This is a genomic window from Levilactobacillus zymae DSM 19395, from assembly GCF_001434115.1.
GTDB lineage: Bacteria > Bacillota > Bacilli > Lactobacillales > Lactobacillaceae > Levilactobacillus > Levilactobacillus zymae.
In genome coordinates, this window is the sequence record NZ_AZDW01000013.1 from 230,171 (window position 1) to 285,777 (window position 55,607).

Annotated in this window: 62 protein-coding genes and 3 pseudogenes (2 of these 65 running past the window's edge); 27 read left to right on the forward strand and 38 right to left on the reverse strand. The window is 52.2% G+C overall.

What is annotated here, in order from left to right; all coding sequences use genetic code 11:
- From parC to FD38_RS02695, 4 genes are all read left to right on the forward strand, one after another.
- Positions 1–429 carry the end of a DNA topoisomerase IV subunit A gene (parC, locus tag FD38_RS02680; protein WP_083485247.1) on the forward strand. The gene continues 2,022 nt to the left of window position 1, outside the view, so only the last 429 of its 2,451 coding nucleotides appear in the window; its start codon lies beyond the left edge, outside the window; the stop codon is at positions 427–429.
- Positions 430–565: 136 nt separating this feature from the next.
- Positions 566–1,525, forward strand: a complete 960-nt coding sequence (locus FD38_RS02685) for a LysR family transcriptional regulator (RefSeq protein WP_057730889.1) — start codon at positions 566–568, stop codon at positions 1,523–1,525.
- A gap of 38 nt (positions 1,526–1,563) precedes the next feature.
- Positions 1,564–2,499 (forward strand): manganese-dependent inorganic pyrophosphatase, encoded by a 936-nt coding sequence (locus FD38_RS02690; protein ID WP_057730891.1) that lies wholly within the window; start codon positions 1,564–1,566, stop codon positions 2,497–2,499.
- 169 nt (positions 2,500–2,668) lie between these two features.
- Complete coding sequence (locus tag FD38_RS02695) at positions 2,669–2,926, forward strand: hypothetical protein (protein WP_057730893.1); 258 nt, start codon at positions 2,669–2,671, stop codon at positions 2,924–2,926.
- 90 nt (positions 2,927–3,016) lie between these two features.
- Here FD38_RS02695 and FD38_RS02700 read toward each other — a convergent pair whose 3' ends face one another.
- Positions 3,017–3,865, reverse strand: a complete 849-nt coding sequence (locus FD38_RS02700) for an alpha/beta fold hydrolase (protein WP_057730895.1) — start codon at positions 3,863–3,865, stop codon at positions 3,017–3,019.
- A gap of 125 nt (positions 3,866–3,990) precedes the next feature.
- Positions 3,991–4,365, reverse strand: a complete 375-nt coding sequence (locus tag FD38_RS02705; RefSeq protein WP_057730897.1) for a hypothetical protein — start codon at positions 4,363–4,365, stop codon at positions 3,991–3,993.
- A 166-nt stretch (positions 4,366–4,531) separates the two neighbouring features.
- Between FD38_RS02705 and FD38_RS02710 the strand changes: the two genes are divergently transcribed.
- The 6 genes from FD38_RS02710 (at position 4,532) to FD38_RS02735 (ending at position 10,559) form a co-directional block, all read left to right on the forward strand.
- On the forward strand, positions 4,532–5,236 hold the full coding sequence (locus FD38_RS02710) for a GntR family transcriptional regulator (protein WP_057730898.1): 705 nt from the start codon (positions 4,532–4,534) through the stop codon (positions 5,234–5,236).
- A gap of 223 nt (positions 5,237–5,459) precedes the next feature.
- The gene (locus FD38_RS02715; RefSeq protein WP_272953056.1) at positions 5,460–6,548 is read left to right on the forward strand and encodes a mandelate racemase/muconate lactonizing enzyme family protein; all 1,089 of its coding nucleotides are present in this window, start codon (positions 5,460–5,462) and stop codon (positions 6,546–6,548) included.
- Positions 6,549–6,705: 157 nt separating this feature from the next.
- The gene (locus FD38_RS02720; RefSeq protein WP_057730901.1) at positions 6,706–7,749 is read left to right on the forward strand and encodes a zinc-binding dehydrogenase; all 1,044 of its coding nucleotides are present in this window, start codon (positions 6,706–6,708) and stop codon (positions 7,747–7,749) included.
- 302 nt (positions 7,750–8,051) lie between these two features.
- Entirely contained in the window at positions 8,052–8,714 is a 663-nt protein-coding gene (locus FD38_RS02725; protein ID WP_057730903.1) for a WxL domain-containing protein, read from the forward strand.
- 53 nt (positions 8,715–8,767) lie between these two features.
- Positions 8,768–9,874, forward strand: a complete 1,107-nt coding sequence (locus FD38_RS02730; protein WP_083485248.1) for a DUF916 domain-containing protein — start codon at positions 8,768–8,770, stop codon at positions 9,872–9,874.
- Positions 9,867–10,559 carry a hypothetical protein gene (locus FD38_RS02735; protein WP_057730906.1) on the forward strand — a complete coding sequence of 231 codons (693 nt, stop codon included), beginning with the start codon at positions 9,867–9,869 and terminating at the stop codon, positions 10,557–10,559. Before FD38_RS02730 ends, FD38_RS02735 begins: the two co-directional genes overlap by 8 nt.
- A 73-nt stretch (positions 10,560–10,632) precedes the next feature.
- Here FD38_RS02735 and FD38_RS02740 read toward each other — a convergent pair whose 3' ends face one another.
- Positions 10,633–11,418: an alpha/beta hydrolase family protein gene (locus FD38_RS02740; RefSeq protein ID WP_057730908.1), complete on the reverse strand. Its 786-nt coding sequence runs from the start codon at positions 11,416–11,418 to the stop codon at positions 10,633–10,635.
- Between the two features lie 119 nt (positions 11,419–11,537).
- Positions 11,538–12,410 carry an AraC family transcriptional regulator gene (locus tag FD38_RS02745; RefSeq protein WP_057730910.1) on the reverse strand — a complete coding sequence of 291 codons (873 nt, stop codon included), beginning with the start codon at positions 12,408–12,410 and terminating at the stop codon, positions 11,538–11,540.
- Positions 12,411–12,751: 341 nt separating this feature from the next.
- Between FD38_RS02745 and FD38_RS02750 the strand changes: the two genes are divergently transcribed.
- Positions 12,752–13,987 carry an MFS transporter gene (locus FD38_RS02750; protein ID WP_057730911.1) on the forward strand — a complete coding sequence of 412 codons (1,236 nt, stop codon included), beginning with the start codon at positions 12,752–12,754 and terminating at the stop codon, positions 13,985–13,987.
- 30 nt (positions 13,988–14,017) lie between these two features.
- On the forward strand, positions 14,018–15,235 hold the full coding sequence (locus FD38_RS02755) for an MFS transporter (protein WP_057730913.1): 1,218 nt from the start codon (positions 14,018–14,020) through the stop codon (positions 15,233–15,235).
- A 50-nt stretch (positions 15,236–15,285) separates the two neighbouring features.
- Here the strand turns inward: FD38_RS02755 and FD38_RS02760 are convergent, their stop codons facing one another.
- Genes FD38_RS02760 through FD38_RS02775 form a run of 4 tightly spaced genes read right to left on the reverse strand, consistent with a single transcriptional unit; the run spans position 15,286 to position 17,321 of the window.
- Positions 15,286–15,954, reverse strand: coding sequence for a chloramphenicol acetyltransferase (locus tag FD38_RS02760; RefSeq protein WP_057730914.1), 669 nt, complete (start codon positions 15,952–15,954; stop codon positions 15,286–15,288).
- A 9-nt stretch (positions 15,955–15,963) separates the two neighbouring features.
- Entirely contained in the window at positions 15,964–16,344 is a 381-nt protein-coding gene (locus FD38_RS02765; protein WP_057730916.1) for a GIY-YIG nuclease family protein, read from the reverse strand.
- A gap of 1 nt (position 16,345) precedes the next feature.
- The gene (locus FD38_RS02770) at positions 16,346–16,588 is read right to left on the reverse strand and encodes a DUF2087 domain-containing protein (protein ID WP_057730918.1); all 243 of its coding nucleotides are present in this window, start codon (positions 16,586–16,588) and stop codon (positions 16,346–16,348) included.
- Positions 16,589–16,592: 4 nt separating this feature from the next.
- Positions 16,593–17,321, reverse strand: coding sequence for a DUF2087 domain-containing protein (locus FD38_RS02775; protein ID WP_057730920.1), 729 nt, complete (start codon positions 17,319–17,321; stop codon positions 16,593–16,595).
- 220 nt (positions 17,322–17,541) lie between these two features.
- Here FD38_RS02775 and FD38_RS02780 point away from each other — a divergent pair, with 220 nt between their 5' ends.
- From FD38_RS02780 to FD38_RS02795, 4 genes are all read left to right on the forward strand, one after another.
- Positions 17,542–18,120, forward strand: a complete 579-nt coding sequence (locus FD38_RS02780; RefSeq protein ID WP_057730922.1) for a matrixin family metalloprotease — start codon at positions 17,542–17,544, stop codon at positions 18,118–18,120.
- A gap of 127 nt (positions 18,121–18,247) precedes the next feature.
- Positions 18,248–18,721, forward strand: coding sequence for a peptide-methionine (R)-S-oxide reductase MsrB (msrB, locus tag FD38_RS02785; protein ID WP_057730924.1), 474 nt, complete (start codon positions 18,248–18,250; stop codon positions 18,719–18,721).
- Entirely contained in the window at positions 18,714–19,241 is a 528-nt protein-coding gene (msrA, locus tag FD38_RS02790; protein WP_057730925.1) for a peptide-methionine (S)-S-oxide reductase MsrA, read from the forward strand. The genes msrB and msrA overlap by 8 nt, the downstream gene beginning before the upstream one ends.
- A 36-nt stretch (positions 19,242–19,277) precedes the next feature.
- The gene (locus FD38_RS02795; protein ID WP_057730927.1) at positions 19,278–19,727 is read left to right on the forward strand and encodes an NUDIX domain-containing protein; all 450 of its coding nucleotides are present in this window, start codon (positions 19,278–19,280) and stop codon (positions 19,725–19,727) included.
- Between the two features lie 1,421 nt (positions 19,728–21,148).
- On the opposite strand, the gene FD38_RS12990 is transcribed toward FD38_RS02795, so the two are convergent.
- The 12 genes from FD38_RS12990 to FD38_RS02855 form a co-directional block, all read right to left on the reverse strand.
- Positions 21,149–22,444 carry a hypothetical protein gene (locus tag FD38_RS12990; protein WP_235806467.1) on the reverse strand — a complete coding sequence of 432 codons (1,296 nt, stop codon included), beginning with the start codon at positions 22,442–22,444 and terminating at the stop codon, positions 21,149–21,151.
- A gap of 307 nt (positions 22,445–22,751) precedes the next feature.
- On the reverse strand, positions 22,752–23,564 hold the full coding sequence (locus FD38_RS02805; RefSeq protein ID WP_057730930.1) for a DUF2399 domain-containing protein: 813 nt from the start codon (positions 23,562–23,564) through the stop codon (positions 22,752–22,754).
- Positions 23,557–26,697, reverse strand: coding sequence for an SbcC/MukB-like Walker B domain-containing protein (locus FD38_RS12995; protein ID WP_057730931.1), 3,141 nt, complete (start codon positions 26,695–26,697; stop codon positions 23,557–23,559). The genes FD38_RS02805 and FD38_RS12995 overlap by 8 nt, the downstream gene beginning before the upstream one ends.
- Positions 26,690–27,715: a metal-sensitive transcriptional regulator gene (locus FD38_RS02815; protein WP_057730933.1), complete on the reverse strand. Its 1,026-nt coding sequence runs from the start codon at positions 27,713–27,715 to the stop codon at positions 26,690–26,692. The genes FD38_RS12995 and FD38_RS02815 overlap by 8 nt, the downstream gene beginning before the upstream one ends.
- Positions 27,715–29,217, reverse strand: coding sequence for a hypothetical protein (locus FD38_RS02820; RefSeq protein ID WP_057731052.1), 1,503 nt, complete (start codon positions 29,215–29,217; stop codon positions 27,715–27,717). The genes FD38_RS02815 and FD38_RS02820 overlap by 1 nt, the downstream gene beginning before the upstream one ends.
- A gap of 283 nt (positions 29,218–29,500) precedes the next feature.
- The gene (locus FD38_RS02825) at positions 29,501–30,196 is read right to left on the reverse strand and encodes a DUF3658 domain-containing protein (protein ID WP_057730934.1); all 696 of its coding nucleotides are present in this window, start codon (positions 30,194–30,196) and stop codon (positions 29,501–29,503) included.
- 297 nt (positions 30,197–30,493) lie between these two features.
- Positions 30,494–30,961, reverse strand: coding sequence for a flavodoxin family protein (locus FD38_RS02830; protein ID WP_057730935.1), 468 nt, complete (start codon positions 30,959–30,961; stop codon positions 30,494–30,496).
- Positions 30,962–30,999: 38 nt separating this feature from the next.
- Entirely contained in the window at positions 31,000–31,839 is an 840-nt protein-coding gene (locus FD38_RS02835; RefSeq protein WP_057730937.1) for an SDR family oxidoreductase, read from the reverse strand.
- Between the two features lie 113 nt (positions 31,840–31,952).
- A complete protein-coding gene (locus FD38_RS02840; protein WP_057730939.1) occupies positions 31,953–32,324 on the reverse strand; it encodes a nuclear transport factor 2 family protein in 372 nt (123 codons plus the stop codon).
- Positions 32,325–32,419: 95 nt separating this feature from the next.
- On the reverse strand, positions 32,420–33,301 hold the full coding sequence (locus FD38_RS02845; protein ID WP_057730941.1) for a LysR family transcriptional regulator: 882 nt from the start codon (positions 33,299–33,301) through the stop codon (positions 32,420–32,422).
- Between the two features lie 262 nt (positions 33,302–33,563).
- Entirely contained in the window at positions 33,564–34,160 is a 597-nt protein-coding gene (locus FD38_RS02850; protein WP_057730942.1) for an NAD(P)H-binding protein, read from the reverse strand.
- Between the two features lie 15 nt (positions 34,161–34,175).
- Positions 34,176–35,213, reverse strand: a complete 1,038-nt coding sequence (locus FD38_RS02855) for a zinc-dependent alcohol dehydrogenase family protein (protein ID WP_057730944.1) — start codon at positions 35,211–35,213, stop codon at positions 34,176–34,178.
- A 204-nt stretch (positions 35,214–35,417) separates the two neighbouring features.
- Between FD38_RS02855 and xerS the strand changes: the two genes are divergently transcribed.
- From xerS to FD38_RS02870, 4 genes are all read left to right on the forward strand, one after another.
- Positions 35,418–36,482 (forward strand): tyrosine recombinase XerS, encoded by a 1,065-nt coding sequence (gene xerS, locus FD38_RS02860; protein ID WP_057730946.1) that lies wholly within the window; start codon positions 35,418–35,420, stop codon positions 36,480–36,482.
- 30 nt (positions 36,483–36,512) lie between these two features.
- Positions 36,513–36,677, forward strand: coding sequence for a hypothetical protein (locus FD38_RS12920; protein ID WP_170218384.1), 165 nt, complete (start codon positions 36,513–36,515; stop codon positions 36,675–36,677).
- A 64-nt stretch (positions 36,678–36,741) separates the two neighbouring features.
- The gene (locus tag FD38_RS02865; protein WP_057730948.1) at positions 36,742–37,233 is read left to right on the forward strand and encodes a GNAT family N-acetyltransferase; all 492 of its coding nucleotides are present in this window, start codon (positions 36,742–36,744) and stop codon (positions 37,231–37,233) included.
- A 12-nt stretch (positions 37,234–37,245) separates the two neighbouring features.
- Positions 37,246–37,479 (forward strand): plasmid mobilization protein, encoded by a 234-nt coding sequence (locus FD38_RS02870; protein ID WP_057730950.1) that lies wholly within the window; start codon positions 37,246–37,248, stop codon positions 37,477–37,479.
- A 73-nt stretch (positions 37,480–37,552) separates the two neighbouring features.
- Here the strand turns inward: FD38_RS02870 and FD38_RS12740 are convergent, their stop codons facing one another.
- On the reverse strand, positions 37,553–37,729 hold the full coding sequence (locus FD38_RS12740) for a hypothetical protein (protein WP_157058825.1): 177 nt from the start codon (positions 37,727–37,729) through the stop codon (positions 37,553–37,555).
- Between the two features lie 153 nt (positions 37,730–37,882).
- Here FD38_RS12740 and FD38_RS02875 point away from each other — a divergent pair, with 153 nt between their 5' ends.
- Positions 37,883–39,172 carry a replication-associated recombination protein A gene (locus tag FD38_RS02875; protein WP_057730952.1) on the forward strand — a complete coding sequence of 430 codons (1,290 nt, stop codon included), beginning with the start codon at positions 37,883–37,885 and terminating at the stop codon, positions 39,170–39,172.
- Positions 39,173–39,364: 192 nt separating this feature from the next.
- Here FD38_RS02875 and FD38_RS02880 read toward each other — a convergent pair whose 3' ends face one another.
- The 6 genes from FD38_RS02880 to FD38_RS02905 form a co-directional block, all read right to left on the reverse strand.
- Entirely contained in the window at positions 39,365–40,219 is an 855-nt protein-coding gene (locus tag FD38_RS02880) for an aldo/keto reductase (protein ID WP_057730953.1), read from the reverse strand.
- A gap of 17 nt (positions 40,220–40,236) precedes the next feature.
- Positions 40,237–40,839: an NAD(P)H-binding protein gene (locus FD38_RS02885; protein ID WP_057730955.1), complete on the reverse strand. Its 603-nt coding sequence runs from the start codon at positions 40,837–40,839 to the stop codon at positions 40,237–40,239.
- Between the two features lies 1 nt (position 40,840).
- A complete protein-coding gene (locus FD38_RS02890; protein WP_225430751.1) occupies positions 40,841–41,281 on the reverse strand; it encodes a nuclear transport factor 2 family protein in 441 nt (146 codons plus the stop codon).
- A 123-nt stretch (positions 41,282–41,404) separates the two neighbouring features.
- Positions 41,405–42,859, reverse strand: coding sequence for an MFS transporter (locus tag FD38_RS02895; RefSeq protein ID WP_057730958.1), 1,455 nt, complete (start codon positions 42,857–42,859; stop codon positions 41,405–41,407).
- 13 nt (positions 42,860–42,872) lie between these two features.
- A complete protein-coding gene (locus tag FD38_RS02900; protein WP_057730960.1) occupies positions 42,873–43,250 on the reverse strand; it encodes a nuclear transport factor 2 family protein in 378 nt (125 codons plus the stop codon).
- Positions 43,251–43,430: 180 nt separating this feature from the next.
- On the reverse strand, positions 43,431–44,015 hold the full coding sequence (locus FD38_RS02905) for a TetR/AcrR family transcriptional regulator (RefSeq protein ID WP_045806506.1): 585 nt from the start codon (positions 44,013–44,015) through the stop codon (positions 43,431–43,433).
- Between the two features lie 225 nt (positions 44,016–44,240).
- Between FD38_RS02905 and FD38_RS02910 the strand changes: the two are divergent.
- Together FD38_RS02910 and FD38_RS12520 are read left to right on the forward strand one after the other, a co-directional pair.
- Positions 44,241–44,494, forward strand: a pseudogene (locus tag FD38_RS02910) (type II toxin-antitoxin system Phd/YefM family antitoxin).
- A 1-nt stretch (position 44,495) separates the two neighbouring features.
- Positions 44,496–44,753, forward strand: a pseudogene (locus tag FD38_RS12520) (Txe/YoeB family addiction module toxin).
- Between the two features lie 112 nt (positions 44,754–44,865).
- On the opposite strand, the gene FD38_RS02915 reads toward FD38_RS12520, so the two are convergent.
- Positions 44,866–45,648, reverse strand: coding sequence for an NmrA family NAD(P)-binding protein (locus tag FD38_RS02915; RefSeq protein WP_057730962.1), 783 nt, complete (start codon positions 45,646–45,648; stop codon positions 44,866–44,868).
- A 176-nt stretch (positions 45,649–45,824) separates the two neighbouring features.
- Here FD38_RS02915 and FD38_RS02920 point away from each other — a divergent pair, with 176 nt between their 5' ends.
- Complete coding sequence (locus FD38_RS02920) at positions 45,825–46,379, forward strand: TetR/AcrR family transcriptional regulator C-terminal domain-containing protein (RefSeq protein WP_057730963.1); 555 nt, start codon at positions 45,825–45,827, stop codon at positions 46,377–46,379.
- A 121-nt stretch (positions 46,380–46,500) separates the two neighbouring features.
- Here the strand turns inward: FD38_RS02920 and FD38_RS12525 are convergent, their stop codons facing one another.
- The 4 genes from FD38_RS12525 to FD38_RS02940 all read right to left on the reverse strand — a co-directional run bounded on the left by FD38_RS12525 (position 46,501) and on the right by FD38_RS02940 (position 50,869).
- Positions 46,501–47,913, reverse strand: coding sequence for a serine hydrolase (locus FD38_RS12525; RefSeq protein ID WP_083485250.1), 1,413 nt, complete (start codon positions 47,911–47,913; stop codon positions 46,501–46,503).
- 154 nt (positions 47,914–48,067) lie between these two features.
- The gene (locus tag FD38_RS13070; protein WP_057730965.1) at positions 48,068–48,196 is read right to left on the reverse strand and encodes a hypothetical protein; all 129 of its coding nucleotides are present in this window, start codon (positions 48,194–48,196) and stop codon (positions 48,068–48,070) included.
- 122 nt (positions 48,197–48,318) lie between these two features.
- Positions 48,319–50,505 carry a Tex family protein gene (locus FD38_RS02935; protein WP_057730966.1) on the reverse strand — a complete coding sequence of 729 codons (2,187 nt, stop codon included), beginning with the start codon at positions 50,503–50,505 and terminating at the stop codon, positions 48,319–48,321.
- 115 nt (positions 50,506–50,620) lie between these two features.
- Positions 50,621–50,869, reverse strand: coding sequence for a type II toxin-antitoxin system Phd/YefM family antitoxin (locus FD38_RS02940; protein WP_057730968.1), 249 nt, complete (start codon positions 50,867–50,869; stop codon positions 50,621–50,623).
- A 170-nt stretch (positions 50,870–51,039) separates the two neighbouring features.
- Between FD38_RS02940 and FD38_RS02945 the strand changes: the two genes are divergently transcribed.
- Positions 51,040–51,543 carry a prolyl-tRNA synthetase associated domain-containing protein gene (locus FD38_RS02945; protein WP_057730969.1) on the forward strand — a complete coding sequence of 168 codons (504 nt, stop codon included), beginning with the start codon at positions 51,040–51,042 and terminating at the stop codon, positions 51,541–51,543.
- A gap of 40 nt (positions 51,544–51,583) precedes the next feature.
- Here FD38_RS02945 and FD38_RS02950 read toward each other — a convergent pair whose 3' ends face one another.
- Entirely contained in the window at positions 51,584–52,177 is a 594-nt protein-coding gene (locus tag FD38_RS02950) for an NAD(P)H-dependent oxidoreductase (protein WP_057730971.1), read from the reverse strand.
- Positions 52,178–52,271: 94 nt separating this feature from the next.
- On the opposite strand from FD38_RS02950, the pseudogene FD38_RS13140 reads away from it, so the two are divergent.
- Positions 52,272–52,499 (forward strand): annotated as a pseudogene (locus tag FD38_RS13140) (cyclic nucleotide-binding domain-containing protein); the annotation flags it as partial.
- Positions 52,500–52,597: 98 nt separating this feature from the next.
- Entirely contained in the window at positions 52,598–52,789 is a 192-nt protein-coding gene (locus FD38_RS13000) for a cyclic nucleotide-binding domain-containing protein (RefSeq protein ID WP_057730972.1), read from the forward strand.
- A gap of 60 nt (positions 52,790–52,849) precedes the next feature.
- Here the strand turns inward: FD38_RS13000 and FD38_RS02960 are convergent, their stop codons facing one another.
- From FD38_RS02960 to FD38_RS02975, 5 genes are all read right to left on the reverse strand, one after another.
- Positions 52,850–53,251, reverse strand: coding sequence for a type II toxin-antitoxin system death-on-curing family toxin (locus FD38_RS02960; RefSeq protein ID WP_057730974.1), 402 nt, complete (start codon positions 53,249–53,251; stop codon positions 52,850–52,852).
- Positions 53,248–53,502: a hypothetical protein gene (locus FD38_RS02965; protein ID WP_057730975.1), complete on the reverse strand. Its 255-nt coding sequence runs from the start codon at positions 53,500–53,502 to the stop codon at positions 53,248–53,250. The genes FD38_RS02960 and FD38_RS02965 overlap by 4 nt, the downstream gene beginning before the upstream one ends.
- A 379-nt stretch (positions 53,503–53,881) precedes the next feature.
- The gene (locus tag FD38_RS02970) at positions 53,882–54,355 is read right to left on the reverse strand and encodes a hypothetical protein (protein ID WP_057730978.1); all 474 of its coding nucleotides are present in this window, start codon (positions 54,353–54,355) and stop codon (positions 53,882–53,884) included.
- A complete protein-coding gene (locus tag FD38_RS12530; protein ID WP_083485251.1) occupies positions 54,352–54,981 on the reverse strand; it encodes a matrixin family metalloprotease in 630 nt (209 codons plus the stop codon). Before FD38_RS12530 ends, FD38_RS02970 begins: the two co-directional genes overlap by 4 nt.
- A gap of 392 nt (positions 54,982–55,373) precedes the next feature.
- Positions 55,374–55,607, reverse strand: partial view of a D-2-hydroxyacid dehydrogenase gene (locus FD38_RS02975; RefSeq protein WP_057730979.1) — the end only. 759 nt of this gene lie beyond the right edge of the window; the window shows 234 of its 993 coding nt (coding positions 760–993); the start codon falls outside the window, past its right edge — the gene reads right to left on this strand; the stop codon is at positions 55,374–55,376.

Consider the following 55,607-nt stretch of genomic DNA (forward strand, 5'->3'; position numbering starts at 1 on the left):
GCCATCGACGAAGTCTCCGTCAACGGAGCGCGGACGACCGGCGTGCGGGCCATGGACTTGCGCGACGATGATGAGGTGGTCAACTTAGCGCTGGTCACCGATAGCGACACCATCGCGTTGATCACCCAACGGGGGGCCTTCAAGCGTTTGGCGATGAAGGAACTGTCCGTCACCAGTCGGGCCCGGCGCGGGGTCTTGATCCTCCACGAGTTGAAACGTGAACCGCACCGGGTCGTGGACTTCTTGGCGATTCCGAGTGGCAATCCCGCCCTGGAAATCATCACCAGTCGCGAGCGGACCCACGACGTCATCCCGACGGAACATCCCCTCAGCGGGCGTTACTCCAACGGGTCGTTCGTGGTCGACACGGACGTCGAAGGTACGCCGGTTCAGTTGCGGCTCAAGCCCACGGAATTGGTCCTAAATTAAGCCATAATAAATGGATTTATAAGCAGAATTATTTGCGCTTTCACGGGAACCAGGCTATCATTAAGATTAATGGTTACCATTAGACTGACAAGTGCTCCGAGGTTGCTCGCCACCCCAGTCGTAAGGAGTAAACGCGATGAAGACGAAACAGGAAAGTATTTTTTCTTCCAAAACCTTAACGTATTTTTTACAGTTAGCTGAGACCATGAATTATACGCAGGCGGCGCAGATTTTGGGGATTACCCAACCCGCCTTGACCCAGCAGATTAAGAAGTTGGAGCGCACGGTGGGTGCCCCCCTCTTCTATTCGGTCGGGAAGAAACTGCGGTTGTCCGATGCCGGCTACACCATGTTGGCGGCGACCCACAAGATCTACGGAATCTTGAACCAAGCCACCGACGAGATCCAACAAGCCACCAGCGCGACCCAGGGGGAAATCAACATCGGCCTACTGGCGTCGATCGAAGACGCGGTGTTCGAAGACTTTGCGATTCTGTCCTATCAGAACAACCCGGACATCCGGATCTCCTTTCACATGTTGACGCGTAAGGAAATCTGGGAGCAGTTGGAAAACAACCGCATCGATCTGGCCATCATGTACTTACCCGATGACTCGATCAAGAACTGGAAGCCTTACGAGTCCAAGAAGATCATCTCCGACGACCTGTTGTTCATCCACCACGACGAACAACTGGCTAAGAAACGGCGGGTGAAGTTCAAGGACACCACCACCGGGGCGTGGGTGATGTATCCGGAAGGGTATTACCTGAACCAGACGCTGCACGAAGCCTACAAGAACCAACTCGCCGATTTCCCCAAGAGCGTGGCGAACTTTACCACGCCGACGCAGCTTTTGCATTTTTCGATGCAAACGCAGGCGTCGACGGCGTTACCAAATTCTTTCATGATCGGTCAAGATGAATTGCCGACGACCTGGACGGCTCATTTTGATCCCAATATCCGCTTTGATTTAGCCTTTGTCTTCCGCAAGGGTAAGGCGGAGATCCCGCGAATCAGCCACTTTTTGGCGCAGTTCGACCGGTATCTACACACCGACGACTACATCTCGCGGCTTAAACAATTGCGTAACAACTAAGCATCACTCAAACTATCTCTTTAAAGGAGTTTTTATCCATGAGTAAAGTATTGATTTTTGGTCACCAGAATCCGGATACGGATGCCATCGTTGCCGCTAAGGCCTACGCCTACTACCAAACCCAAAAGGGGATTGACGCGGAAGCCGTCGCTTTAGGCGATCCCAACATGGAAACCAACTACGTGTTGAACCACTTTGACGAACCGGCACCCCGGGTCGTCAAGACGGTGGCCAACGAAACCGACCACGTGATGTTGGTGGACCACAACGAAGCCCAACAAAGTGTCGCCGACCGCGATCAAGTGACTGTCGACGCCGTGGTTGACCACCACAAGATCGGCAACTTCGAAACGGCCGCGCCGTTATACTACCGGGCCGAACCCGTGGGCTGCTGCAGCACGATCTTAGTGGAAATGTTCAACGAAGCTAAAATCGAAATCCCAGCGAAGTTAGCGGGCTTGATGTTATCCGCCATCATCTCGGATACGTTACTCTTGAAGTCGCCAACCACGACCGACGTCGACCGCGAAGCCGTACGGGAATTGGCCGAAATCGCCGACATCGACGTGCAAAGCTACGGCATTGCCATGTTGAAGGCCGGCACCAACCTGGCCGCTAAGAGTGACCAAGAATTGATCGACGCCGACGCCAAGTCCTTCGACATGGCTGGCAAGAGCGTCCGGATCGACCAAATCAACACGGTCGACTTACAGGACGTCTTGGACCGTCAAGCCGGCTTAGAAAAGGCCATGGCCGCCGAAAACGCCGACAAGGGCTACGACCTGTTCATCGCCTTAGCCACCAACGTTTTGACCAGTGACTCCGAACTCATCGTGGTGGGTGACGACGCGACTCGGGCCGCCGTGGAAAAGGCCTTTAACGTGAAGTTAGCGCAAAACCGGGCTAGCTTACCAGGTGTCGTTTCCCGGAAGAAGCAAGTGGTGCCACCATTGACCGCCGCTTTTGAAGGCTAAAAATTAATCATTAACGCTTAATCCGGCGCCTATCAGACCATCGTGTCTGGTAGGCGTTTTGCGTTGGTTATGAAAGTCACCAATCTGGCGGTCGCGTCATGGTCGCCTAGTGTCGCGAGATGTGGTCTACTAGAGACCCAGCCAGAAGAACCAGGGAGGAGCTGGGGCCATGCCCACAATGATCTATCTGGTGGCCAACCATGCCGGCGCCGACTACTTCGTGCCCGTCGATCGCCGGGATGGCCGGCAGGTGGCGCGCATCGAACGGCCCCGTAACGCACGGGGCGACGCCGATTTTGTGTACGGGGAGGTCGCGACCAACGCCGCTGCCCGCCAAATCGTGCGCGAGCAGCACTACGCGGCGCCGTTTGAGCGACAGTTCTTGGCGCAGATCCAAGACTTCTTTCGCCACCAAGCCACCAATTAACGAGTTGATTGTCCCTTGCGACGGCTGATTAACTCAAAAGAGTCTTCTCGACGACTAGTGCTTAGCCGTTAGGGGGAACTCTTTTTGACTCTAGACTTGTTGCAGGCATTGTAAAATGGCCGCGCTAATCGCCACCGGGCGTTCCTCCGGTAACCAGTGGGCGCTGTTCAGGACCACGAACCGGTAGTCGGCCGTCACGAAAGCGGCGGTTTTCCGGGCCGCCGCCGCGCCTAAGAACGGATCGTGCCGGCCCCAAACGTAGGTGGTCGGCACGTGGATCAACGGGTCGGGCACCGCCGGTTGATGGGGTACCAGCATCCCGCGGTACCAATTGACGGGACCGCGCAGACTGGCGGTGCTAGGAAAGGCGGCCAGTAACGCGGCGGTCGCGGGTGCACTTAATCCCGACGACCGGAGCTGGTGCGGCAATAACCGGTAGGCCAACCAATCGCCCACCCGGGGTACCTGAAAGGCGCCGATGTAGGCGCTGTTCAGGAGTTGCGTCGAATGCCGGTACGCCCACACTAACGCTAACGGGTGGGGCGTGGCGAGAACGGTCAGGGACCGGAGCTTAGCGGGGAACAATTGGGCGAGTTTCCACGCTAAAAAGCCGCCCCAGTCGTGACCCACCACGTGGACGCGGGTGAGGTGAAAGTAAGCAATCAGCGCGGTCAGGTCGCCCACCAAATGAGCCGTGGTGTAGGCTTGCCGCCCCGCCGGTGTCGCGGTGGCCGCATACCCGCGCATGACGGGGACCCAGGTCTGATACCCGGCCGCGGTGAGCCGCCTGACCACGGCGTTCCAGCTGGCCGCGGTTTCGGGGAAACCGTGGAGGAGTAAGACCGCTTCACCCGTGGCCGGTCCGTGCCGGTAGACGGGCAGTGTCAGGCCGTCGTGAGTGTAGATCAGGCGTTGCCCCAGGGGGGTTACCAATGACATGTGAACAGGACTTCTTTCTATCGGAGATCTGCAATTACTGTAGCACGTTTGACCGGAAGCGCAAAGCGGGTAACCCAAAAAGCGGCACTCCGATGAGTGTCGCTAAAGCCGTGCCAATTAGGGCGTTAGTGCGCGATTGGTCGGTATTTTCGGCCCAGGACGTAGAGCGCGCCGCCCTTGAGCTTAAAGGTCGTCTGGCGGAATTGTTTGGTGTGCGCGGTGCGTTCCTTGACCAGGTAGGTGTGGTCGCCCAGATAGCGGTAACGAGCACCGCGCCCCTGGGTTCCCGTGTGGCCGTTGTTCACGAAGCGTAAGCCGGTCTTTTTGATGCGAACGGTGTAGTGTTTTTTCCCCTGCCGGTAGCGCCACGTGCCCCGAGCTCGCGTGGGCGTGCCGGTGTGCCAGGTCGCCGCTTGAACAGTCGTGGGTGCTGACCAACCGTAACCCAGGCCGACCCCCACGCAGGTCAACAGGCCGACTAGCCCTAATTTTAGATTCATGTGATCTCCCCCTCAGTTTAGGTTTAGTATACCGTTTATGGCGCCTAAGTCACGAGATAAGCAGGGATTGTTAGCTCCGCGGCGCCAGGGTGAGCCAACCGGACTGGTGTCGCGGAATAAGAGGCGGTATACTAAAAGATATTGAGCAGTGAAAGGGGGCATTGACATGCCAACAACACCGGATTTAACCAGCATTTTCCATCATTACCAGGCTACGATTCAGCCGGGCCCGCTGACCCAGCAGGCCTATTCGATCATCTTGGCAGCGATTCGGGAGCTTTACCTGCAACCGGGGCAATCCTTTTTGGAACGGGAAGTCTCCGAACCGTTGGGGATGAGCCGCACCCCGGTACATGAGGCGTTGATTCGCCTGGAAGCCGCCGGGTGGCTGGCCATCATTCCGCGGCGGGGATTTAAGGTCGCGCCCATTCTCGCCACGACCATTACCGAGATCGCCCAGATCAGTGAAAATTTAGACGGGTTGGCCGTGGCGTTGGCCACCCCCCGGATCACGGCGGCGGAACTAACGCCGCTAAACGACTTAGTGGCCCAGCAGGTGACGGCCATGCGGCATCAGGACTTACGAGCCTACGTGCAGATCGATCAACGCTTTCACGAGCAACTCGTGGCGTTAGCGCCGAATCAGCGCCTCGTACAGTTGATTGCCAGTTATTCGGATCAACTTTACCGGGCCCGGCTCTACGCGATCGATGAGCGGGCCTTGCCGGAACAGTCGGTGCAGGAACACCGGGCCATCTTAGCGGCCATGCAGTCGCGTAATGCTCGCGCCGCACAGGAACTCATGATCGGTCACCGGCAGCGGGGCAGTCGAGAAATCATTAAGATCATTATTCAGAAGCAAGCCGAGTAACCACGCTCCCGGATTCGGGCGGCGTGGTTTTTTTGAATTTGACATTAATGTATACATTAATTATAATGACTTTAGATTAAGCGCTTAATCCGAAATAAACTTGCATCGTCATTTAGACTTTGATAAAGACTGGATAGTGACAAAGATGAAAATTGTTTCGATTAAAGAAAAACCCGTTAAAATTAGTTCTAGCATTCGTAATGCATACATTGATTTCTCGAAAATGGACGTTTCGGTCGTCGCCATCGAGACCGACGTGCAACGTGACGGGCAGCCCGTCATTGGGTATGGCTTTAATTCCAACGGTCGTTATGCGCAGAGTGGCATCATCCATAAGCGTATGATTCCGCGGATCATGCAGGCGCAACCGGCGGATTATTTAACGGCGGACGGCACGAACCTCGACCCGTTTAAACTCTGGAAGATCATGATGACCAACGAAAAGCCCGGCGGTCACGGGGAACGGTCCGTGGCCGTGGGGACGATCGACATGGCCATCTGGGACGCCGTGGCAAAAATCGAAGAAAAGCCACTTTACCGTTTGCTGTCCGAACGTTACGGGGACGGGCATCCGGACGACCGGGTCTTTGTCTACGCGGCGGGGGGCTACTATCAACCCGGTAAGGACGACACCCTATTGCAACAAGAACTCAAGGGGTATTTAGACCAAGGTTACTCCGTGGTCAAGATGAAGATCGGTAACGGCCTAGACGAAGACCGGCGTCGAATCGAAGCGGCCTTAAAGGTCGTGCCGTCCGGGAAGCATTTAGCCGTGGACGCCAACGGTCGTTTAGATCTCAAAACGGCGCTCGAATATGCCAAGATGCTGGCTCCGTACGACCTGTTCTGGTTTGAAGAAGCGGGCGATCCCCTGGACTTTAAGCTACAACACGAACTCAGTCAACATTACGCGGGCACCATGGCGACCGGGGAAAACCTCTTCTCCATGCAGGATGCGCGCAACCTGATTCGTTACGGGGGGATGCGGCCGCAAACGGACTACTTACAATTCGATTGTGCGTTAAGCTATGGGCTCGTGGAATACATGAAGACGTTGAAAATGTTACGGGAAAACGGCTGGTCGTCCCGCCGGTGCATTCCGCACGGGGGCCATCAAATGTCCCTGAACATTGCGGCCGGGTTGAAGCTCGGGGGTAACGAATCGTACCCCGGGATTTTCGAACCCTTCGGTGGGTTTGCGGATAATCTGCCGATCGAAGACGGTTACGTCCGCTTGCCGCAGGTTCCCGGCATCGGGTTTGAAACCAAAGCGGCGCTGATGAAGGTGTTACGTGAGGTGGCCCAAAGCTAATTGGAAGCTCTTTCACGGACTTTTAGGCCGGAATTAACTATAATAAACGGTGTCTGGTATGTTCATTTAGCATACCAACATGCTTAATGGGCATTTACCGGTGAGGACCCCGAGTCCTTATAATTGAGTTAATCAACCTAAAGGGAGGATTTTTTCTATGAAAGCAGCTGTTTTTGCCAAAGCCGGTCAAATGGTGGTCAACGAGATCGAGAAACCCACGATTCAACAACCCGACGACGTGATTATTCGCGTGGTGCGGGCCTGTGTCTGTGGGTCCGACCTCTGGGCCTACCGAGGATTAGACGACAAGGCCGCCGATTCCGAAAATTCCGGTCACGAATCAATCGGGATCGTGGATGCGGTCGGTGACGCCATCACCACGGTCAAACCCGGCGACTTCGTCATCGCGCCGTTCACCCACGGCTGTGGCCACTGTCCGGCCTGTCTCGCGGGCTTCGATGGGGTGTGCCAGTCCCACACGGATAACTTCAGTAACGGGAACCAAGCCGAATACGTCCGATTCCAACACGGGCAATGGGCCTTAGTCAAGGTGCCGGGGCAGCCTAGTGACTACAGCGAGGGCATGTTAAAGTCCCTGTTGACCTTAGCCGACGTCATGGCGACCGGTTACCACGCCGCTCGGGTCGCCCACGTCAAGGCCGGGGACACGGTCGTCGTCTTGGGTGACGGTGCCGTGGGCCAATGTGCTATCATTGCCGCCAAGATGATGGGCGCCAAGCAGATCATCTCGACCAGTCGGCACGCCGACCGGCAAGCGCTGGCCAAGGAATTTGGCGCGACGGCTAACGTGGCCGACCGAGGCGACGACGCCGTTAAGCAAATTATGGCGTTGACCAACGGGGCCGGCGCCGATGCCGTGCTCGAATGTGTCGGCACGGAACTTTCGACCGAAACGGCGATGCAGGTCGGCCGTCCGGGGGCCGTGATTGGCCGGGTCGGCTTACCACACACCACCAAGATGGACGTGACCGCCCCCTTCTACAATAACTTTAGCTTAGCCGGTGGGCCCGCTTCCGTGACGACCTACGACAAGCAACGGTTACTCAAGGCCGTCTTGGATGGGCAGATCAATCCCGGGAAGGTCTTCACTAAGAGCTTCACGTTGGACCAGATCGACGACGCCTATCAAGCCATGGCCAAGCGTGAGGCCATTAAGTCGTTCGTCGTGGTCAGTGATTAAAAATAAGCGTTATTAAAGTCGAAAAGTCGTTTCCCATTTGCTGGGGGACGACTTTTTTATTAGGAAATAAATAATGGTGTAAAGGTTTGATGACCACTCTGTATAAAATTGGTAAAGGCGCCCAAATCGGCGGTGATATCTCGTAAACTGAGATTAGGGAGTGCTAACTGACGGGACTTCCGAATGAGTCGGAGGAGGACTGCGGTGACAAGTCGCCCGGGTCAGCATATCTAAAACTGAGGAAAGTGGGGTGAAGCGTCCCCGGTGCCCCGGACGCCGCCAGGAGCGTTTCTGATGAAATCATGACTTTAAAAGCAACTTTAGCGTTAGCCACGTTGGCTCTCGGGTTATTGCCAACGACGGGGATGGTCGCCCATGCGGCTGCTGGTGCGGCGGATACGACGCAGGATACGGCTAGTCAAACAGCTGAACGTCAGGCCACTGTGGACGTTCAACCCGGAGACTTGAAGTTTCAGACTAAGGATGGGTTAGCAGTAACGCCCTCGTTTAACTTTGAGTCAGCTAAGGTCACTGACCAGGCTCAACCTGAGTTAAAACCGACTGGATCAACTATCGATACTAGTTATACGTTAGGTGTTTCTAACTTCTTAGGTGGTGCGGCCTGGCAAGTAAGTGCTCAACTCGGTGCTTTTGACGATAAACACGGCCATAATTTAAAAGGGGCTTTCCTTCATTTAAAGGGTGAAGAGGTTAATAGTAAGGGCAAACCACTATCGGCCGCACCTTCCGCTAACTTGACAGCAGGCGGTCCTTCTGCTGTTTTTCTAGATGCGAGAACGGATGAGGCCATGGGGAAAGTTACGGATTCATTAGCGAACACAACGCTGGAATTACCTAATGTTGACTACGCAGGAACCTATACCGCGAAGCTTACTTATACGTTAACGACCGGACCACAAGAGGCACAAACTACACCAACGTCACAACCTAGCACACAACACTAAAAGCACCGTTTGAACACCAGGTCTCCTTCAATTTTCTCGTGAAGGGGGCCTTCATGATGAAGAAAGGACTGATGAGATTGACGTTCAGGCAACATTTAATTCGCTGGGGGCTGGTGGGAAGCCTACTCATCCTGGGATTATTCGGGGGGACGTGCGCCCATGCAGCCACTCCCGCTAACGGGGCCTTTAGCGTGGCGCCAATCTTGCCACGGGATAATCAGTCGGGAGTCGCCTATTTTAAATTCGCCACTAAGCCGGGACAGACCCGCGACTTACGGCTGAGGGTGACCAATCAAACGCACGCGCCGGCGGCCTATGACGTGACACCCCGGCTAGCTTCGACTAACACCAACGGCTATTTGGACTACGGGCACAATAATACCAATGCGGCATTACCGGCGCAGGCCCGTGACCTGTTCCAGCCTAGTCACCGGCAGGTCGTTCAAATTCCGGCGCAGACGTCCCGGGTCGTCCACGTTAAGTTTACGGGGCCCAAGAAGTCGTTTGCGGGCATCATGCTGGGCGGGATTACCGTCGCCCACCATGCCGATCACCAACCAGCGGCAACGAAAGGCACGGGCATCGTAGCGACTACCGAGTACGTGGTGGCGGCGGAGTTCTACCAACACCGAGCCGCAACACCGTTAACGCCGGCAGTCACGTTTAAGTCGGCGCAATACCGCCTAGCTCAGGCGCATCCCCAGCTGACCTTACAGGTCGTTAACCACACCGCCGATTTGGTGGCGCAGGGGCACCTAAAGGCCAAACTGACGAACCTGGCCGGCAAGACCGTCGCCAAGTTTGACCAGGCCCAGCTCATGTTTGCGCCGCAAGATGCCTTTAGTTTGAACCTTCCCGTAACGGCTCAGCATTTAACCGCTGGTAAGTATACGCTAACGGGGATGCTAACGACGCCGGGCGACTTTAATTTTCCCATTAATTTACCCTTAACGGTCAGTCCACAACGGGCCCGCGCCGTGGACCAGCACGCCGCCAATTTTAAAAAACGGGCGCCCGTGAACTGGGGATTAGTGGCGATACTGGGGTTACTCGGGATGATTTTAGTCAGTCTGCTCGGCGTCATGACGCTCTTATTGCGGGGGCATCGTTTATCGCGGGTAGTGACTAAACCGATTGAGAGGCGCAATCTACATGACTAGGCGATATCGACGCGGACTGATCTATGTCGGATTAGTTATTGGATTGCTTGGTGGCTTGGGTCATTCGGAACCTGTTCATGCGACTGCGAGATGGCAGGCTTTGGGATTAATAACTGATATTGAAAAAATTATGGCTATGATTTCACAGCTAACACACCTTTCCCCAAGTAAGCAGGATAAGATAAGAACTAAAGTTAAGGACGCTAAAACTGTGGCCGAAAAAGAATCTATCATAAATGAAGCCAAGGACGAAGACCAGATAGCCGCGCAACAAGAAAAACAAGTTCCTTCAATTGTCCAAGCCCCTAGTTTTACTTTTGCTGATTGTCCCGTCTCGGAAAATGCAGTCACGACTCCCTTACAATCAAATCCTGCAACCCCTAGCACACTTGAGGTGCAGGCATCGCAAAGCCAAAAATGGCGGGTAGAAGTGAGCCTATCTGCTTTCCAGTTGCAGGAGACATCACAACGACCAGTACCTACATTGTCCGGAGCAGCGATACAATTAGGGTCTAAGGACCAGGCCGCTGGTGGGGCCCGTACGCTCTTAACGGCCAACTCCGTTTCTGGATTGGGGAACCAATCCATCGACTTAAGTTCGACAACCTTATCTTTACCCCCAGTGGCCTACGCCGGTCGGTATCAAGCTCGTTTGACCTATACTTTAATTGTTGACGGTTCATAAAACCATTAACCCCCCTGACCGTCCCAAGCTAGCAATTGTCAGCTCGAAACGTCCAGGGGGTGAGTGTCTTGTTTTATTTAGTTTGCGTTGAGACCGGACTCGTGACCGCTTGAACGGCTAAGTCGGTCACCGCCTCGCGGGAGGCACCGTGAAAACCGTGGTCCGCATCCTTCAGAATGTGCAGCTCGGCCTGAGCGTAGACGGCTTGGTACCGTTTCGAGGCCTGCAAGTCGACTACGTGGTCCTGATCACCGTGAATAATGCAGACGGGGCCGGTATAGCGTTGCGCCACCTCGTAGATGGGCAGCACCTGGGCCGAACGAATATAGGCACCGCCGACTTGTAAATGGTCGCCCAAAGAAATCGGCACGGCGTCGGGAACGTGGTGTGGATCGTAGCGGGTGCCTTGCAAGACACCTTTTAAGGCGTCCGTTTTCAGGGTTGCCGCCGGAGCCATTAAGACCAGGTGATTGATAAATTCTGGGTAGAGACCAGCCAACATACTGGCAACGACCCCACCTTGGGAGTGGCCCATCAAATAGATGTGTTGCACGTTAGGGAGCTGCCGGGCATAGGCTAAGATAGCTTCCGCGTCAGCAATCTCATTAACGACGGTCATGTGTTGAAAGTCGCCATCGCTTTTACCCAGTCCGTTAAAGTCGAACCGTAACGTCGCCACGTTGTGGGCTACCAGCTTTTCACTGAGACGGTATAAAATGTGTTCCGGGTTCAACCCCCGGTCAGACGTAAACCCGTGCATGAGAATTGCCAAGTCATAGGTTGTCACATCATCGGGGATGGTTAACGTTCCCCGGATGGTTAGGTTGTCTCGTTGAACTTCAATGTCTTTTTCTGTCATATTTTCGTCCTCTTTTATGGTCAACATAATCGAATTAGAAAACAATTATTACATCCCATAACCGAGTTTAGCACCGGCGACGATTATTTTCGGGCTAATAATTGACAACTATTAGGCGATTATTGACTAGCTCGATTCTGGGCTCGCCAGTTTTTAGCGGTGGTGTGCGTGAATTTCTCGAATGCTCGGTTCATGGATCGCAAGCTACCGAATCCCGTTCGCATGGCAATCTCCGTTAGGTTATCTTCACTCTGACGAAGCTGAACTTGGGCTTTTTGACAGCGAATGTAGGCCAAGTATTGATAGGGTGTCGTGCCTAGGTTACTTTTAAAAAAGCGAATGAGGTATTCCGGTGATAAATGGACACTCGCCGCAATGTCTGCCACCTTTAGTGGTTCCTGGGCATGGGCCTTTAGGTAGGTGGTAATGGTCGTTAGCCGGGTTTGCTTCTCTTGATTCAGCGGTAAGGCGAATACCTTAGGGTGTGAGAAGTCTTCAACCAGAATCGTGACAATTAACATTAAGAGGGTTCGAATTTTTAAAATAGTTAATTCATTTTGCTCATGGTTAAATTGAGTCATAATTTGACGTAGTAGGGACTGCAGTCGTTGATAGGCAGCCCGTTGCGGCAGTGAAAATTGATCTGGATGATTCACATCAAACCAAATCTGTTCAACTGAAGGGTAACAATCCCTTAGAAATTTTAGGGGAAAAACCAGGGTCAGGGCGGCCGGTTCTTGGCCGTCAGCATTTGGTTGGGTGGAACGGACACTGTGAACTTGCTCAGAATTTACCAATAAAATCCGCCCGGGGGCCGTCTGAAAGTGTTGATTTTCAATGGTGAAGTCGTCGATCGTATCGCTAAGGGTAAAATTCAATTCGACATCCTCGTGCCAATGAGGCCGCACCATCACGTTCTTTAACGCCGGATGCACGATAAAAAGGACCGGTAGTTTTTGAGTCGTGTAGACAAGCTGGTGGGTAAAAGCCATCCAATCACTTCCTTCACCTTCACAGTACTACAGCCTACTTTTAGAAATCAATGCTAAAATCAATAGAATCTATCTATTGATTATTTGATAAATTCTATTTGATAAAGCGGTTACAAATGGTAAACTGAGTAGTGAATTAGTTAACATATTATTAAATCCCATAGTTTGTTTCTTAAAAAAGATATTTAGTAAATCTGCCATCAGCTGAACTCAGAGACCGTTTTCCGCTATTTTGGAGGAAAAGTTCCTAGTTGTTCAGTTTTAGCGTAAATTTACTTGGTCGGAAACGAAAACTATGGTTTTTTTGCGCGCTTCGACCAGGCAATCCGAAGGTGAAAAAAATGAAGAAGAACTATGTTCCTACCAGCATTAGTCTTTATATGAACTACTTAATCATTGGAATGGCAATCTTGATTTTACCGCAAAACATGGATACGTTAGCTAATCAGTGGCATACCAGCATCGCCAGTGTTTCGGTGGTCATTTCGGCCGTGGGGATTGGTCGGTTAGTCGTGATGCTCGTCTCGGGGATGCTTTCCGATAAATTAGGCCGGAAGCCCTTTGCGGTGATGGGGGCTTTGACGTATATCTTATTTTTTATCGGCATCTTATTGAGTAAATCGCTGCTCGTCGCCACCATCTTTGGGGTCCTGGCAGGGATTGCGAACTCGTTTATTGATGCAGGTACTTACCCGGCGTTGATGGAAATGTATCCTCAGCACAAGGGAGCGGCAAACGTGACGATCAAAGCGTTTGTATCGGCCGGTCAATTCATTTTGCCGCTAATCATTAGTTTGATTGTCGTGCATGGGTTATGGTACGGCTGGTCGTTTCTCCTGTGTAGCTTGATCTTAGTCCTTAACGTGATTTTCCTCCTGAGCTTTTCTCGTTTTCCAGCACGTCAACTTAAAAAGGCCTCTACGGCTGAGCCAACCGCGGCAACACCAGCTAAAGGTAACGTCTGGATTGACGGGACCCTCTTTACAATCTTTAGTTTTCTCGCGCAGGGGATCTTCTTACTGGTCAGTACTTGGATTACGAAGTACGGTGAATCAATCGTGAAGATGGGCGACGTCAGCTCCCGTGCCTTGGTCAGTTACTACAGTGTGGGGTCCATTACTTGTGTCTTGTTGACCATCTACTTATCCCATAAGGGGGTCCAAGACATTCAATTTCTCTTTGTCTACATGTTACTTTCCTTTATGTCGTTATTAGTCATGTACTTATTTCCCGTTGCCTGGGTTTGCTCGATCATGGCGTTCGTGGTCGGCTTCTCCGCCGCTGGTGGGGTCATGCAAATTGGCTTGACCATCATGGCCAGTTTCTTCCCGAATGGCAAGGGAACCGTTACCGGAGTTTCTCAGACTGCCGCATCGATTTCGGGCTTCGTGGTCCCGTTATTAGGGGCAATGTTAGCCGCTAATATTGCCAACGTCATCTTACTGGACGTTGGTTTAGCCTTTGTCGGCTTCGTGGTGGCCAGTATCATCGTGTACCGTTACCACAAACTCTTTGGTCGGACGCCCAAGCAGACTAAGCCGGTCACTACGCCAACCCTATCAAAAGAAACCAACTAGTTTTAATCACTATGGCGGGAGGCCGTACGCATGAAAAATCAATACTTACCCACTAGTCTGGGCATGTACGTCAACTACTTAGTGGTGGGAATGTCGATTATCATCTTACCGCAGAACATGGATGTCTTGGCCCAACAATGGCAAACGACCTTAGGCGGGGTGGCCGTCGTCATCTCGGCCGTGGGCTTAGGCCGGATGTTAGTCTCATTGGCCTCGGGAATCCTTTCCGATCGGTTCGGTCGGCGCTTATTTATCCTAATGGGGGCCAGCTTACTACTGGTTTTCTTCGGTGGCGCCCTAGTCTGCCACACCCTAACCGGCGCCATCATTCTGGCAACGTTGCTAGGCGTGGGTGGGGCATCCCTGGATGCGGGAACCTACCCGGCACTAATGGAAATGTTTCCCCAGCATCAGTCGACCGCTAACGTGACTTTAAAGGCCTTTACGTCAATTGGGCAATTCACATTACCTTTAATTATTAGTCTCTTAGTCGCCCGACACTGGTGGTACGGCTGGTCATTCCTGTTATGCTTAGGCATTTTAATCGTGAATACGCTCTTTTTGTGGCGGTGGTCCCGTTTTCCCGTTAAGTCCACTCGAAAGGATAAGGTTAAAGTGGCTACGCAACCGGTGGTTCGGGGAAATCTGTGGTTAGATGGGACTTTGTTTGCCATTTTTGGTTATGCCGCCAATGGCGTTTTCTTGCTAGCCAGTATCTGGTTGACCAAGTATGGTCAAGATATCGTGGGGTTAAATGATACGAGTGCGCGGGCCTTAATTAGTGACTATAGCGTAGGGTCATTAACCTGTGTGTTTTTAACCATTTGGTTGGCTCACCGGGGCGTACGCGATATTCAATTCTTAATCGTGTATACGGTGATGTCCTTTAGTTCGTTACTCGTTCTCTACCTGTTTCCCATCCCGCTGATTAGTACCTTAATGGCCTTTATCATCGGTTTTTCGGCCGCCGGTGGAGTAGTCCAAATTGGCTTAACGATTATGGCCAGCTTCTTTCCCAACGATAAAGGAACAGTTACGGGGATTGTGACAACCGCAGCTTCCGTGGCGAGTTTTACCGTTAATCTCATTGCGGGAGCACTAGCCGCTAATTTGGCTAATGTCATGTTATTGGACGTGGGGTTGGCCTTGGTGGGGGTCATCGCCGCCACGCTGATTACGATGCGGTACCGTTACTTGTTTGGTACCGGCAATGCTCAAACAGTAGCACCCAAACAATCCGAAACCTAAATAAAACGCGTAACTCATCCCAGTTTAAGGGGTAGGTTACGCGTTTTAGATTACGCTAAATTAACTTCCGGTTGCCGGAAGGCCGCCTGTAACTCGTTTAACAAGGCACTAGCCTGATAACCGTCACTCACGGCGTGGTGGACGGTCAGCGAGAGCGGTAAGGTGATCTGCTCGTCATGGGTGGTAAACTTACCCGCCTGAAAGACCGGCGTATAGGTGGTCAGTGGCGTGAAGGGCAGGGGCGTGTAGCTGGTAAAGTCTAACCAGGGCAGACTCCCGATGGTAAAGAGGTTCGGGGACTGGGGCGCCTTGGGCATCGGTCCGGGGACGGCACCGTACTGGTCAAGGTCGGCCAGATAATTTTGGTAAAAGGCGGTAAAGTCCGACTCGTAAGCCGTCCACAGATTGGAAATCGTGTGGTCGGGATGGATCACGGTGTACGAGGGATGCACGACGTCGTAGGTCACTAGTTGTTCCGTTTCAGGGTCACGGACCACCCGAAACTCGGGATGGTCCGTGAGGATCCGGCTCACGAGATAGAGGTAGACAGCGTTAAATTTCACGTGGTGAGCTCGGCTCCAGGCCAACGTGGCGGTAACGTCTAAGGTCACCGTCACGGTAAAGCCCATGGGCGCTAGTTTGGTAAAGTAGTAAAAGTACTCCCGCCGCGGCCAAGTGGCCATCTCAATCGGGGTAAAGTGGGTATTTAAAGTTGGCATGATTTTCTCCTAGTCTGGGTTATCGTACGCCCACCGTAAAGGCCGGTGATTGTAGCCGCAATCGTCAAAGGGGGTCAGCTTACGCAACCACTTGTCCTGTAATGTCTTTAACGTTTGGCGCATGTTGACCACGTCGGCGGCATCGGCCTTCCAGAGGACCGTGTAGGTAAACGCCTCGGCGCCGTCCTTGAGCCAATCGGCCTGAAGCGGCGTCCCGTGGTAGAAATTCTGGTTCAGGTTCAATTGGTAGTAGCCCCACCGGTTATGCAGGTTGGCCACGGTGTCGATAAAAATTTTGTGGTTGCGGGTGTTTTTTATTTGAATCACGCCATAGTAGGTCGGCGCGAACTTGTAGGCCTCCCGCAGTTTTTGTTTCTGTTGCTCATTCATGTTAAACGGTCCTTTCTGAAGCCACTCGCCAGTAGGCCGTTCCGTCCGGCGTTCGGGCTAAAAAGTGATAGTCGATCAGTAGCCGGCGTAACATGGCGTAATCGGCATAGATGGGACGCAGATAGGCGTTGATTTGGGGTTCGGTGAAACGCTGGTCACCGGGGATGGTGCTCGTGACGCGTTCCAGCGTGGTGAGCAGGCGTTTTTGCTTACGGGGTAAGCGCGTTAACTGTAATTCGGGCATAGTTTTAATCCTTTCGGTCAGGGACGATACGCCAATAGGCGGTCCCGTCCGGAGTTCGTTGTAAAAAGTGATATTCAATCAGAAAGCGCCGCACCATGGTGTAGTCGAAGTAGATGGGTCGCAGGTAGGCGTTGATCTGGGGTTCGGTAAATTGCTGGTGGGCCGGGATCTCCTCAACGATGCGGGTTAAGACCACAATGACGGCCTTCTGCTTCTTGGGCCAGCGTTTGAGCTGAATGGGGTCGTTGGAAAAATCAAAGTAGCGTTGTAGCGTCTTAGCGGCCTGGTCTTCGGTAATCAACCACCGGTCGTCGGGGTCCTGCGGGTGTTGCGGCACGTCGAGCAGGCGTTCGTGGGGATCCGTTTGGGCAAACACGGCCTGGTAGGTCGCCAGGTACAACTTAGCCTGCTTGGCCTTTTCGCGAAACGTAAACTTCTGATGGCGAATGGTCGCCGCGGTCACCCCGGTTTGTTCCGCCAGTTCCCGGTCCTTAACGCCGGTGGCAAAGGCCTTCAACAGGTCACGTTGCTTGGCCGTCAGGGTGTTGTAGCGGCTATCCAGGTCGATGAGCGCCGTGATGGGGCCCCCGTGAACTTGGTCCAGGTGGGCTTGCAGCGTTGGCGCGGACGTTTCGGCCGGCCAACGGTGTTCGCAGTACAGACAAGTGGGCTGTTGGTCGACGAAGGTCCAGCCCCGTTGTAATTCCGTTAGGGTCAGTTTGGTTAAATCCATGAATTATCCCTCCCAATGCCTATGAGTTTACAAGTGTTGACGATAACTGTCAACATATTTATTTTCGTTGACCAAAATAATCAACTTTTTTGGTTGTGCGCATGACGTTTCCGTTAGCCACGATGAATGCGGTTTCAAATTCACACAGCAAAAATACCGACTACAATGGGGGCTGATGGTAGCCGCAGAAGCATCTCCTTGCACGAAAGAGGGAGTTGTTATGCGCAAGATAACTTGGCTGCGAACCTTGATTATCTTTGTTGTGTCGCTAGGCTTGTTGGGAGGCGCAGGAGGCACGAGCATTAACGCTGCCGCCGCAACCGTCACCCCGTTTGGGGCCCAACGATTTACTCACGACCACGCCACCTACGTGATCACCACGAAGTCCGCCTATTACCGGAACGTTTGGCAGGACGCCATTCGCGCCTGGAATAAGACCGGGGCGTTTAAGTTCGAACCCGGGACCAAGCGAAACGCCCAAATCGATTTGGATACCGATTCGCGGCGACAATCCGCAACCATGGGGGACAACGTGGGCGTGACCCAGTTCTGGGCCGAACACAATGACCTGATTGCCGTGGTCAGCACGTTGAATCCCGAATTGATGAGTGCTTTTGGCTACTCGCATGCGGATAAAGAACATGTCGCCGAACACGAACTGGGACACGCGATGGGCTTGAATCACAACCCATCCAAGGACAGTGTCATGTACTATCGAGACCGTTCGGTGGGCATCCAGAAGGTCGACGTCTTAGGCGTGGAAGAACGTTACCACACCCCAGCGGGCGAATCCGATTAGGTAAAAAAACCGCTTGGTCTATCATGGCCGAGCGGTTTTTCGATGTAAATAGTTGCTATTTGGACGTAAAAACGTACACTAAGGGTAGCACTAATTAGTTGTGTGCAATTGATTAGGAGGGATTCCCATGAGTGAACAAGCAAAATCGACCCCAACCGAAGCACTGAAGCAGCGGTTGACGACCGAAGAATACGCGGTGACCCAACAAGCGGCCACCGAACCGGCCTTTACGGGCAAATACGACCAATTCTTTGAACCCGGCATCTACGTCGACGTGGTCAGCGGGCAACCGCTCTTTAGTTCGACGGCCAAGTATGATTCGGGGTGTGGCTGGCCGGCCTTTACCCAACCCATCGACCCACAAAACGTGGTGGAACACACGGACCATTCGTTTGGCATGGTCCGCCAGGAGGTCGTGAGTCGCGAGGCCAAATCCCACCTGGGACACGTGTTTAACGATGGGCCCGCAGACCAGGGGGGCTTACGGTATTGCATCAATTCGGCGGCCCTCAAGTTTATCCCGGCGGATCAGTTGACCGCCGCGGGTTACGGTGACTTTACTCAACTCTTCGCCACTAAGGGAGGTCAGCCAGATGACTAAGCCAACTTTCGACACGGCCATTTTTGCCGGCGGGTGTTTCTGGTGCATGGTCAAGCCGTTCGACACCCAACCCGGCATCGAAGCCGTCGTTTCGGGCTACACCGGGGGCCACACGGTCAACCCGACGTACGCTCAGGTCGCGTCGCACACCACGGGCCACACGGAAGCCGTAAAGATCACGTTTGACCCGCAAGTCATCAGTTACGCGCAACTGGTCGCCATCTATTGGCAGCAAACCGATCCCACCGATGCCAGTGGGCAGTTTCAGGACCGCGGCGACAGTTACCGCCCGGTGATCTACGTCAATAGTCCCGCCCAACGCAAGGTAGCCGAGGCCTCGAAGGCGCAATTGGCGGCCAGTGAACGGTTTGACGCGCCCATCGTGACTCAGATTGAGGACGCCCAACCGTTTTATCCGGCGGAAGACGAACATCAGGACTTTTACCGCCGAAACCCGCTGCGCTACCAGATCGAGGAAATGGGCGGCCGGGAAGCTTTTATTCGGCAAAATTGGCGTTAAAATCTGCTACACTAGACCTAAGGATGGTGATGGCAGATGGGTTATGTCTTGGATTTGCGGCAAACGGTGGGTTCTCGCCCGTTGATCGTGGTGGGCGCGGCAGCGTTGGTGGTTCAAACGGGCCAATTGTTGCTGGTTAAACGCCGGGATAACGGCCTTTGGGGCTTACCGGCGGGTTCTAAGGAACTCAACGAAAGCTTGGCGACGACCGCCCAACGCGAACTGCGCGAAGAAACTGGCTTGATCGGTCATCAACCCAAATTGTTGGGCGTGGTCAGCGGCACACACATGCAGTATCAGTATCCCAACGGTGACCAGATTGACTCTGTCACGGCCACGTACGCATTACAAGCCATTGGTGAACCGCAAGCCAGCGATGAGACCAGTGAAGTTCGGTTATTTGATTGGCAGCAATTGCCAGCGGCGTTAACGCCAATCACCAAACATATTTTAAACGAGTTGGAACTAAGCGACTTGAAAGCTTGAATTTTTAAATCCGTGAGTCAGTGATGCAGCTGGCCACGGATTTTTTTACGGATCAATTTTGTTTGGTGATTGGTGAACGGACAAGTCAGTCATGTATCACAATAAAAACAAATTTAAAATCAAAGAACATAGAACATGCGAACTAGAAAAACTGGCTGGTGAGGTGCGGCGAAATACGCAAAAGTACTACTTTTGATAATATATATTATGTAAAGTAGAAAAAGAAAGTTATTTTCGGCCGGATTTAGGGCCGGCCCTCTTGGTGACGATTCCGTCTTATTTATTGGGAATCCATTCAACTGCTTTTTCTTGTCGTCTCAGCAGTCATTATTTTTTGTTGCAACTGTGAGCCATGTCCGGATATGTGGGACAAACCTGGTCGGCAAGATCAACTCACCGACCGAAGCCACGTAGTCGTTAAATTCAGATAAACCACAAAATTACAGGCGTTGCTGAGCGCATTTAGACGCAGAACTACCCATCCAACGTGCGAACGTGTCGTCAGAATCGACGTCTATTATGAGCGCTTAGCTAAACGCCGTGCTGACGGGATTTATGAGCTGCTGCACCAGCGGTTCCGGTCAATATGAACTCATTAGCTGCTGTCGGCGTTAAGAACACCGATGACTGTCGTGGCATTGGCGGTTGCGCGAACCACTAATCAGGCTAAAATTAGTAAGTCGGTTGTCGCGAATAAAACCAGTGCTGCAGCCAGATTTGAACCATGTTGAAGCACTTTTGATGGTCAGCTGTAGCTATTCTGGTTAAATAATATATTATGGTAGAAAGTTACCAGATTTTGCCACTGAAACTGGCTATAAATGCTGTTAAATCAACGATTATAGTTAATTTGGTAACCAACAAGGCGGTCTCAAATCTTCGACTAAACTAGTCATGAGCCATTTATTAGGCACAAGTGATTACCAGCTAGAAGCTGACTTCTTCAAAGGACTGTGAAAAGTTCCCAACGACTACTTTCATTAAAATGTGGATTTTAAAGATACTATTAAATAAGACTAGTTGGCCTAAACTAAGTGCGTCATTATTTTGGTCAACGACAATAAAGTGATGAACAAATTCCCAACGAGACTGCTAGCGTCTCCTGGATGGCTGGCATGGATAAACACTTTTGGCTCCTCCTGGTCCATCACTAAGGAATTAATTTACCGGGAAATTTTTCCCGGTTCCGCCTACTCGCGTGCTCCCTTTTTCTTGACCGTTTTACACAAATTATTATCTTTTAAGTGCCCCAGTCTCCCTTCGGTCATTCCTTCTAGGCGTACTTCTCTAGCGAAACCAATTTTCTCGCTCCTCACCTCCTCGAAATCAAAAAGAACCCAATTCGTAAACGAATTGAGTTCTCGGATTCCCTCATCAACCTTGGTTGACAAAGTGTTCATATTTTTTAATTAAAGATCAGTCTACTGGGCATCGGCGACGAAAGCACCGTTGTTGACGGAAGCCTTAACCGTTCCCTTAGTTGCCGTGTAGAAAATGTTGGTCGTTGTCTTGGAACTAGCCACCGTGTTAACGGGCGTTTCCAGCTTAAACTGGTAAGCCACTGAGCCCAGGTTGTCGGCCGTTGGCACCGTCTTAACGACGAATTCCTTCAAGTTGGCCTTAGCCAGGTGCGTGTCAATCTCGGTTCCCTTCACAACGGTTCCCTCGGCGGGACTAAAGAAGTCATCCTTCTTCAAAGCGTCCTGGTTGGCCGTTGAATTCCAGGCGGAGTTCAAAATCGTTTGCGCTTCGGCTGGAGCGTTAGCGTTAAAGACCTTCGGCGTCATGTTCATCAGCTTAGTTGGGTTCTTGATCAAGTAAACGACGATGGCACCGCCCTTCGCAACCGACGAACTGGACCCCATGAGGGAGTAAGTGTAACCGGCTGGAATGTTGGCGTTGGCTAACTGAATGGCTTGATAGTTGGTGACCGAGTCAGTGGTCCCCTTAGGCATCGCCACGACCTTGCTCGAAATGGCGGAACCCGTTGCCTTGTCGACGAAGTTCAACGTAATCCCGTCCTTGGCATCGATGGTGTTCGCATCGGCAATCTTCAAAGCGTCCGCGTAAACCCACCCGTTCACGTTAGGGTTTTGGGCGTCTTCCACGTAGTAGTACAACCAGCCTTCGCGGGTCTTAGTGGCGGCCTTAGTGATCTTCAGCGTATCCTTAGCGTAAGGAACGGTACTCTTGACCATCTTCTTGGCCTTGTATTGCGTGTACTTTGGCGCTGCCCAGGTGACGTTCTTGGTTCCGGGTTTTGCGAACGTAGCCGTGGTCGTTGCCGGTAACTTGGCATCGGTCATGGTGTTGGCGGCTTGAACCCCACCAGCATATTCGTTAGCGGTCTTCCCACCGTAGATGTAGCCCCGGTATTGACCACTCATGGACACAACCTTGTAGTAGATGGATCCCCGGTTGGTCTTGACGATCCGGTAAGCCCGGAAGTAGTAGGCGGAATTCTTGGAGTTCGCCAAGTTACCCGCAGTATACTTGGATGCGACGACCCGGGCACCGGCAGCGGTCCCTGGCTTAGTGTAAATTGCGTTACTCCCCGTCAATGCGACGTTTCGAGTAGTGGGATCGCTCTTCATCGTCGTATTGGAAACAACATACGCCTTGCTCTTAGCGCTGGCCGTAGTCGCAACTGAAGCGACAGCTCCGAAACTTACAGCGGCTAATCCAAGGTATAATGACTTAGCTAAACGTGATTGCATAAGTATATCTCCCCTTATCTGTATTAATAGTTTAATACAAAGTTATTATAACAAATTAACACGTGCAAATTAACTAAGTCATCAGAGGGTTACGCTGGGGTAACTCATTTGTAAAAAAACCAGGTAAATGTTGGATAAACGACATGGGTTTGTGGTTGCATTTTAGAAAACGTTTGCTAGTCTTAAGTAACTTTCTAAATCCAAAATGGACGACAACTTATGAGCTTTAACGGCCAATAAGTTGTCGTCCATTTTGGAATCGTTTTGACTCAGCGATGGTTAACTCATCACACTCCAAATTTACCAGCTATTCGCGTAACCACCGCTCAATCTTTGCCTCGTACGCGGCGATTAACTGCTCCTGTTCCACAAAGTTACCCAGCGTGTGAATGACTCGTAGTTCTTCGCGCAGTAGTGGCGTTTGAACGGTGACTTGCCGGGTCCGGCGAGCATCCGTTTTTCCCTCGCCGTATAGTGTCAACCATTCGACCACCTGCTGGGGCGCTTGGAGGGCAAATAAGTCGTCGGCCGCGACCTGCGGCAACAAGCCTTGGACCCGATCGGCAATCTGAATGCCGGGGCTATCCAGGTCTCCCAGGTACGTGACGGTCAAGCCACGGGCGACCAACTGGGGCAAGAGCTGGCAATACGCGGCGTTAAAGTTGTTTCCCGCCTGGTCAATCAACGGCCACGTGGGATGGCGGTGATGGAGCCAAACGAACACCCCGTTATTTTCTAGGATCACGGCCTTGGTCGCCATGAGGGGGATGGTTGCCATCGCCGCGGCCTGCCAAGGATTTAGCGTGATTGGTTGCGGTAAGTTGGTCTGAAAGACGTTTGCACTGACGAAGGCGGTCCCCACCAACTGTGCGGTGAGTTCTCGCACGGGATGCGCGACAAGACAGTTAGCCAGCACCCACTGGTAGTAACGATAAACGGCCGGATTCTCTTGGGGATCGCTTAACGTATGCGCCGTGAACCCGGCGTCGACGCTTTGCTGACCCCGGGGTGGTAAGTCCTGGTCCGCCGCAATCGCCGCAAACAAGGGCGTGAGGTTCGCGGCATTTTCCGGTGCCGGGTGGCCGGTCGCTTGCTGGTAAGCCGTCTGGTAATCAATCATCGGGCTTGACCTGCCAAATCAGTGCCGGTCGGACCACGTTGGGGTGAAACCGGCCGTCGTTTTTCTGGGTGGGCGCCAACACGTCGTACGCGATGTTTTCGACCCCGTCCGCCAAGACCTTGTTTTGCGCCCCACTCGGCATGGTCGCAATAAAGTTGAACCCAAAATGGTCAATGGTCCGCGCAAACGATTTAGCGGTTTCGGGATCGAGTTTATCGGCGAATTCGTCAAACATCACCAGGTGTGGCACGTCGGCTTGCCGGGAGCGTTGCAAAATCATCTTGGGAACTAACAGTAACGGGAGGACCATGGCTTGCGCCTTCTCCGCCCCGGAACCACCGGATTGAACGAACTTATCGTCGACCTCTTCAAAATCATCGACGGGACTTTGGCGCCGGTGAATCCAAATCTTAAACGCCGACCATTGCCGAATATCGAGCAATTGGTAAGCCTCGTCCATGAATTTCGCATCGTCGTTGTCGATGGCCACCTCGTTAGCCAACCGCTCGAGCCGGCGTTGAATCTCGGCCAACAGTGCGGGACGTTCCGTTAAGTGCGCGTCGCAGGCTTCATCGATTACTTGCTGGTCGACGTCGACCGGCGCTAGGGACACCTTCAGTCGAATCTCCTGGTCGCTTTGAGTCCCCTTCGCCAGCATCTCGTTGTAGCTGGTAATCAGGCGGTACTGATCCGCAATCTGGTGAATGGCGGCCCCGAGATAGGTCTTCTGGGCGATATCGTTCCCCGAAGCCGACTGGTCTAGGGCGTTGGCCACGGCGGCTTCATCGGCCGCGAGGAGGGTCTGGGCCTGCTTAAGGTCAAACGCCACTACCCGAAACCCTAAGTCGCCCAACGGAATGGCCCGTTGCTGGCGCATGGCACTGGCAATCGCGGAGTGCCCCCGTTCCTCGAAGATGGTGTCTAAGGCATACCGGTCAAGGCCATTTTCATTGTTATGGTGGATCAACCGCCCAATCTGATCGGTCAAGTCGCTATACCCGTGACTGCGCAGTTCGCTACCGTGACTATGGGTAAACGCTAGTGCGGCGGTCAAATCGGTCAAGGCCACGTCCGTGGGAAAATACGGGGTCAGGTCATGCAACCCCGCGTGTCCGGCTTGGACGAGCTGGTCTAGTCGCTGGGTGACCGTTTGGCGTTGCTTGGCATTGGAAGTTAGGTTGGCCTGGTGCGTCGCCTGCTGGGCGCCCACTTTTTGTTCCTGATGGCGATATTTTTGCACGTCCGCCTGGGCTTGCGCTAACTTATCGTCGATTTGCGGGTCTAAAACGAGCTGCTCAAGTTGTGATTGGCGTTGCGTCACCTGCGCTTGCGTGGCGGTCACGTCAAAGTCAGCGAAATCCGTGGTTAACACGGTTTTAGTCGCCGTGACCTGCTGCTGCGCGTTTTGCAGTTGAATGGCCAGTTGGTCAAGTTGGGCCTGGAGCTGAGCAAATTGGGTGACCAGGTCGCTTAACGCGTGGGCCGCTGTTTTAAGGGTCCCCAATAGCTGATCATCGGTCAAATAGGCCTTTAAATCTGGGTTCTCGTGAATCAAAGTGACCCGTTGCTGTTCTAGCTGGTTGAACCGGGCACTCATCTTCGCCGACCCTGCCTGATGGACGGCCAGGTTATCCGTATGCAGGCCCTCACGAAACCGGCCGAATACCGGATTTTGCACCCGTTGGTCGATGCGGTCGTCCAGGTCGTGACGCATGTCCGTAACGATCTTAACGTCTTCGTTAACGTGTTGCTGGCTGGCTTGGATTTCGTGGACCTGCGTAATGAGCCGGTCCATCTTGCGCAGGTAGTGCTTTAGGGCTCGACTTAGTTCGGCGGTGTCGGTCGCCGTCATCACGTCTAGTAGCATTGGCATCCCCGCCGTTTTAGCCGCTAGCTGGGCCTGCAGTGGCCGCAACTGTTCCTGGCGCAAGGCGGCTTGCTGTTGGGTAATGACCGTCCGTTGTTGCGTAAACTCGGCCAAGACTTGCTGTTGCTGGGTGAGTTGCTGTCCCAGTCGTTGATACCGCGTAATCCGGTCCGTTAATAAGCTGATTTCATTTTTTAAGCCCTGCCGGCGGGCCTTCAGGTCTTCTTGAACGGCCTTCTCCTGGACGTATTGACTGACCGCACTTTCGGCCTTTGCCAGTAGCGGCGACAGTTGCGCCAGCGTTTGCTGTGCCGCGGTGAGCCTCTGTTGTTCGGTTGTTTGGACCTGTTTAAGCTGGTCGAGTTGCTGACTAGTGGTCGTATACGGCGTCAGGACCACTTCTTTGAACCGGTTCAAGTTACGCCAAAAGATTTCCTTTTTGAGGCGATTGAGTCGGTCTTGGGCCCGGACGATACGTTCGTGCAACCCGTTCATTTGGTTAAGCTCCCGTTGGGTCGCCGCGACATTTTCGATCACCTGGCGATCGATGCCTTCCTGGGCGTTTTTCAGGGCATTTTGAATGGGCGTAAAGCGGGCATTCCCGGCCGTCAAGATTGGGGAGGCCAGTAGCCGATAGGCCGTGGCCAACTGGTTCAGGTTCTCGATCCGCGTAAAACCGTAAACGTGTTCGGCCGCGTAATTGCGATAGCCTTCCATCTGGTTAAACACCTTGAAATGCTGACCCAACTGCTGGTTAGCGGCGATAAAGGCGTCTTTTTCCAGACTTTGCCCCGCAGCGTCGGTGGTCACCAGTTGAATGGGGGCCTGCTCCCGCGGGACGCTGGCAATAAACCACCAGGTCGGTTTGCGGTGGTCCCCGACCGTTCGGTGTGCGCCTAAGCCCATGACGACTTGGCGGGTCGCCGATTCCAGTACCATGTAGCTGTACCCGGTACGAACCTTCATGGCGCCACTCCCCCAACCCAGCAGCATACTGTCGAAGTTGCGGGATTCGCGCGAACTGTTCCGAGCACTCCCCGTCTTGTCCAGCCGGTCGGTCCCCTTGGCGGGATTAAAGGACGGCGTCGCAATCGATCCGTCGATCAGCATGGGGAAAAAACAGTTGGCTAGCGTGGTCTTCCCCACGGCGTTTTCCCCGACTAACGTGAGGTTTCCCCGTTTAGAGGCAACCAAATCTAATTTAGGATACTTGTTAAAGTTACGCAGATGAAAACTAACGGGATGTAACGTGGTTAGCTCACTCATGATGGGACTCCTCCTCGGGGGTGGTCTTGGCTAAGAAACGTTGGGCAATGGGCGTGGCGACGACAAACGCGTCCCGAACGGTCACTAGCCCTAATTCCGCTAGGGCCTGCTTAACCAGTGTGGGACTAATAGTCGCGTCGGGAAACAAAACGGCAGTAACCTGTTTGATTTTGGCCATCAACTTGGCTGCGGGCAGACCCACTTCGCCAATTTGGCGGGCAACGGCAATGGCTACCACCGTGGGTTTCGCCCGACTAGGCGTGCGGGTTCGATCCAAAAGTAAGGCGTAATCGTCCCCGCACTCCAGGTCGAACCGGCCTAATTCGGCCCACTGCTGCGCTAGTTCGGTACGATGCTCCTGCAGCGTCTGCCAGAGCTGCGGGGACGTGGTCGCCCGACTCAACGACCGCTTGATCAGTAAGGCTCGGTTCAGCCGTTGCAGGCGGGTTAACGGTGGGGTGGCCACTTTAGTCGCCAGGCGAGTCACGAGTGCTTGGGCGATGCGATTAAAATCGGGATCAACGTTCCAGTATTCGATCACTTCTTGGTCCTGATCGAGGGGCACGTACTCCGGCGTATCCGGGGTAAACAACTGAAACCGGTCCACAAACAGTTGGGTGATTCGGCGGTGGATTTCCCGTTCATCCAGTTGGGGTACTTCGCTGTGGACCTGCCGCACGATGGTTTGCGTGAGGACGGACCGGTCAGCGCGATTCCCCTGTAATTCCGGCACGTTGATCACCGCCTTTAGGGTGGCTAACAGGATGTGGACCGTTTCGGCGTCTTCCTTCGGCGGCCCCACCAGCCAGACCAGGTTTTCCTGATAATTCTCCGGGATGGTACCGACTAATTCTTGCAGAAAATGGTTCACGTGTTGCTGGACGACGGTCTTCTTCAACGCTTTGACGGCATTGACTGTCGCTTTTGGTGTCTGGGCGGTTAAGGTGCTGGTGAAGAGATTGCGGTCAATCAGCTGATTGACAATGTCTCGTTCGGCACCGCGTAAATGTGTCACCATTAGTCACTGACCTCCTGATTGGCAAACGTGATGGTAAACCCACTGGGTAATTGGACGCTAAAGGCTTCTCCGGCGTAGTGCAACCAGACGGGGTGGCTGTTGGGTAAGGCGGTCACCGCCGTTACCGGCCGCCCGAACGGCGCAAAGCTTTGGTAATGGTCGTAGCCGGTGGCGCTATACAACCGGACGATTTCGTCACGCGCTAAGGCCGTTTGAAACTCCAGGTCGTGGTCGACTCTACCGTGGGTGGCGTCGGTCATCACTAACCGTTGGAACTCGGCTAATCCCCGTTGCCGGTGGTCCGCGGTCACGTCGACGGGGGCCACCACGGGATTGTCCGCGGCCGTCGCCACCAATCGTTGTTGCCGGGTGGCCAGGTACTTGACCGGTCCCATCGTCGTGGCGTTTAACAGGTCCGTGGTATCGGAGACTAGCCGGTCTTGCGCCAGATGTTTAGGAATTGCCCGCGGAATCGTGAGGGTGTCATAATGGGCCAGTAAGGTGTCGATTTGGCCGGTCAACTCCCGGATGTCGATGGTCTGATCCTGAATGTGGTCGTACGCTCGCCCCAGTAGCTGAATCGCGCTGAGAATCGTTTGAAAGACCGTGTAAATGGAGTCGTAGTTACTGTCGATGGCACTGGCGGTAGGCTCAAAACTCGCCGAGAGTCGCTGTAAATGAGTCTGGACGTACTGACCGTCTTGCTGCAGTTGTAAGGTGAGCGCCGTTTGGTCGTCGAGCGCCCGGTTGACGTCTAGGCTATCTTGTCCCTGGCGACTACGCGCGACTTGCTCGAAAAACGTGGTCGAGTTCGCCATGGCCTGCAGTAAGGGACCCTGGGTCATCAGGCGTTCAAACGCGGGGATGGCCTTGTGGTGGAGCATCTGTTGGAGGTGTTGGGCGGCGTCACTACCGTGATCAAAGGCCAAGTCGTTGGCGAGATCGTCGAGGTCCTCGTCAAGCTTGTGCATCCCCTTCATCACGTCGGTGTAGGCTGACAAGAGATTATTAAAGTCGTTATACAACCGGGTCGACGTACTGTCCTGAATGGGCTGACCTAAGCGTTGCACCAGGGCACAATATTCATCGATGCGGGCAATGTTGGCTGTGACGGTACTCTCGGCATCTAGGACCTTAGGCATCAATGTCAGGTACTCGATGCCTTGACTGGTAATGCGGTACACGGGCGCCTGTTGTAAGTGAAAGGCCCCACTTTTCATCTTCATGCGGACTTTCCGCGGCGATACTTCGATGAGGCGGGCCGTTTCGCTCAGCTCACTCAAGACGTTTTTTAAAATCGCGTCCGTGAGTGGCCGCTCATCGGTGTCTAAATAGTTAGCGTTGTAGTGTTGACTGAGATAGTTAAAGGTTTGGGGTTCACCGGTGTGGTCCCCGTAAAGAATCGTTAAGATGAACCAGCCGGCTAGCGGATGATCGCGACTGTGGCCTAAATTAACGGCCGCTAAAAGGTGTTTCAATTCTGGTTGCATGGTCATGGCGATAAGCAATCACCGATCCTTTCTGATCTGTTCTGACTAGTCGACCATCAGTATGCCGTTTTTGTAAAGCTAGGTTAGCTAATTCCGTTAAATCGTCGCATTTTCCATTTAGTCATCCCCACAAAACGGGCGCTTGAGGACCCCCATATCTTTAAGTCCGCGGAACGACCACTAGATTTTCCAGATTATCCCCGTTTTTTCTAGGCACCAATATAAACCCCGAATAAAAACCGATGGTCCCCTCACTTAGGGGGCCATCGGTTTACTGCAAATATTAAGCGATACCTTACCGCGACAATTGATCTAACCGATACAAATACCACCAGTCGGGCACCCCAATTGGGTACTGCCCCAACGTTTCGCCCACGATGCGAATTGGTGACCAATCTTGACCAGCTGGTTTTACCAACAGACCGTCATAGAAGGCTTCATCGACTCCGATGAGGTGGCCGTTGACCGTGGCTCTGACCGGCGCATTCTCTGCCAACAGATTCGCCCACACGTACTCGTAGACTTGGCGGTCGGCTAACGACACGTCCTTGGTCGTGGGCAAATATTGGGGAATCTCGTCAACGCCGATTTCACCGAGGTTTGCCCATTCTCGAAAGCCCAAGGTTTCGCCAATTTTTGGTGCCGTCATGGGTACCTTCACCTGAGATAATTGATTGAGGTGGCCCTTCAGTTGGTCACACAGCCAGTAAAAGCCGCTCAAATCATCGGGTGTTTCACTCCACCAGACGCGCAGCGGTTCTCCCGCCGCAATGGCCGCTTGAACGTCCTTAATTTTCTGGATGCTAACGTTAAAATAATCCGGGTTCGTCGGATCTTGGTCGTAGCGGGCCTTTAAGCTCCAAAAGGGTGCCTTAGCGTTTTCAAACCGATGCAAATCTCCCAGTTGAAGGTCTAAGGGCAAACCAATGACGGGTTGGTGCAGGGCTTGGACGAGATTATTAGCGAAACTTTCGTTAAACGTGATTTCCATGAAGTAACATCCTTTCAGGTCAGTGTACTGTTCCCATTATCGCGTAACCGGTTACACCTGACAAGCCTCATCTCGGGTCGCTACAACGGTTACTTGCCTTGCGGTTAAAACGATTAGCCAGTTTTTTGGTATTATTTTGGTTCCTGCGAACCGGCGCCTTCACCGTTATCATTGTGAATACGTGACCAGCTAAAAAACGCCCGCCATTCCACCGAATGGACGAGCGCTTTTCAAGCCTAAACAACTTTAATTAACAACGGATTTTCGGCATTTCATGAGCTCTGTTAACCCGGACACCTATCCCGTAACGGTTTGCACCCAAGCGGTTAACTGATCTGCGGATTGTCCGTGGACCTCTAGTCCGACCTTAACGGTGGCTTGTTTAACCAGGCCGGCAAAGTCCTGTTCATACTGCCCAGCGGTCCCCGCGTCGGTGTAAAACGGCGCGACGGTGCCCGTGTACGTGGCTAAGTCTTTCATTAGGCGCCGCACCGGTGTGGCAACCATTGAACTCCAAACGGGGCCACCAATCAGAATCGTAGTGTACGACTTAAAGTCGGGCAATGCGTTGGTTAACGGCGGTAGCTCTCCCGTGCGGAGCTGGTCCTTAGCGATGTCTGAGGTCGCAAACATATCGCTTGGGAAAGTCTGACTGGCGACGGTTAATTCAACGACGTCCGCAGCCATGGTATTCGCAATGGCCTGGGCCGCACGTTTGGTCGTGCCGGACCACGAATAATAAATAATCAGTGTTTTAGTTGCCATGCGCAATCTCTCCTCTTTAATGATTAGTTAGTGATGACTTAGTCGCCCACTGGGAAGTTCGTGGAGGCCGCTAAATCGGCTTCGGATTGGTATTCGGCTAAGCGTTCCTGTAACCGAGCGATGGTCTTTTCGCGGGCGTCAGAGCCCAGGACCATGTGTAATGGGGCCGGCGTCTGATCTACGCTTTCGATGATTCGAGCCGCCATCCTTTGCGGGTCGCCGGGGGCCAAGCCGTTAGCGGGGTCTAGCATGGCTAAGAAGGCGTGGGCGGGGTTATCGTCATAAGCGGGCATGAGGTTGGCCACTTGAGCACTGCCGTACCGGAATTCGGTCCGGGCGCCACCGGGTTCCACAATCGTCACACCAATGTTAAACGCGGCAACTTCCTGGGCAACGGATTCGCAGAAGCCTTCAATGCCAAACTTCGCGGCGTGGTACATCGAGTTACCCGGGTAGGCGACCTGACCACCGTACGAAGAAATTTGGATGATCCGGCCGTGATTTTGTGCCCGCATGTAAGGCAACACGGACCGAATCATTTGAATGGAGCCGGTGAGATCCGTGGCGATAATCTTGTCAACGTCTTGGTCGCCCAATTCTTCTGCGGCCCCAAATAACCCGTAGCCCGCGTTGTTGACCAGCACGTCGATGTTGTGCGTCGCGGCCAGTCGGTCCACTAAGCGGTGAATCGCGGGAACGTCCGTAACGTCTAAGGTTTCACAGATGAAGGTGTCAGGATAATCGTCGATGAGGTCTTGCACCTTGGTCGTGTTCCGAACGGTGCCAATCACCGTGTTGCCCGCTGCCAATAATTGGGTCGTCATTGAACGACCGAAACCACTGCTAACCCCCGTAATTAACCAAGTTTGTTTTGCCATACTATTTTCCTCCAATGTTGACTTCGAATTGATGTAACCAAGTTTAGGTCCTTAAAGTAACTTCAAGGCAAGCGTCTTTTTAAAGTTAACTCATTTAGGTCGGTTCACTAAGCCTAGTACGTGCTGGCGACCTGACTGGTAATCCGCCACTGCCCGGCCTGCTTACGGTAGGTCATCCGCATCTGTAACGGCCAGGTGTGTTCCCCACCACCCCAGATTTTCGCTTGGACCCGGTTCTGACCAACGAGGCTAGCTTGATTCCCGTCGATGTGGACGTCCTGGATGGCTTCTTCTTGCGAAGCAAGGTATTGCATCTCATCATTTTGAATCTGGTCAATCCACTCGAACTTGGGTTGAACGTAACCCGTCATGTGGGTTAAGGTCATCCCGTCTGCCAAAATTTCGTTTAACCGGCTGATGTTTTTTTGGACCATCGCCGTATTTTCATCGCGGTATAGTTGGATGATAACTTCTTTATCCGTCATATTGGTTCACGCTCCCGTTTAGATTACAAAGAGAATGATAACGAAATGATGCGTTAGGAGCTATTCCGAATTCGCCGGTGATAGATAAGTTCAGCTTATGCAAAATTTTGTTTCAATAATTCTGCAAAACTTTCGATATAGTACCCCGAATTATCGGCCTTCCAGTAGGCGTAGTACTGCTGTTTCAATTGCCGGCCGCCCTTAACCAAGGGAATCAGGTGAACGATATCGTGATCTAATTGGGTTTGGGTCCGCTGGTTGGTAATGAGATAGCCTTGGTTTGCCGCAATTAGCATTTGGGCGTCATCGTAGTTTTTCGCCTGAACAAAGTCCCCCTGCACCCCCAGAACTTCCCGGTAGTAGGCTTCTTCGGTGGCTGCCTGTTGGGCGTCCTCAACGATCAAAATACACGGCAGATCCGCCAGGTCCTTACTCTCAATCTGATCGGTGGCCACGGGTAGGCCTTGGTTGACCGCCACCATAAAGGGACTGGCCGTCAAAAATTCGTTTTGATACTCGTTGGACAAAGCCCGCCGTTGATCCGAAAAGTTCAGCTCAAGCTGGTCGGTCCTTAGCAACTCGTAGAGGCCCTCGTGGCCCCCACTCGTGATCTTGACTTTAACCTGGGGGAACGCCTTGGAAAATTGGGCCACCGTCTGCAGAAATTCGGCCGTACCAAAACTCCGTAGGTAGCCGACGCGTAATTCGACGGTGTCCGGCTGGGCCACCTTGACCGTTTGGCTGACGAGTTGGTCGACGTCGGCTAAGATAGTTTGACTATGCGTGTAGAAGTACTGCCCCGCTGCCGTGACGTCAAAGCTGCGCCCCCGGCGATCTAAGAGTTTAACGCCTAAGCGACTCTCCAGTTCCTTCATTTGCTGGGAAATGGCGGATTGCGAAATATGACAATCGACCGCTGCCTGCGTAAAACTGTGATTTTTAACAATGGCGATAAAGTATTGCATCTGTTGGAACATGGGCTACACCTCAAGTTAGTTTTTCTTAATTATAGCAACCTTTTAACGGGTTGCGTTTTTTAGCTACCTGAAGGACGCCCAGTGAGCAGCTAGCGTCCGTAATCCATCCCCTTCTTTGGACATTAGCGGGTTTACAAGCTGGTTTACAGCCCTTCTTAGGAATGCAAAAGGCCCGGTTTCCCGGGCCTTTCTCAGCTTTTAGTGCTCTAGGTCTACATTGTTAGGAGCAGCATTAAACTCAACTAATGTGGGTCGTTACGGGCTATTTCGTATTCAACCCCACACTGTCGTGGGCGTAGTAGCCATCATCTGCGATGGCTCGTTTAACAAAGTCAGCAATGGAACTCACCGACACGTCATGGCCACCAAAGGGTTCGCCCTTGCGCGTGACTTCATAATTAACGGGACCGCTGGTAAACCAGCCCGGCCGAATTACGGTGTAGGTCAAGTCCGAGGATTCCACCACGTCAGCGGCTTCCCGGTACGGGTGTAAGACATCATTATGATTCAGGTTCCCGTTACTGCCAACGGAAGCTGGAATTTCGTTATAGATGCCCATTGACGTGATAAACAGCAAGCGTGAGACCTGGTTACGGTCCATCGCCGCAACAATCTTACGGGCAAATTGACCTAACGGACCGCTCAACGCGACAAAGACGGCATCTTGGTTGGCCAACGCCCGGTCTAAGTCGGCATCGTTGGTCACATCCCCGGCAATCACCGTTTCCCGGTCACTGGGTTGGAGCCGGCCGGTACTTCTGGCAAACAGGGTCAACTGGTCATCCGTTTCGTTCAAGAGGGTTTGGCACACGGCACCGCCAATGGTTCCCGTAGCCCCAATAATCAAGACTTTTTTCATCAGGTTAGCTCCTTTTTAATCACTAATCACTAACAACGACTTAATCGCCTGCCGGTGGTCCATGGCTTCATAAGCCGCTTGGACCTGATCCAGGGTGAAACGTTGCGTGAAGACCTTACCGGGATGGATGTCGCCCTTAAGGACGGCGTCTAATAAAATCTTCCGGTCGTCGGACGTCACGGAGGCAATGCCGCCTCGCAGCCCAACGTTTTTCCAGAACAAGTTGTTGGTGTTCATTTCTGGCTTCTGTGGGACCCCCACGCGCCCGACAACGGCTCCGGGACGGCCAACCTTAACGGCGGTATCGATAGACTGTTCCGTCCCCACACATTCGAGGACCGCATCGGCGCCAGCGCCGGTCAAGGCCATCACCTTGGCCACGGCTTCGTCCCCGCGTTCGGCGATAATGTCCGTGGCGCCAAATTCCTTGGCTAACTGTTGCCGGTCGGCGTGGCGACTCATCGCAATGATGCGCTTGGCACCCAACAGCTTCGCCGCAATCACGCCACACAGGCCCACGGCCCCATCACCCAGTACAACAACGGTGTCATCTTTTTTCACTTCGGCGCTGGCCGCGGCGTGGTAACCGGTCGCCATCACATCGGCGAGAGTTAAAAGGTTGTTTAACATTTCGTCGGAGTAATCGGCGGGTTGTCCGGGAATCTTGACGAGTGCCCAGTTGGCGTTGGTAAAGCGCAGATATTCACCCTGGTAGCCGCCGTTGCCGCCAGCTTCTTGGTTCAAACAATCACCGTCAAAGCCCGCCAGGCAAGCGGCACAGTGACCACAACCGTGGGTGAAGGGCGCAATCACAAAATCGCCGACTTGCACGTCCTTGACGTCCGTCCCCACGGCATCAACGATTCCGATGGCTTCGTGCCCGGTAGTTGAGCCGGCTTCACGTTGAGAAATGCCGCGGTACCACCACAAATCGGAGCCGCAGACACAGGCCCGCACAATCTTGATAATCGCATCCGTGGGCTTTTGAATTTCGGGTTTGGCATAATCCTTAACGACCATTTTGCCGGGTGCCAAAAACGTTGCTGCTTTCATTTTAAAATCTCCTTCATTGTTAGACTTAATTGATAGATCCTAGTTTACCCGCTCAACGCTCAGCCACCAATTCCAAATGAACGGGTCATTCATTAGTTTTACTTATGAAAGATTACCCCCAAGCTTCCAGAACCTTTGGTTGTCATTCCCGCCGGTTTCTTGGTATCATAAAGCCATTAGAACAAACGTTTGGAGGCCCGGTTCATGGAAAAACAACACTACTTAAAATTGATCGATGAAGAACTAGCCACCGCGCCCTGGTTCGTGCAAGAATACTACCAGGCCAAGGCCACGATTCCCCTGTCACCGGCCACGCTGTACCAGTACCTCACGGAGTTTCGCCGCTTCTTCACCTGGCTGATTCAAGAAGGCCTGACGCCGGCCAAACAACCGGCCGACATCCAACTCGACGTCCTGGCCCATTTAAAAAAGGAGACCGTGGAGTTATACAAATCCGCCCTGTTGAACCAGACCAAGGCCAACGGCGCTCCGGGGAGTCGGTCGCACCCGACCATCAACCGGTCGTTAAACGCCTTGTCGTCGCTGTTCAAGTACCTGACCGAAGACACGGAAGACGAGCACGGCGAGGCCTACTTCGACCGCAACGTGATGCATAAGATCGCCCTGGTGCGGACCAACGAGACCTACGCCACCCGGGCGGCCAACCTCAAGACCAAGCTGATGCTGGGCAATACCGACCACGACTACCTGGCCTTCATCGACGAGAAATACGAAGCCCAGCTGACCCCAACGCAAAAACGCTACTTTCGGCGCGACAAGGTCCGTGATTTAGCCATCAACGCCCTCTTACTGGGGAGTGGCCTGCGGGTCTCGGAAGCCGCCAACGCGGACTTGCGGCATTTAAACTTGAAGACTAGCACGATCGGCGTGATTCGTAAGGGCGGCCAACGCGATACGGTGCCGATCGCCCCCTGGACCATGCCCTACATCCAGGCTTATGTGGACCAACGCGCCGCTCTGTATCACGCGGCACCCGGGGACCGGGCGTTATTTTTGACCATCTACCGTGGTCAGGCATCACGCATGCAGGCCAACACCATCGAAAAAATGGTCGCCAAGTACTCGGCAGCTTTCAAGGTCCGCATCACGCCGCATAAGCTGCGGCACACGCTGGCCTCGAAGCTCTACCTGGCCACCAAAAACGAGCAACTCGTGGCCACCCAGCTGGGGCAAAATTCGACCAGTGCGACCGGGTTGTACACCCACATGATCGATGAGGAGCAGCGGGATGGGTTGAAGAAACTGTAGTTAACGACTCATTATGAAGGGGATAAAAGCATGCCAAAATTTGAAATTGGGGCTTTAGTTAAACTACCTAAGCCATACACCGGCGTCGTGGGGACCGTTATCAGCTACTACGCCGCCAAAGATCAATATCTTGTGCGTTTTGGAGCAAATCAACAATTATATTTCAAACCCAACGAGCTCACTCTCTGGAAATAAGACCCAATTTGTCTCTTCTTTGAGCAATCATTAATCCTGGGTTCCAAGAAAGGAGCCAGCCAGCATGTCAATCATTAAAATCCGGTATTCCGAACTACAAGATTTACCCCAACTATTTGCCATCGACCAAACCATTTGGAATACGACCAACAGCCCCGGACCCATCCGCCTTAAAAGTCTGGCAGCTTACGGCCAACATTACCCCGTGGGCAGTCAATTGGTCGCCGTGCGGGGCACTCAGGTCCTGGGGATGATCTCTTGGAACCCCCAGTCGCCCTACCCGTCAATGCACCGTACCTGGAATATCGGGATTGGCGTGGCCCAAGCCGCCCAACATCAGGGCGTCGGTAGCCAGCTAATGACCGCTTTGAAAACCGAAGCGCGCCGGCAAGGGATTCACCGCATCGAATTAAACGTCCTGGCCACCAACCTAAGTGCCCGTCAGTTCTACGCCCAACAGGGTTTTCAGGTTGAGGGACGGGCCAGAGATGCCTTTTATCTCAATGGGCACTACGTTGACGACTATAGTTTGGCTTGTTTGCTTGAACCGTTGTAAGGAAGGAACATAATGAAGGTAACTAAGACCAGAAATGTTTCGCTGGAATTCACCAATGATCAATACCAACGGATTAAAGCCATGGCTGATTTTCACGGTGTTACGGTGCCCACGTATCTGCGGACGGCTATTTTGGCCCGAACGGCGGACGATGCGGATTACCGCGATGCCATGACTAACTTAAAGCTAAGTCATGGTGAGACGGTTTCTCGGCTTCAGATTCGTCAGTGCTTAGGGTTAGAGTAACCGTAGGCCCAACTCGTCAAATATAAAGGTCGTCTGAATACTGATTTCAGGCGACCTTTTTTCTGTTTAGAACTTAGTTTGAGCGACGGGACAATTGCGGAGATACCGCTTTATCGGCCACCTTCTGCTGCTTAGTTTGTCTAGCCGCAACGGCTCGAACGAGTTGCTCATTTTGTTTTTCAAAACCCGCTTTGATCCCAGGGCCCTGTAATTCACGTTTCAAAAAATCATCAAATTTAACGTTAGCCATCTGACTACCTCACTTTAATGGTTACTATCATGGCGCCAGCTTGACCCCTCATTTTCCCCTACCCAAGCGAGCCAAAATCAAATTAAGACTGGCGGTTCGTGCTATGCTTATCCTATAACTTCACGGTTAAGACAACCAGAAAGGAGCCTTCAATTGGCCTTTAACACCCCTCTCGCCGACCAGCTACGGCCCCAATCATTGGACCAGATGGTGGGGCAACCCGCTCTTTTAGACCCCGGGCAGCCCCTGCGTCAAATCATTGACCAACACGTCAACATTCCGCTAATTCTCTGGGGTCCCCCGGGAACCGGCAAAACCAGCTTGGCCCGGCTCATTGCCGCCAACAACAAGTATCCGTTCGTCGCGTTTAACGCCTCGACCGAAAATAAGGCCAAGCTCACGGACGCCATCGCTGGGTACCCCCATCAGTCGTTCGTCTTGCTGATCGACGAGATTCACCGCATGACTAAAACGCTACAGGACTTTCTCCTGCCTCACCTGGAAAACGGTCACGTGATGCTGATCGGGTCCACGACCGAGAACCCCATCATGTCCATCGTTCCGGCCATTCGCTCCCGCTGTCAGATCTTTGAATTTCAACCGCTCGACGAGGCGGCTATTAAAACCACCCTGCAGCGGGCGGTCACCACGGTTTACCAGTGGGATGACGACCAGGTCGAAGCGTCCGCCCTCGACCTGATTGCCACCGCGGCCGACGGGGATCTCCGAGTGGCCTTAAACATCCTGGAGACCCTGCACGCCATCGACGGCACCAAGCTCACCGTGGCGGCCGTTCAACACTTTGCCCGGCAACAGCATTTCAGTTACGACCGCAAGGCGACGAAGCATTACGACTACCTGGCCGCCTACTCGGACTCGATGGCCGGCTCGGATACCGACGCCGCTCTGTACTACTTGGCGGTTCTCCTCAAAAACGATGACCTGCCCTCGGTGGTCCGCCGCTTACGCGAGATTCCCTACACCTATATCGGCCTGGCCAACCCGCAACAGGTCACCCAGATCGTGGTCGCTGCCAACCAGGCCGAAAAGGTGGGCATGCCCAAGGCCAAGTATCCGTTGATGTTTGCCACGATGCTGATGTGTATCTCGCCCAAGTCCGGGTCGTTTGATGAGACCTGGGAGCAGCTGGATCAAGATACCGAGCACCCGAACCTGCACCCGATGCCCCGTGGCCTGCGCGACATGCATTATAAACACTCCGAAGAAATCACGGGCGGCGGCTTGATCGACAGTCCGTTTCAGCAACCCCACCAGATTGCCCAACAAAACTACATGCCCCAGGGCCTCGAAGGTCGGCAATACTACCACCCTAAGGATAATCAGAACGAACGGAAGCTGGGCGCACAGTACTTCAAGCTTCACAAGTTTATCTATGGTAAGGATTATCGAGATCAAAACCGGAACAATTCCCCGAAATCCTGATAGTTGGCTGAATTAGTCGTGAGTTACCAGGTTAGTGACGGTTGACTAAACGAAAATTCAATCACAAAATACCTCTTTGCGTTTATTTAATGGTTACTAACCAATCAATAAACGTTAAGAGGTATTTTTTAGTGAGTAGAAGTGGGGTAACCGACTAATCTACCTAATGAGTGGGGTAACCGACTAATCTACCTAATAATTGAACTTGAAATTTCCCAATTGTTTCACCGCTTCAGGATCATGAGCATTACCGAATAAACTTTGCTTTTCGTCCAGTGCAGCCATACGTTGCATCTCAGCTGCGGTCAGTACGAAATCGTTGATTTGAGCGTTTTCCTGAATCCGCGCAGTGTGCACGGACTTAGGAATTACGACAATCTGACGTTGATTCAACCACTTTAAAATGACCTGACTGGTAGTTTTGCCGTGAGCCGTTGCGATGGCTTGAATTTCGGGATTGGTGAAGATGTTCCGTTGTCCCTCAGCAAACGGTCCCCAAGCTTCTGGAACAATATCGTGGTCCAGAAGCCATTGAACCCGTTGCGGTTGCTGATAAAACGGATGGAGTTCAATCTGATCAACAGCGGGCTTAATCTCGTTGTGCATCATCAAGTCTTGCACCCGATCATTTTCAAAGTTGGCAACCCCTAAGGCCTTCAGGCGGCCATCGTGGTAGGCTGCTTCCATGGCCCGCCATGAGCCATAAACGTCGCCCAATGGTTGATGAATCAAGTAGAGGTCCAGATAATCCAGCCCCAAGCGATCCAAGGACGCCTGAATAGCGGCCTTAGTAGCTTCTTCACCGGCATCTTGAATCCATAACTTAGTTGTCACAAAGATCTTATCACGCGGGATGCCACTTTCGCGAATGGCGGCGCCCACTGCACGTTCGTTGCCGTACGCGGCAGCCGTGTCAATTAGGCGATAACCTTGTTGTAGGGCCGTTAAAACGGCCTGTTTGCAGTCTTCGAAGTCGGGAATTTGGAAGACGCCAAATCCCAGTAAGGGCATTTTGAGACCATTGTTTAACGTGAGTTCATTTTTCATTGATTGTATCTCCTCTTCTATTCTGGTGTATTGATACCGACGCTGGCTTGGTTGTCTAGCGTTGAGTCGTTGATTAAACGAATCACGTAATCCGCGATGCTCTGACGCGAAACGTCGTGGCCGCCAAAGGGTTCTCCCTTTTGCGTAATTTCGTAATTGATGGGACCGTTAGTATACCAGCCGGGACGGATGATGGTGTAGTTTAAGGACGACTGTTCGATCCGGTCAGCCGCTTGCCGGAAAGACTTCAAAATGGGATTGTGGTATGGCTCCGGTGAATCGCCCAACCACGCCGGAATTTCTTGGTAAATGCCCATGGTGGTGATAAAAATTAGTCGGTGGACGTTGACCCGTTCCATGGACGCCACGATATGTGTGGCAAAGTTGGCCATATCACCACTCAGTGCCACAAAGACGAAGTCCTGGCCGGAAATGGCCTGATCTAGCTGCTTGTCATCTAAAGCACTGCCGGCGACTGCTGTTTCTCGCTTAGCGTCCAGCTTGAGTCGATTGGCCCGCCGGGAATAGAGGGTTAAATGGACGTCGGTTTGTGCCAACATCATTTTTCGCACGGCCCGGCCGATTGAACCGGTCGCCCCAATAATTAATCCATTTTGCATGTTAGTGAACCTCCTCCGTATGCCAGATAAAGTTGGAATTACGTTCGGCAATATACCACCGGCCATCAATTTTTTCGTAATGGTCTTGATAGCGCACTCCCTCGTTAGTCGTAACGGTTTGCCCGTGGTCGTTGGTCTTAACCAGGGTTACGTAATTGTAGGCAATCCCATCCGCATGGGTAGCGTCTTTAAAACTAACGGTTTGTTGACCACTCATGTGAAAGACAGCGGAATAGTCATCCATGGAAGAACTGAAGGCGTTTAGAATGGCCTCCCGTCCGTCTAGCGTAAACGTGACCTCACCATCATTGATGATATTAACGCGACCGTTCGGGGTGAACAGCTGGACCTGCTTGTCATTTTCCTTGGTGTCCGAGTAATTAGAAAATAAATCAACAAGTTCCTTCAAAGCTAACCGATCTGCGATTTCTTGAGTATTCATAATTTGTAACTTCCCTTCTTGATGACAATGTCATTATCTCGTGAATTGAGTTCTGAAAAAATGGTCAATGATTTTGATACCGGGACTTATGCCCCGCTTTTGATGGAAACGACGCTTATTGTTTTACCGAGGTTGTTTGGCGGGTTCTTTCCGGGTGAGGTTGATGAAAATGGCTAAAATGACGAGGACCAAGCCAATCCCCATAATCAGATGCAAACCGTTGAATAAAATGGTCCGTAATTGGGGTAACAGGGTTTGAGGTAAATGACGAGCTGAGCTGGCGTCGGTCAATTGGTTCATCATCCGCGTGGTGAGCCGACCGCCGACCTGACTAGCCGTGCTTAGACTCAAAACTGCCCCAAAAATGGCGGACATAAACGTCTGGCCCAAGGTTCTAAAAAGTAAGCCGAATGTGGTTGAGACGCTAATTAAGTCTTGCCGTACACCGTCTTGTAACGACACCTGCATGGGGGTAAAGGCCAGCCCCATTCCCAGGCCGTTAAAGCCCCCACTAACCAACAACCACCAATAAGGAGCGGATTGGGTCGCCAGTGTCATGGCGACTGCTGACAATAAAACGCTAAGACTGCCTAGCATGACGATGCGTTTGTAAGGAAGCTTCTCCATAAGGTGCGCCGTGTAGCGCGTTCCAATAAGCAGTAGCACGGAACCGGCAATTTGAGTCAGCCCCCCGTAAGTCGCGTTGGTTCCTAAGAGCCCTTGCGCCCACATTGGCGCGTAAACACTGTACCCGATGAAAAAGCCGTTAATTAAGAACATGATGACGTTCTGGGATTGAATCTGCCAGTTTTTTAGTAGTTCAATGGGCACTAAGGCGTGGGTTTGATGTTTTTCGACGTGATAGAAGACGCCCATGAGCACTAAACCGATGATGACCAACACCAGTGTTTGACCGATATTGGTCGCAATCGAGTCACTGGCGAATAGCAAGACGACCAAGGTCGCAATCAGTAGACCGGAGCCTAAGTAATCAAAGTGGTTTTGTGAGGCCGCACGCTTCCCTTCACGGTAGGAAAATTGTAAAAGGAGTAATGAAATAATCCCGATGGGTAGGTTAATGAAAAAGACCCAGTGCCACGAGAGCGTATCGACCAACCAACCCCCAATTAGTGGTCCCACAACGGTCGATAAGGTGTAAAATGCGGTCACCCATCCCAAAGCACGAGCCCGTTCAGCTGGATTGGCGTACAGATCGGCGTAGATGATGAACGGAATAGAGACCATCCCCCCGGCCCCAATCCCCATGAAGGCTCGGGCGACGATTAACATCAGCATGCTGGTGGACAAGCCGCCGACCAACGAACTAACAATAAAAAGAATCACTGAAATCTGAAAAGTTCGTTTGTTGCCAATCGCTTCACCGACGCGGCCCCATAAGACCGTGGTCACCGCCGTTCCCAGTAAAAAAATAGAGCTGATCCAACCAATGAGTCGAATTCCGTTAAGGTCGCTGGTAATGGCCGGTAAAGCCGTATTAACGATGGTGGCGTCTAAGCCCCCCATAAAGTTTGCAATGAGTAGCGCGATGGTCGCGATGGCCATTCTTCTTTTTGTCATATTTCCTCCTTAATTAATACATCGAAGCGTGGGCTTCAATAATTTGCCAGCCGTGTGGTCCCTTAACTAATGTGATTTGCGATTGTAGCGGCCAAGTGTTGCGGAACCCGTAAATGCGGGCATCTAGTTCGTTACGCACAATGACCTGAGCCTGATCACCCGTCACAGTAGCCTGAAACAAAACCTCCCGACTGCTAAAATAATGCATTCGGCCTAACCGAATCTGGCGTAACCACTCCGTCTTACTTTGAACTTGTCCCGTAATGTGAAAGAACTTGGCATTCGGGGCAATGACCTGGTCCAGTAACGCTAAATTCTTGGTGAGCATCCCTTGAACCTGCTGGTGAACTACCTGAGTGACCGCTCGTTCTTCATTAAGTTGTGTTGACATTTTCTGATAACCTCCGTGATTTGGTTGATGGCTTTATTATGCAAGGAACCCCACGGCAAAAAAATGGGCACTCTTTTTCAAAGCGAGACATATGCCACCCTTTTGAGGAATGTGACGCATAAAACTACCAAAAAACGGTGATTATCGAAAAAATTCGATAATCACCGTCTGAACGGCCATCTATTTAGTTAAATTCAAATACTGAGTTACCCCACCTTGCATCAATGCCGTGGCTGCCCGAATCACGTCGGCTAACGGTTCGACTCGCCCGTTGGCCACCCAAGTGGTGTAAACCTTTAACCCCGTCTGTTCCACAAAATTCAATAAAATTTGTTTTTGCCAGTCGGCTAATTGGTTAAATTCCGGGGATTGTCCCCAGGTTTTAGTCATCACATCATTGATCATTTGTTGCCGAATGCCCACGTAAGACCCCACCGTGCAAGTGGTAATTCGGTCGTAAGCCTCGCCTTGGCTGGCAGAATAGGTAAAAAAGGCTGCCACACTCTTGGCCAAATCACGTGGGTAGCGTAAATCAGCAATCTCGTCGAGGTAGGCCTTCGAGTACTGAGCCTGTAACTCACGAAGGAGATCGTCTAATGTCGGATAGTAACGGTAAAACGTCTTTTTATTAATCCGTGCTAACCGCGCGAGCTCGGTCACGGTAATTTTTGAATAATCTTTTTCACAAATGAGTTGTTTAAACGCGTCGTAAATACTGGTAATCGTGCGCTGGACGCGTAAATCCTGATAGTCATTAACCTGCATTCGATTGACCTCCTAATGAACTTGTCAGGTCAATTATATAGAACGAACGGCTTGAAGGCTAGTTGAGACTCGTTGCCTGCTGCCATTAAAGGATTGCAAGCATTCTACAAATCAGGAAGTCTCGAGGTTGCAGGTAGAGTTTTGGTTAGCCTATTATCAAGCTAAAAAGTTGTTTTTGGTTCGCATAGACTGTACAGTATAGCGTACAGAGTGGAGTGATTTCGAATGGACGCTGTTAACTACACAAATTTTCGGCAAAACCTCAAATCCTTTATGAAGACTCCGAACCACTGATTGTCACCACTAAAAAAGGAGAAGATGACGTCGTGGTTTTGTCTAAAGACGATTACGATGCAATGACCGAGACCATGCGCATTCTTTCGAACCAACCCCTAATGGACAAGATTAGGCGTGGGGAGGCCCAATTTGCCAAGGAGCAAGGCAAACAACATGCCCTCATAGACCCCGAGGATGACTGAGATGGGAATTTATTGGTCAGATGACGCTTGGCAAGATTACAGGTACTGGTAAGACCCGGGTGACAAGAAAAAAATTCGCAAAATCAATGCGCTGATTAAAGACATTACTCGTCACCTTTTTTCGGGACAAGGTAAGCCTGAACCCCTAAAACATGAGCTGACCGGCAAGTGGTCGCGGCGGATTACCGGCGAGCATCGGTTGATTTATCGGATCGAAGGTGGCACGTTGTATTTATACTCGGCTCGTGATTATTATTGATCACAATTTACTTACTTCAAAATGGTAAATAGCCAGTAAAGCGGTCGTTGAGAATCGCCTTACTGGCTATTTGTGCGATATCGATTTAAACCATCAGGATTCGTAGCGTTGATTAGAGAATCGTGCGGATAGCGTCCACCAGTGAATTCAATGGATGGCCGAGAACTGTCTCGAAGGTCGTTTGGGTGACTGCCGCTTCCCCATTGTCCCCGTGCTGAACGTACGCTTGCATGGCAGTTTCAAAGTTGGTGGCGGTGTACGGGGCTAACCAGGCCTGATAAGTGGCCGCATCGACCTGTTGAACGCTTAGTGGTTGCTCCGTGGCGGTGGCTAACGCGTGCGCAAGCTCCCGATGGGTAAAGGCATCCCGTCCCAGTTCCACGACCGCACCAAACTGAGGATTGGCAATCACCCGCGCGGCGGCCTCGGCGTATTCCTGACGGGTGGCGTAAGAGACTTTCCCCTGACTGAGGGTGTCGTAAACGCCCGTCGCCAAAGCGGCCTTGAAGGGATTCTTTTCCATTTCAAGGTACCAACTGTTTCGAAGGAAGGTATGCGGGATACCTGTCGCGGTAATCAGGGCCTCCGTTTGACGGTGGTTCTGTTCTAACCCGACCTTGGGATAGGCAATGCCGTTAATACTGGTATAGGCGATGAACCCAACATTAGCCTGTTGAGCCGCGGTGACCACGTTCGCCTGAAGTTCAGCCTGGGGCACCGAGATGAACAAGAGACGGTCCATCCCCGTCAGGGCCGTGACCAGACTGGCCGGTTCCGCGTAGTCTCCGCGACGGGCGATGACCCCCTTTTTCGCCAGTTTTTGGGCCGCTTGCGTGCTGCGGGCCAGCCCAAACAGTTGCGCTTGTGGGGCGAACTGTTTGAGATAATCGATCACATAAGTTCCCAGTTATCCGGTAGCGCCTGTAATAAAAATATTCATAAGACCAAGACCTCGTTTCTAATAGTTGAGGCCATTATGCCGCTGAGAAGACCAAGTCGCACCTGATAAAATTGACTATCCGTCAAGAAACTTTATAGAATACAGTAAATGACAAACAAGGAGGGGTTAATGTGGCACTGAAAACGCTCAGTCAGCGGGCCTTTGCAACGGCCCTAGAAGACCTTTTACGCACCATTCCCATGGAACGGATTCGGGTGACCCAGTTGGCCAAGCTGGCGGGGGCGACCCCGCAGGCTTTCTACTACCACTTTCGGGACAAATACGATTTGGCGGCCTGGATCTATCTTCAGGATTACGCTGCCGTCGAGGCGGACGAGCCGCAATCCTTTAGTCCCCAACAAATTGACCGCATGATGGCTCAGTTTGAAAAACGCAAGACCTTTTATCAACGGGCCTTCACCGATAAGTCGCAAAATTCCATTGAGGGGTACGTCAACCAGCATAGTTATTCAATGGCCCAAGCTGCCGTGGAACGGCTACAGGACGGTCCCCTGACCACGCAACAGAAGATGGCCATTCGGTACCATCAATACGGCGTCATGGGGCTGTTCAAAGATTGGATCTTTGAGCGTCTCGACATGAGTCGGTCCCAACTCGCCGAATTCCAATACCAACAGACCCCGGACTTCTTGAAACGGGCGTTATCACAGCAAAGTTTCACTTAAACGCTGAGCAAATTTTTTACGTTGTCATGATGGCGCAAGGAATTGAAAGATTTTTACAAGCCATAGTAAAAGGGCCACAACAGTTTTCCCTGCTGTGGCCCTTTTGCTAGTAATAACATTTTCAATAAACGATTTTCTGCACGTGCTCGGCGATTCGCGCGATCCGGGGGTAACCACTAAATCCGTGTTGACCGCGACCCCAGGTCAGAACGGCTAGTAAGTACCGTTGGCCGTTGGGCAGCGTCACGATGCCGGCGTCGCCATTGTTGTCGTTCAAGAACCCGACCTTATCCCGCACGACCGTCCCCTTGTCCGCTCTGGCCACCCCCGTGGGGATGCCGCGGCGATAGACCTGCCGTTTCATCAAACTCAAAATGAAGGCCCGGTCTTGTCGGTTGGTGAAGGCCTGCTGCCCCAGCTGGAGGTCCTTTAAGACCTTGACCAGGCTGTTCGCCGTGGTCCGCGAGGCGCGCGCCGCACTGAACGGGTGGCCGTAATAGCCCTGGGCCGCTACCCAATGGTTAATAGACGTTCGGCCGTGGCGTCGCAGGACGCTGACCGGGTAATCGTTGGCCGATTTAACGATCATCCGGGTCATCCCCGCCCGGTTCGCGCGGGTCCAGGAGAAGCGGTGGCGTTGTTTTAAGTGCATTAAATACGCGGCGATGTAGAGTTTATAGGTGCTGGCGGACGTGGTGACGTGACTGCCCCGGGCGTTAACGGCCAGTTTCCCCTGCCGATAGACCGCCGCGTGGGGCGCTTTAGCTGCACGACTGTCTTTGACGGGAGTGAGATTGTAAAAGGCGACCGCGGCGGTCCCATCCTTAGTCACCGAATTCAGGTATTTTTGGAGCTTGGCCTTAATGGCGGCTTGGTGGTGCGTCACGTTGTAGGCGGTCCCACGTTTCAAATCCGCTTGCCAGACCCAGCCGGTGGTCTTCCCGCTAGTGACGTGCAGGTAGGTATAGGCCTTCCCGGCTTGGTAATAGGTCCGGCGCTGAGTGACCCGGTAGGTCTTGTCCCGCTGCAAGCTTGCCCGGGCTTGCCAATGCATGGCCTGCCGCTGCCCGACCAACCGGTAAACCTTGCGAGTCGGCACCGGGGCGGCTTTAAACGACTTCACGGCCACGTAGTTTTGGGCCTTAACGGCCTGCGGCGCGGTCGTCTGGTAGGTGCGTCCCGGTTGAAGATTAGTGGCGGCCGTCCACCCTTGTACGCCATCTTGGGCGCTACTTATGTAGAGATACCGATTGGTCTGGCCGGTCGTGGTGGGCACGTCGGTTTGGGCCGTGGCCGTCCAGGTGGTGGGCGTGGTCCGGGCTAACGGGTGAGCAGCCGTCATCCCAGTCGCGGTCAGGTCGGCGAGTTGTCCGTCCTTTACGGCGTAATACGCGGTGGGCGGTAGCGGCGTGACCACACTAGCCGCCTTCGCCGGGGTGTTAGCGCTACCAATTAACGGTATTAACCCCAGGAGGACGCCTATGATGAGGGCCCCGCCGCTCCGCAGCCGGCACTTTCTCTGCTTGGTCTTCATAATTATTTCTCCTTTTTAGCTGGTCTAGCTGTTGCTAAATTCATTATACGTTATCCAGGCGCTAAAGAACATGCTGCCGGCAACTGCCGGTCCGAGAGTTCGCCAAAAAGGACCAGCCGTGCCCCGACTGGTCCTCCTGGAACTAATTTTAGCCCTACTTGTTGAAAATCTTGGGGCCCTTGCGCATGTTCTTGCGGTCGTTTTTGGCCGCAGTGTGTTGCGTGTTATGGCCGTTTTGCTTCTTCTTGGCAATGAGCGCCAACATTTTTTCTTTTTCCGTCATTCAATCTTCACCACTTTCTGGGTCGGTTGGCGGTCTTAGACGGCTAACGCTTGCGCCGCCCTAACGCCAAGGCTTTCTATTTTAACAGATTACTGGGAGTCATTGTCGGTTTAATGAAAAATTCAGGCCTGGGGCGCTTGCCGCATGGTCAATTGGATCCGCTGCCGCTGTTCGTCGACACTCATCACCCACACGGTTACCACATCCCCAATCGTGACCACCGTGCTGGGGTCACTGACGTAGTGGTCGGTCAGTTGCGAAATGTGGACCAGGCCGTCCTGCTTGACGCCGATGTCCACGAACGCCCCAAAGTCGACCACGTTGCGGACCGTCCCCTGGAGTTCCATTCCCGGTTGCAAGTCCGCCATGGTCAAGACGTCCTGCCGCAACAGCGGGGCCGGCATGCTATCCCGCAAGTCACGGCCGGGTTTACTGAGGCCGTCGCAGATGTCGGCCAGCGTCGCGGGTCCCACATCGAGTTGGGTGGCCCACTGCGCGCGGTTCAACTGCGCTAATTCTTGCTGCAACTTGGGCGTGCCGATGGCTTGGGGCGTCACGTGCAGGTCCGTTAAAAGTTGCCGGGCGACCGGGTAGCTTTCCGGGTGAATGTCCGTGTTGTCTAACGGGTCGCTCCCGGCAATGATCCGCAGAAAGCCCACCGCTTGTTGGTAGGCCTTGGGTCCCAAACGGGGGACCTTTTTCAAGGTTTGCCGGTTCTTGAAGGCCCCGTGGTCGTTACGGTAGGTCACGATGTTTTGCGCGGTGGTCGCCGTTAACCCGGAGATGTGGGTCAAAAGTTCCGGGCTGGCCGTGTTGACGTTGACGCCGACCTGGTTGACCGCCGTTTCCACCACCCGGTCCAGCTGTTCGTCGAGGGCCTTTTCGGGAACGTCGTGTTGGTACTGCCCCACCCCGATAGCCTTGGGGTCGACCTTGATCAACTCGGCTAAGGGGTCCTGCAGGCGCCGCCCGATGCTGACGGCCGAGCGTTCTTCGACGTGTAAGTCGGCGAATTCGGCCCGCGCGTTGGCACTGGCCGAATACACGGAGGCACCGGCTTCGTTAACAATCACGTAATAGACCGGGTGATCCAGGGTCTTAAGAATATCGCTGACAAACTCTTCAGATTCCCGGCTGGCGGTCCCGTTGCCGATGGCGATCATTTCGACGTGGTACTGGGCCAACAGGCGTTTGAACTCGGGACCGGCCGCGGCGCGTTGCTTGGCACTGGCGGGCTTGTGCGGGTAAATCACCTGCTTGGCCAAGAACCGGCCGTTGGCGTCCATGATGGCCAGTTTACAGCCGGTCCGGTACGCCGGGTCGAAGCCCATCACGACCTTGCCCTTCAGCGGCGCTTGCATCAACAGGTGGTATAAATTGTTGCCGAAGACCTGAATGGCGTGGGTATCGGCCGTGTCGGTCAGTTGGCGCCGTAGTTCGCGTTCGATGGCCGGCCCCAAGAACCGCTTGTAGGCGTCGGCAAACGCGGCCGTGATTTTAGCGACGGCCGGACCATGGTGTTGCCCGACTAACCGAAAATGTCCGTATTGTAAGATCGACGTGGGGTCCACGGCGATGCCGACCGTGAGGACCTTTTCGCGTTCCCCGCGGTTAAGCGCCAGGACCCGGTACGGCGGCAGTTGTTTTAACGGCTGGTGGAAGTCGTAGTAGGTGGCGTAGACCTGTTGCTCATCTTCGGCGTGCCGCTTGAGCTTGCTGGTCAGTTCGCCGTGTTGCCAGGTGTAGCGGCGGATCCATTCCCGAAAGGCGGCCTGCTCGCTAAACGTTTCGGCCAGGATCTCGTGGACCCCGGCCCAGACCGCGGCGACGTCCGGCAGGTCCTGATCCGCGTTTATGAACGTACGGGCCCGCTGGTCAAGCGCGCTTTGCGGAAAGGTCAGCAGCCATTGGGCCAAGGGTGTCAACCCGGCTTCACGGGCCACGGTGGCCTTAGTCCGGCGCTTTTGCTTATAGGGTAAGTACAAGTCCTCGACCTGTTGTAAGGCGGTCGCTTGGGTCAACTGCTGCTTAAGTTGCGGGGTGAGTTTCCCCTGCTCCGCAATCAACTTTAACACGTCTTGGCGGCGCTGGTTCAGTTTTTGAAGTCGGTGGGCCTCGTCTTCGATCTCACGAATGGCGACCTCGTCCAACGTCCCGGTGCGTTCCTTGCGGTAACGGGCGATAAACGGGACCGTATTGCCCTCATCGAGGAGGGTCAAGACGGCTTGAATCTGGTGTACGCGATATTGACTGAGTTGTTGGTGAACCGGTTGGGAAAGGTCCGCCAGCGTGGTAGTAGCTGTTGCCATAAATGCCTCCAATAATGCCGTTTTTAGTGACCCGCATTTGAGTCACACAATACCACTATCTTACCATAAGGGTTCGCCGGAACGCTGCTAATCAACCGCCACCTCACGCGGTTGGTTAACCAACGTCCTCCACGTTGGTAAATCCCGAATCATCCTTTTCACGGGCGTTTACCTTATCCAAAGTTCCCGTTTGGACCAAATAGAGGGTTTCTTGTAGCGCATCCCAATCACTTTTGGACACAATCACCGTATCTAAAGCTTCATCCTTTTGCTGAATGGTCACCGGCTTATGCTCCGTCGCCACCTGTTTAAGTAGGCGATAGAGATTCCTTCTAGCTCCGGTTGGCGTGTAGGCTTCTTGCAACTTAACCCCTCCTCGAATGTTTTGTACGCGTAACCCGTACACAAGCTCTTTGCCCCCGTGTTAGCATTTTGAATAATCGGTACTTTAAGACAGACATTGGTCCCTTCACAACTTAATTTTAAAAATTAGGTGCATAATAGTGAAAGAACAGTCCAAGGAGGTATTTACTAGTGAACAAATCCGCCATCTACGCCCTACTTAAGCAACGACATCTCTGGCACGAAATCACCGAACATCCGGCCGTCTATAACATGGCGGAGGTGACCGCCGTCAAACTGCCCTATCCGGAGGCCGAGGCTAAAAATCTCTTGGTTTGCGATGATCACCATCGGACCTACTATTTGTTAACGGTTAAGGGGGATCAGCGGGTGGACCTCAAGGCCTTTCGGCAACAATTTCACACGCGGCGCTTAACGTTTGCGTCGGCGCAAGACTTAAAGGTTCGATTGGGTGTCATTCCCGGGGCGGTCACCCCACTGGGTCTCTTAAACGACGATTCGCGACGCATTAACTTTTTCATCGATCAAGCCTTCCTGGCCGCGCCGGGGCTCATTGGCGTGCACCCCAACGACAACACGGCCACAGTCTGTTTAAAAACAACCGACCTATTAGCGCTGATTCGCCAACATGGTAACCCTGTGACTGCGGTCAACTTTTCGGCACTAATCAAATAAACGGGTTCCCCACACTGGGACCCGTTTAAGAAAAAGTCGCTTATTTCAGTTTAAAATTAGCCAGTAATTGCTGCCGTTCGGCTAACGATTTTTTCTCGACCTGGGCGAAGTTCTGCCACCGCACGTGCCACAGCCGGGTCTTATAAAACGTTCCGCGCCGGAGTGCCTTGATCAACGGGGCACCGAACACCCAGCGGTACGCCCAATTCGGCGTACTCATGGTGGTAATGATCCGAATCTGGGGATGCTTGACCAGTTTCGTTTCCATCGACGGGGCCGCGTAGAGTTGCCCCTTGGCGTAGACCTTATCCAAAAAGCCCTTGGTCATCGCTGGCATGACCTCCCACCAGACCGGAAACATGAAGATAATCTGGTCGGCTGCTAATAGGCGCCGCTGATAATCGACCACCTGGTCGTTGACCGGCTTACCCTGACGCCAACGGCCCAGTTCGGCCGCTGACATCACCGGGTCAAAGTGGTCGGCGTGCAGGTCGATCAGGTCGACTTCTTGGTGTTGCGCCGCGAGTTGTTGGGTGACCTGGCGGGCCAACGCCGCGAGGAAGGCCCGGTGGTGGGGCACGTTTTCGCTGGCCGTTGCCGTGTAGGGATGGTCGAAGATAATCACTGTTTTCATAGTTAAAAGCCCTCTTTATCGAATTTGATGGCTTTAGTTTACCCGCGGGCCCCCGGTCACGCATTAACAAATGTTAAGGGATGGAGTGAAAACCATGGCAATTGAATTACCCGCCTATTTACGGGCCCAGTTTCCGGAGTTAGCGGCACACTGGACCAGCGTCCAATCTAAATTTAAAACGGCGTCAATCCCCGCCCAGACCACCTTACTGGCGGCCGGTGACGTGGCCACCAACCTCTATTTGATCGTTCAGGGCAGCCTACGCATGTGGCGGACCACCGCCAGCGGCCGGGACATCACGTTTCAGTTTTTCTTCGAGAACCAACCCGTCGCGTCGTTTGAAAGCTTCTACCTGCAGCGCTCCGGCAAGCCTACCCGGAATTCGAAACCAGCCTCAATCGGTGGTTGTGCGAGCGGTTCATGGCCTACCGTCAACGGGTCTACACCCAGCTGCAAAGTACCCCGACCGGGCGCTATCAGGCCTTGGTCGCCGACAATCCCGAGGTGCTCGACCGGGTGCCGCTCCACGAGATTGCGACCTACCTTGGGATGACGCCCGTGTCGTTGAGCCGGATTCGCTCCCGGTTGAGTCGGGAAACGCCACCAGAATAAATTTAAACACGCTACCCTGACGGTTTCGAAACCGTCAGGGTAGCGTGCTTAACTTAGTTTCTAATTTTTATGATTGACACAATGCTTTTTTAACCATTCCGCGAGGGTTAACATAATTTCTTCATTATCAGGACTGTTGGTCACGCTTAGAATCAAACTTTCCCCCTCATCGCTGGTAAACGAGAGGCGATAACCGTTAACTTTTAAAAAGGTCAATCCCGCTAGTAACGCCGTTCGTTTATTACCATCCTGGAAAATATGCTTCTTCGTAATTTTCTGGATAATGAATGCCGCTTTGATCCAGATATTAGGATAGAGGACGCGGCCAAACAGAACTTGGCCAGGTTGCTCAACCACAATATCCAATCCTTGAGGATACTGGACACCAACGACCGAACTATTGGCCTTGCGTAAAACCAGTTGATTAATGCTAATGTATTCTTCTCGCGTTAAGTAAATCATAGATCTTCCAACCGTTTCATCAAGTCAGCGTGTTCATCAAATAATTCGTTAGCGGCTTCTAAAATATTAGGACGAGTCGTTTTAACCTTTTTAAAGGTAATGGACTGACCATCTGGCGAAACTACTTTTTCGAATTTTGTCTGGTCATCCACGTCTAGAAACTCCCGATCCTTTTTAGACACCCGAAAAGCATAAGAATTTCCATTTTTAAATAATTTAACTTCTTGAGTGAGGTCGTCAGGATTAATCATGAGAAATCCCACCTTTCTTCGTGTGTACATATTATAACAAAATACAGACGAAGTCTATCGAAACATCCTTTATTTTATGAACTAGTAGAATTATTCACTAGTCTCGATCACTTTATTGGAAAAATAAACGGACCTCGTCAGTCGAGACCCGTTAGAAAATCAATTGGTTTAAAATGAAATTGACTAGAAATTATTGTCGCTTAGTCAACGATATTTTCTTCACCTGTGCGAAATCTTGCCACTAAACACGCTATATTAACGGGCTTCAAAGTGGTGATACTTCGGGAGTACTTAACTGAACGCCGTTACACATCTACTTATGGAAATGTCTATGTTGCTAAGCAGAATTCAGTCATAGTTGGACGAGAAAATTTTGAAGTTATTTAACGCGTAAATAAAGTTCAGTTAGCCGGTTAGGTTGAGCAATAGTAATATGGTTTTTTGATACTACATGAATCGTAAGGTTAAGCACTTTAGAATACACGTTTAACCTATCACGTCCTGTATATATAGCGCTACCTTTAATTTGGTATTTCTTTTTTGATAACTGCTTATATTTTATATGTGTATACGGCGCCGCAACACCGACGTAATTAATCTTTTTATGCTTATTAAGCATTACGGAAATCTGACTAGCAAAGGAATTCGTTAAATAGAATCGAGATTCTCTATATCCAGTAAAGTGCTTTCTTTTAGAATCGTCATAGTTTTTAAAAGCCCCACCATCCCATTTACCCCTGAGAGTTTTGGGAACGCCCTTGTGCCAGGTCGCGGCTTGAGCAATGTTAGGAACACAAAAGACAATGGACCACATAATGGCTAAAGCCATGATTATTTTTAGTGATTTTTTCATTTGATTGGTAACCCCTTATAAATAATCTTAAGACCTGCAATATCAGATTTTGATAATTTTGATGCCCGCCAGTAATTCATAACTGAATCGGGATCACTAAAATTATGAGCCAGGCCTAATGCATGTCCGGTTTCATGAACGGCGACTTGACGCGAGTAAGACGGATGAGCTCGATTCATGGCGGCGATATAAGGATCATGGGTTACGGTAGTTCCTTTGTAGTCAATGTGGGTATTAATATTACCGGGGCCACCATGACCAGAAGCATCCAAACCATTTTCCTTCTTTTCATTGGTGTACATTCCAAAACGTAAAACTTGATGACGACCTGTTTGAGATGGTTTCATAGATGCTGGCTTAGGTTTTAAGTACACAACTTTAGTGCGATTAAAATCTTTGATTGCATATCTGAAAGCTGATTTGGCCTTAGCTGGCATTTGTGAATCAAAGTAGTAATAGTATGTACGATTAAAATGATTTTTGGAATATAACGGAGTAGTTGGTATTGTGCCTAATTTGAAGGGTTTAATTGAAAAACTATAGTCTGCTTTTGCCGATATGTTGTCGAATTGACAAAATAGTCCTAGCACTAGTATCCCTAAACCAAAGGCGTACTTTTTTAACAAATAAATCACTCCCTATTGATATTAAGATCCCTATATAGTAAATTTTATCACATATTCTATTGGTTTAGACCTACACTGTAACCTAAAGTAGTCGATTTATTACTGCGAATATAAGGTTATTGAAGCCAATAAGCTCGAAAAATTTAGTGAATTAGATATAGTGAGCTTCAAGGCTATTTAATATCATACTCAAAAAAGCGGTCAGTTGGCCGCTTTTGGGGTTTTAGAGTATTTAATAGATTTATCTAATTATCCTTATACATATCTAACTCTATGACAGCAAACCGTCAGTTTTTTAATTTATTGATTAACGCCACAGTAATATCAGATGCTATATTGCAATGAACGAATAATCTTATCAAATTCAATCAAAAGCGTGGGTTGACTTAAACTTAAATCGTGTGTTCGCTGGTCCCGCCCTGCACGATAGTCAACACGTCGTCGAGACTAATGTCGACCATGTTCTTGACGGCCAGGTTGGTGTAAAAGCCCACGTGCGGGGTAATCATCACGTTAGGCATCTGCATCAACTGGGCAATCAACGGGTCCTGTAACACGTCGTCGGAGTGGTCCTGGTTAAATAACGCCGCTTCGCCTTCGACCGTGTCGAGCGCCGCCCCGGCCAG

Excerpts from the sequence above, each read along its gene's own strand:
- FD38_RS02740 (WP_057730908.1), bottom strand. The coding sequence starts at position 11,418 with ATGACAGAAAAAGACATTGAAGTTCAACGAGACAACCTAACCATCCGG.
- FD38_RS02850 (WP_057730942.1), bottom strand. The coding sequence starts at position 34,160 with ATGAAAAAAGTCTTGATTATTGGGGCTACGGGAACCATTGGCGGTGCC.
- FD38_RS02840 (WP_057730939.1), bottom strand. The coding sequence starts at position 32,324 with ATGACGGATAAAGAAGTTATCATCCAACTATACCGCGATGAAAATACG.
- FD38_RS02835 (WP_057730937.1), bottom strand. The coding sequence starts at position 31,839 with ATGGCAAAACAAACTTGGTTAATTACGGGGGTTAGCAGTGGTTTCGGT.
- FD38_RS02690 (WP_057730891.1), top strand. The coding sequence starts at position 1,564 with ATGAGTAAAGTATTGATTTTTGGTCACCAGAATCCGGATACGGATGCC.
- FD38_RS02900 (WP_057730960.1), bottom strand. The coding sequence starts at position 43,250 with ATGTCAACACAACTTAATGAAGAACGAGCGGTCACTCAGGTAGTTCAC.
- FD38_RS02770 (WP_057730918.1), bottom strand. The coding sequence starts at position 16,588 with ATGCCCGAATTACAGTTAACGCGCTTACCCCGTAAGCAAAAACGCCTG.
- FD38_RS02965 (WP_057730975.1), bottom strand. The coding sequence starts at position 53,502 with ATGATTAATCCTGACGACCTCACTCAAGAAGTTAAATTATTTAAAAAT.
- FD38_RS02730 (WP_083485248.1), top strand. The coding sequence starts at position 8,768 with ATGATGAAGAAAGGACTGATGAGATTGACGTTCAGGCAACATTTAATT.
- FD38_RS02685 (WP_057730889.1), top strand. The coding sequence starts at position 566 with ATGAAGACGAAACAGGAAAGTATTTTTTCTTCCAAAACCTTAACGTAT.
- msrA (WP_057730925.1), top strand. The coding sequence starts at position 18,714 with ATGACTAAGCCAACTTTCGACACGGCCATTTTTGCCGGCGGGTGTTTC.
- FD38_RS02960 (WP_057730974.1), bottom strand. The coding sequence starts at position 53,251 with ATGATTTACTTAACGCGAGAAGAATACATTAGCATTAATCAACTGGTT.
- FD38_RS13070 (WP_057730965.1), bottom strand. The coding sequence starts at position 48,196 with ATGACGGAAAAAGAAAAAATGTTGGCGCTCATTGCCAAGAAGAAGCAA.
- FD38_RS02725 (WP_057730903.1), top strand. The coding sequence starts at position 8,052 with ATGACTTTAAAAGCAACTTTAGCGTTAGCCACGTTGGCTCTCGGGTTA.
- FD38_RS02880 (WP_057730953.1), bottom strand. The coding sequence starts at position 40,219 with ATGAAAAATGAACTCACGTTAAACAATGGTCTCAAAATGCCCTTACTG.
- FD38_RS12995 (WP_057730931.1), bottom strand. The coding sequence starts at position 26,697 with ATGAGTGAGCTAACCACGTTACATCCCGTTAGTTTTCATCTGCGTAAC.
- FD38_RS02715 (WP_272953056.1), top strand. The coding sequence starts at position 5,460 with ATGGACGTTTCGGTCGTCGCCATCGAGACCGACGTGCAACGTGACGGG.
- FD38_RS02825 (WP_057730934.1), bottom strand. The coding sequence starts at position 30,196 with ATGGAAATCACGTTTAACGAAAGTTTCGCTAATAATCTCGTCCAAGCC.
- FD38_RS02830 (WP_057730935.1), bottom strand. The coding sequence starts at position 30,961 with ATGGCAACTAAAACACTGATTATTTATTATTCGTGGTCCGGCACGACC.
- FD38_RS02795 (WP_057730927.1), top strand. The coding sequence starts at position 19,278 with ATGGGTTATGTCTTGGATTTGCGGCAAACGGTGGGTTCTCGCCCGTTG.
- FD38_RS02695 (WP_057730893.1), top strand. The coding sequence starts at position 2,669 with ATGCCCACAATGATCTATCTGGTGGCCAACCATGCCGGCGCCGACTAC.
- FD38_RS02805 (WP_057730930.1), bottom strand. The coding sequence starts at position 23,564 with ATGATTGATTACCAGACGGCTTACCAGCAAGCGACCGGCCACCCGGCA.
- msrB (WP_057730924.1), top strand. The coding sequence starts at position 18,248 with ATGAGTGAACAAGCAAAATCGACCCCAACCGAAGCACTGAAGCAGCGG.
- FD38_RS02890 (WP_225430751.1), bottom strand. The coding sequence starts at position 41,281 with ATGAATACTCAAGAAATCGCAGATCGGTTAGCTTTGAAGGAACTTGTT.
- FD38_RS02760 (WP_057730914.1), bottom strand. The coding sequence starts at position 15,954 with ATGCCAACTTTAAATACCCACTTTACCCCGATTGAGATGGCCACTTGG.
- FD38_RS02755 (WP_057730913.1), top strand. The coding sequence starts at position 14,018 with ATGAAAAATCAATACTTACCCACTAGTCTGGGCATGTACGTCAACTAC.
- FD38_RS02950 (WP_057730971.1), bottom strand. The coding sequence starts at position 52,177 with ATGAAAACAGTGATTATCTTCGACCATCCCTACACGGCAACGGCCAGC.
- FD38_RS02705 (WP_057730897.1), bottom strand. The coding sequence starts at position 4,365 with ATGAATCTAAAATTAGGGCTAGTCGGCCTGTTGACCTGCGTGGGGGTC.
- FD38_RS12920 (WP_170218384.1), top strand. The coding sequence starts at position 36,513 with ATGCCAAAATTTGAAATTGGGGCTTTAGTTAAACTACCTAAGCCATAC.
- FD38_RS02735 (WP_057730906.1), top strand. The coding sequence starts at position 9,867 with ATGACTAGGCGATATCGACGCGGACTGATCTATGTCGGATTAGTTATT.
- FD38_RS02780 (WP_057730922.1), top strand. The coding sequence starts at position 17,542 with ATGCGCAAGATAACTTGGCTGCGAACCTTGATTATCTTTGTTGTGTCG.
- FD38_RS02700 (WP_057730895.1), bottom strand. The coding sequence starts at position 3,865 with ATGTCATTGGTAACCCCCCTGGGGCAACGCCTGATCTACACTCACGAC.
- FD38_RS12990 (WP_235806467.1), bottom strand. The coding sequence starts at position 22,444 with ATGCAATCACGTTTAGCTAAGTCATTATACCTTGGATTAGCCGCTGTA.
- FD38_RS02845 (WP_057730941.1), bottom strand. The coding sequence starts at position 33,301 with ATGTTCCAACAGATGCAATACTTTATCGCCATTGTTAAAAATCACAGT.
- FD38_RS12525 (WP_083485250.1), bottom strand. The coding sequence starts at position 47,913 with ATGAAGACCAAGCAGAGAAAGTGCCGGCTGCGGAGCGGCGGGGCCCTC.
- xerS (WP_057730946.1), top strand. The coding sequence starts at position 35,418 with ATGGAAAAACAACACTACTTAAAATTGATCGATGAAGAACTAGCCACC.
- FD38_RS02865 (WP_057730948.1), top strand. The coding sequence starts at position 36,742 with ATGTCAATCATTAAAATCCGGTATTCCGAACTACAAGATTTACCCCAA.
- FD38_RS02750 (WP_057730911.1), top strand. The coding sequence starts at position 12,752 with ATGAAGAAGAACTATGTTCCTACCAGCATTAGTCTTTATATGAACTAC.
- FD38_RS12740 (WP_157058825.1), bottom strand. The coding sequence starts at position 37,729 with ATGGCTAACGTTAAATTTGATGATTTTTTGAAACGTGAATTACAGGGC.
- FD38_RS02885 (WP_057730955.1), bottom strand. The coding sequence starts at position 40,839 with ATGCAAAATGGATTAATTATTGGGGCGACCGGTTCAATCGGCCGGGCC.
- FD38_RS02895 (WP_057730958.1), bottom strand. The coding sequence starts at position 42,859 with ATGACAAAAAGAAGAATGGCCATCGCGACCATCGCGCTACTCATTGCA.
- FD38_RS02775 (WP_057730920.1), bottom strand. The coding sequence starts at position 17,321 with ATGGATTTAACCAAACTGACCCTAACGGAATTACAACGGGGCTGGACC.
- FD38_RS02935 (WP_057730966.1), bottom strand. The coding sequence starts at position 50,505 with ATGGCAACAGCTACTACCACGCTGGCGGACCTTTCCCAACCGGTTCAC.
- FD38_RS02905 (WP_045806506.1), bottom strand. The coding sequence starts at position 44,015 with ATGCAGGTTAATGACTATCAGGATTTACGCGTCCAGCGCACGATTACC.
- FD38_RS02720 (WP_057730901.1), top strand. The coding sequence starts at position 6,706 with ATGAAAGCAGCTGTTTTTGCCAAAGCCGGTCAAATGGTGGTCAACGAG.
- FD38_RS02765 (WP_057730916.1), bottom strand. The coding sequence starts at position 16,344 with ATGAATGAGCAACAGAAACAAAAACTGCGGGAGGCCTACAAGTTCGCG.
- FD38_RS02970 (WP_057730978.1), bottom strand. The coding sequence starts at position 54,355 with ATGAAAAAATCACTAAAAATAATCATGGCTTTAGCCATTATGTGGTCC.
- FD38_RS02815 (WP_057730933.1), bottom strand. The coding sequence starts at position 27,715 with ATGGTGACACATTTACGCGGTGCCGAACGAGACATTGTCAATCAGCTG.
- FD38_RS02870 (WP_057730950.1), top strand. The coding sequence starts at position 37,246 with ATGAAGGTAACTAAGACCAGAAATGTTTCGCTGGAATTCACCAATGAT.
- FD38_RS13000 (WP_057730972.1), top strand. The coding sequence starts at position 52,598 with ATGGCCTACCGTCAACGGGTCTACACCCAGCTGCAAAGTACCCCGACC.
- FD38_RS02855 (WP_057730944.1), bottom strand. The coding sequence starts at position 35,213 with ATGAAAGCAGCAACGTTTTTGGCACCCGGCAAAATGGTCGTTAAGGAT.
- FD38_RS02745 (WP_057730910.1), bottom strand. The coding sequence starts at position 12,410 with ATGGCTTTTACCCACCAGCTTGTCTACACGACTCAAAAACTACCGGTC.
- FD38_RS02710 (WP_057730898.1), top strand. The coding sequence starts at position 4,532 with ATGCCAACAACACCGGATTTAACCAGCATTTTCCATCATTACCAGGCT.